Source organism: Cytophagales bacterium (assembly GCA_019456305.1).
Taxonomy (GTDB): Bacteria; Bacteroidota; Bacteroidia; order Cytophagales; family VRUD01; genus VRUD01.
Map to the genome: position 1 here is coordinate 1 of VRUD01000034.1, position 42,674 is coordinate 42,674.

Annotated in this window: 36 protein-coding genes and 1 pseudogene; 5 read left to right on the forward strand and 32 right to left on the reverse strand. The window is 34.6% G+C overall.

Going from position 1 to position 42,674, the window contains the following annotated elements; all coding sequences use genetic code 11:
• Positions 1 to 111: 111 nt before the first annotated feature.
• From FVQ77_08880 to FVQ77_08910, 7 genes are all read right to left on the reverse strand, one after another.
• On the reverse strand, positions 112 to 1,074 hold the full coding sequence (locus FVQ77_08880) for a glycosyltransferase family 2 protein (protein ID MBW8050436.1): 963 nt from the start codon (positions 1,072 to 1,074) through the stop codon (positions 112 to 114).
• Positions 1,075 to 1,180: 106 nt separating this feature from the next.
• Positions 1,181 to 2,470: a hypothetical protein gene (locus tag FVQ77_08885; GenBank protein ID MBW8050437.1), complete on the reverse strand. Its 1,290-nt coding sequence runs from the start codon at positions 2,468 to 2,470 to the stop codon at positions 1,181 to 1,183.
• A 201-nt stretch (positions 2,471 to 2,671) separates the two neighbouring features.
• Positions 2,672 to 3,664, reverse strand: a complete 993-nt coding sequence (locus FVQ77_08890) for a glycosyltransferase (protein MBW8050438.1) — start codon at positions 3,662 to 3,664, stop codon at positions 2,672 to 2,674.
• 244 nt (positions 3,665 to 3,908) lie between these two features.
• On the reverse strand, positions 3,909 to 4,109 hold the full coding sequence (locus FVQ77_08895; GenBank protein ID MBW8050439.1) for a hypothetical protein: 201 nt from the start codon (positions 4,107 to 4,109) through the stop codon (positions 3,909 to 3,911).
• Between the two features lie 19 nt (positions 4,110 to 4,128).
• A complete protein-coding gene (locus tag FVQ77_08900) occupies positions 4,129 to 4,926 on the reverse strand; it encodes an FkbM family methyltransferase (GenBank protein ID MBW8050440.1) in 798 nt (265 codons plus the stop codon).
• Positions 4,899 to 6,254, reverse strand: coding sequence for a DUF2029 domain-containing protein (locus FVQ77_08905; protein MBW8050441.1), 1,356 nt, complete (start codon positions 6,252 to 6,254; stop codon positions 4,899 to 4,901). Before FVQ77_08905 ends, FVQ77_08900 begins: the two co-directional genes overlap by 28 nt.
• A gap of 21 nt (positions 6,255 to 6,275) precedes the next feature.
• On the reverse strand, positions 6,276 to 7,604 hold the full coding sequence (locus FVQ77_08910; protein ID MBW8050442.1) for a DUF2029 domain-containing protein: 1,329 nt from the start codon (positions 7,602 to 7,604) through the stop codon (positions 6,276 to 6,278).
• A 68-nt stretch (positions 7,605 to 7,672) separates the two neighbouring features.
• Between FVQ77_08910 and FVQ77_08915 the strand changes: the two genes are divergently transcribed.
• The 3 genes from FVQ77_08915 to FVQ77_08925 are packed head-to-tail and all read left to right on the forward strand — an operon-like array spanning position 7,673 to position 11,044.
• Positions 7,673 to 8,659, forward strand: a complete 987-nt coding sequence (locus FVQ77_08915) for an NAD-dependent epimerase/dehydratase family protein (GenBank protein MBW8050443.1) — start codon at positions 7,673 to 7,675, stop codon at positions 8,657 to 8,659.
• 39 nt (positions 8,660 to 8,698) lie between these two features.
• Positions 8,699 to 10,105 carry a glycosyltransferase gene (locus FVQ77_08920; GenBank protein ID MBW8050444.1) on the forward strand — a complete coding sequence of 469 codons (1,407 nt, stop codon included), beginning with the start codon at positions 8,699 to 8,701 and terminating at the stop codon, positions 10,103 to 10,105.
• 60 nt (positions 10,106 to 10,165) lie between these two features.
• Positions 10,166 to 11,044, forward strand: coding sequence for a class I SAM-dependent methyltransferase (locus tag FVQ77_08925; GenBank protein ID MBW8050445.1), 879 nt, complete (start codon positions 10,166 to 10,168; stop codon positions 11,042 to 11,044).
• Positions 11,045 to 11,731: 687 nt separating this feature from the next.
• On the opposite strand, the pseudogene FVQ77_08930 reads toward FVQ77_08925, so the two are convergent.
• The 18 genes and pseudogenes from FVQ77_08930 to gmd all read right to left on the reverse strand — a co-directional run bounded on the left by FVQ77_08930 (position 11,732) and on the right by gmd (position 30,367).
• Positions 11,732 to 12,252 (reverse strand): annotated as a pseudogene (locus FVQ77_08930) (hypothetical protein).
• A gap of 15 nt (positions 12,253 to 12,267) precedes the next feature.
• A complete protein-coding gene (locus FVQ77_08935) occupies positions 12,268 to 13,122 on the reverse strand; it encodes a hypothetical protein (GenBank protein ID MBW8050446.1) in 855 nt (284 codons plus the stop codon).
• Between the two features lie 8 nt (positions 13,123 to 13,130).
• Positions 13,131 to 14,366: a glycosyltransferase gene (locus tag FVQ77_08940; protein ID MBW8050447.1), complete on the reverse strand. Its 1,236-nt coding sequence runs from the start codon at positions 14,364 to 14,366 to the stop codon at positions 13,131 to 13,133.
• A gap of 21 nt (positions 14,367 to 14,387) precedes the next feature.
• Positions 14,388 to 15,068 carry a hypothetical protein gene (locus FVQ77_08945; protein ID MBW8050448.1) on the reverse strand — a complete coding sequence of 227 codons (681 nt, stop codon included), beginning with the start codon at positions 15,066 to 15,068 and terminating at the stop codon, positions 14,388 to 14,390.
• 58 nt (positions 15,069 to 15,126) lie between these two features.
• Positions 15,127 to 16,041: a class I SAM-dependent methyltransferase gene (locus tag FVQ77_08950; protein ID MBW8050449.1), complete on the reverse strand. Its 915-nt coding sequence runs from the start codon at positions 16,039 to 16,041 to the stop codon at positions 15,127 to 15,129.
• Positions 16,042 to 16,064: 23 nt separating this feature from the next.
• Positions 16,065 to 16,691 carry an FkbM family methyltransferase gene (locus tag FVQ77_08955; protein ID MBW8050450.1) on the reverse strand — a complete coding sequence of 209 codons (627 nt, stop codon included), beginning with the start codon at positions 16,689 to 16,691 and terminating at the stop codon, positions 16,065 to 16,067.
• A gap of 33 nt (positions 16,692 to 16,724) precedes the next feature.
• Complete coding sequence (locus FVQ77_08960; protein ID MBW8050451.1) at positions 16,725 to 17,663, reverse strand: glycosyltransferase family 2 protein; 939 nt, start codon at positions 17,661 to 17,663, stop codon at positions 16,725 to 16,727.
• A 10-nt stretch (positions 17,664 to 17,673) separates the two neighbouring features.
• The gene (locus FVQ77_08965; GenBank protein MBW8050452.1) at positions 17,674 to 18,600 is read right to left on the reverse strand and encodes a glycosyltransferase; all 927 of its coding nucleotides are present in this window, start codon (positions 18,598 to 18,600) and stop codon (positions 17,674 to 17,676) included.
• A 22-nt stretch (positions 18,601 to 18,622) separates the two neighbouring features.
• A complete protein-coding gene (locus FVQ77_08970) occupies positions 18,623 to 19,489 on the reverse strand; it encodes a glycosyltransferase family 2 protein (GenBank protein MBW8050453.1) in 867 nt (288 codons plus the stop codon).
• Positions 19,490 to 19,501: 12 nt separating this feature from the next.
• A complete protein-coding gene (locus FVQ77_08975) occupies positions 19,502 to 20,338 on the reverse strand; it encodes an FkbM family methyltransferase (GenBank protein ID MBW8050454.1) in 837 nt (278 codons plus the stop codon).
• Positions 20,335 to 21,210 (reverse strand): class I SAM-dependent methyltransferase, encoded by an 876-nt coding sequence (locus FVQ77_08980; GenBank protein ID MBW8050455.1) that lies wholly within the window; start codon positions 21,208 to 21,210, stop codon positions 20,335 to 20,337. The genes FVQ77_08975 and FVQ77_08980 overlap by 4 nt, the downstream gene beginning before the upstream one ends.
• A 10-nt stretch (positions 21,211 to 21,220) precedes the next feature.
• Complete coding sequence (locus tag FVQ77_08985; protein MBW8050456.1) at positions 21,221 to 21,556, reverse strand: acyltransferase; 336 nt, start codon at positions 21,554 to 21,556, stop codon at positions 21,221 to 21,223.
• A 166-nt stretch (positions 21,557 to 21,722) separates the two neighbouring features.
• On the reverse strand, positions 21,723 to 23,042 hold the full coding sequence (locus FVQ77_08990) for an ABC transporter ATP-binding protein (GenBank protein ID MBW8050457.1): 1,320 nt from the start codon (positions 23,040 to 23,042) through the stop codon (positions 21,723 to 21,725).
• A 133-nt stretch (positions 23,043 to 23,175) separates the two neighbouring features.
• Positions 23,176 to 23,994, reverse strand: coding sequence for an ABC transporter permease (locus FVQ77_08995; protein MBW8050458.1), 819 nt, complete (start codon positions 23,992 to 23,994; stop codon positions 23,176 to 23,178).
• Positions 23,995 to 24,110: 116 nt separating this feature from the next.
• Positions 24,111 to 27,734, reverse strand: coding sequence for a PKD domain-containing protein (locus FVQ77_09000; GenBank protein ID MBW8050459.1), 3,624 nt, complete (start codon positions 27,732 to 27,734; stop codon positions 24,111 to 24,113).
• A 316-nt stretch (positions 27,735 to 28,050) separates the two neighbouring features.
• Positions 28,051 to 28,980 (reverse strand): GDP-L-fucose synthase, encoded by a 930-nt coding sequence (locus FVQ77_09005; protein ID MBW8050460.1) that lies wholly within the window; start codon positions 28,978 to 28,980, stop codon positions 28,051 to 28,053.
• A 45-nt stretch (positions 28,981 to 29,025) separates the two neighbouring features.
• A complete protein-coding gene (locus tag FVQ77_09010) occupies positions 29,026 to 29,160 on the reverse strand; it encodes a HEPN domain-containing protein (GenBank protein MBW8050461.1) in 135 nt (44 codons plus the stop codon).
• 94 nt (positions 29,161 to 29,254) lie between these two features.
• On the reverse strand, positions 29,255 to 30,367 hold the full coding sequence (gmd, locus tag FVQ77_09015; GenBank protein ID MBW8050462.1) for a GDP-mannose 4,6-dehydratase: 1,113 nt from the start codon (positions 30,365 to 30,367) through the stop codon (positions 29,255 to 29,257).
• 48 nt (positions 30,368 to 30,415) lie between these two features.
• On the opposite strand from gmd, the gene FVQ77_09020 reads away from it, so the two are divergent.
• Positions 30,416 to 31,582, forward strand: a complete 1,167-nt coding sequence (locus FVQ77_09020; GenBank protein ID MBW8050463.1) for a HAMP domain-containing histidine kinase — start codon at positions 30,416 to 30,418, stop codon at positions 31,580 to 31,582.
• A gap of 23 nt (positions 31,583 to 31,605) precedes the next feature.
• Here the strand turns inward: FVQ77_09020 and FVQ77_09025 are convergent, their stop codons facing one another.
• The 6 genes from FVQ77_09025 to FVQ77_09050 all read right to left on the reverse strand — a co-directional run bounded on the left by FVQ77_09025 (position 31,606) and on the right by FVQ77_09050 (position 39,461).
• On the reverse strand, positions 31,606 to 32,859 hold the full coding sequence (locus FVQ77_09025) for an efflux RND transporter periplasmic adaptor subunit (GenBank protein ID MBW8050464.1): 1,254 nt from the start codon (positions 32,857 to 32,859) through the stop codon (positions 31,606 to 31,608).
• Positions 32,860 to 32,972: 113 nt separating this feature from the next.
• Entirely contained in the window at positions 32,973 to 34,226 is a 1,254-nt protein-coding gene (locus FVQ77_09030) for a TolC family protein (protein ID MBW8050465.1), read from the reverse strand.
• A 125-nt stretch (positions 34,227 to 34,351) separates the two neighbouring features.
• Entirely contained in the window at positions 34,352 to 34,609 is a 258-nt protein-coding gene (locus tag FVQ77_09035) for a hypothetical protein (GenBank protein ID MBW8050466.1), read from the reverse strand.
• Between the two features lie 160 nt (positions 34,610 to 34,769).
• Positions 34,770 to 38,591: an efflux RND transporter permease subunit gene (locus FVQ77_09040; protein MBW8050467.1), complete on the reverse strand. Its 3,822-nt coding sequence runs from the start codon at positions 38,589 to 38,591 to the stop codon at positions 34,770 to 34,772.
• 174 nt (positions 38,592 to 38,765) lie between these two features.
• The gene (locus FVQ77_09045) at positions 38,766 to 39,149 is read right to left on the reverse strand and encodes a hypothetical protein (protein ID MBW8050468.1); all 384 of its coding nucleotides are present in this window, start codon (positions 39,147 to 39,149) and stop codon (positions 38,766 to 38,768) included.
• 126 nt (positions 39,150 to 39,275) lie between these two features.
• A complete protein-coding gene (locus tag FVQ77_09050) occupies positions 39,276 to 39,461 on the reverse strand; it encodes a hypothetical protein (GenBank protein ID MBW8050469.1) in 186 nt (61 codons plus the stop codon).
• Positions 39,462 to 39,597: 136 nt separating this feature from the next.
• Here FVQ77_09050 and FVQ77_09055 point away from each other — a divergent pair, with 136 nt between their 5' ends.
• A complete protein-coding gene (locus tag FVQ77_09055; protein MBW8050470.1) occupies positions 39,598 to 39,819 on the forward strand; it encodes a hypothetical protein in 222 nt (73 codons plus the stop codon).
• A 29-nt stretch (positions 39,820 to 39,848) separates the two neighbouring features.
• Here the strand turns inward: FVQ77_09055 and FVQ77_09060 are convergent, their stop codons facing one another.
• Complete coding sequence (locus FVQ77_09060; protein MBW8050471.1) at positions 39,849 to 42,674, reverse strand: T9SS type A sorting domain-containing protein; 2,826 nt, start codon at positions 42,672 to 42,674, stop codon at positions 39,849 to 39,851.

Here is a 42,674-nt window from a genome sequence, read left to right on the forward strand (position 1 = left end):
GCGGGCAGATATTTTTTTATTATTCTTACATAAGGGAGCGTGTAGGTTTGGATGAGAGCATCGTGGTAGCTCCAGTAGGTTAGTATTAGAATATTTTTAGTTCCTTTTATCTTAATTTCTGTCATTTTTTAGCGCCTCAATTAATTTTTTCCCTATTAATATTTTAGGCAGTAACATTAACAACTCTTTCCTCAACCCAATTTCGTTAACTGCTTTCCACCAGAATTTCAATCCATTTTTTAAATCATTATCCAGATAACTGTGAATAGCACAAAAATAGAAAGAGTAACCCTTTAAAGTAGAAATTTGTTTTGGTACTAATGGCACGTTTTTGTTGATCCAATCTGTTGCCAGGAGTCTTTTTTGTATTATCATCTGGTTATCTGAGCGCATGGATCTGGCAAGGTGGTCACGTACCAGAATGGTTGATCTTCCAATAATATAAATTTTATCATGAATCAGGTTTTTGACAAGAAACATCCAGTCCTCCATAATGGCATATTTCCTATCTTCATGAAACCGATTCACCTCACCCCCTACCCCCTCTCCACCAAGGTGGAGAGGGGAAATAAATGGATCTTTTTTAATACAAAAATGACAGGCAAAGGGATTTCCCTTTAATACCAGGTCAATATCATAAAAACCTTCCTGCAAACGGCTTACGGTTGATATTTGTAGTGAGCGGGCATGCCCGCTCACTACACTACGAAAAAATTCATATTTGGTAGCAAAAAAATTCGCCTCAGGGTAACCTTTAATGGTATCATATAACACCTGCAGGTGATCGGGTTTCATCAGATCATCTGAATCAAAGAAGATAATATAGCAGCCTTTGGCTTTTTCAATACCATTATTCCTGGCAGCTCCTCTTTCTGCATTTTTTTGCCGTAAATAATTTATTTTAGGATCATTACCAAACTGCTGCTTAATAATTTGCTGCGTATTATCCGTACTACCATCATCTATAATAATAATTTCAAAGTCTTGAAAATCCTGTTTTATTATAGAGCTGATTGTTTCACCAATAAGATGAGATCGATTATAGGTTGGAATTATAATACTAAAGAAAGGCATAGTAAGCTCAAATATGTAAATCAAAAATCACAAAAGCCATCCCGAGTACTCGGGATGAAAAATGCACCAAAATTATATTGTTATGACACTAGTTGTCATTTTTTATTCATGCTGCTCTAACTTTCAATTTTCTAAATATCACCCCAATAAGATAAAAAAGATTTACATTTCTCCCTCTACTTCTCAATTGTTCTATCCTAAATAAGTTGTAGAATCTAGTATATTTTCCTTTTTGGGGCCTTTGGTATCTTCCATTCACTCCCAGCGTATCCATTCCAAAAGGAAACTTTAAGCAAAACAACAAGGAATCTGAGGATAATGATATATCGCAATTCTCATAATGTCTTTGCACCTTTATCAATCCTGATTTGAAGGACAACTCATATGTTTGGTCATAATCACAAAGATGTATGGTTGCGGGTTTTAATTGCTTTAAAAAGAAATTGATTAGCAAATCATTATTTTTTATACATTCATTTCTGTATTCATCAAAAACCACTTTCACTTCTTTTATGTCTATTTTTGGACTTGACAAGAGCAGCGGATTTTCAAAAACGCTGGAGTAATCTTTAGCATATTTTTCTAAAGACTTCAACGAATCATGGTCATCATTTACAGTATATTCTTCCCCGGGATAAAGAATTACCGGCTCTACATCTGTATTATCTTTAAGAAATTTATGAGCTCTATCTATTGTAGTGATCTTATCATTTATGTAATAATTTTCTTTGTGAGCAAACCAGACGAAACTTGCAAAAGGAATGGTATAGGTTGGTTTAAAAACATCACATTCTAATTTGTATGCATCCAATTTCTCCTTAGCTATTTTTTCCCTTAACTCTGGTTGATCCTTATTCCCTGCCCAGAAAGCATAAGAGAATTGGTTGAACAATATATCAACATGATCAACTTTGGACTTTATTCTTTTTGCATCACTGAGATTACTTATCCAGCAATCATTTGTATTAAGAATGGTAATATCATTAGTTTTAAAACAAGCCCAGGAATCTCCTTCGGTAAAGCGTTCACATAATATTTTAAAATCATTTGAAATGGTAAACCAGGCATTTTTTTTAAGCTCAATTACTTCTTTAAAACCTAATAAATTACAAAAACCAACTACTCGTTTATCTTTAGTATATTGAAACAGAACAGTAATATTTTCTCTGATTTCTTTTGGAATTTTCTTTAGATTAGGGGGAAAAAAATGATCCGGATGTTCATGGGAGAACCAAATGTGTGTTATTTTACTATAATCTTCATATTTAAATTTGGTATCAACCAGTAATTTCCAACCATTGTTAAAAACTGGCCCTTCAAACCAAGGGTCACAGATTACTCTTACATTGGCTTTCTCCATTATAAAAGAGGCGTGGTTGACAAATGTAATTTTCATAGTTACATCTATTTAATATAAGGATTTTGGGGTAAATATATTATATTATAGCCACTCTTCTCAAGATTAGTGAACAAACGTTTATTGATTTTCTTTTTGATAATAATTATACTTATATTTTTATGTCTTCTTAACTTTAATTTACATAACAAATCCTGGTACATTACTTTCTTTTTGATCTTTTTAAATAACCTTGAACTCTTATCTTGTAAAACGCCTCAAAAATTTGATCATACCTTCACCTAGCCATTTCGCCCGCCAATTGATTTGATTGAAATTGTGACTTTTATAGAAATCATAATTATATTTTTTTACAAAAAGAGCTATTTGTTTCGCCTTATCTAAATATAAATTATGATAATAATTATTTATTTGTGCTTTCAAAAAATATAAGAATGCCTTTCCCATATCTTCCTTTTTGTATTTTTTAGTAACTGTGTAACCATCATCACAATAATGATATAAATTAAGTATTTTCAGGGCATTAATAAATTCTTCGGTGAAATCGAATGATCTGAGTATTTTACTAAATACCCTTACCCAATCGTGTGCGAATTTGATATTTTCTGAAATTGATTTACTTGTGTTGTGTAATCTGTATTTAGAAAATATATTTCCCACTTTTAGAATATCATAATTCAAAGTTATTCTTACCAATAAATCAAAATCCATCCCGTAGTCAAGCGATTCATCAAGATAACCGAGTTTTTCAACTACTTGCTTTCTAAAGAAAGAAGAAGGTTGTGGAAAAGGCATGTAGGCCAGATACTTGTATTTTAAGTCTTCCTCTTCGGCCCCTTTTAATATTTCTTTGTCATTTTGATCATTAAAGAGAATTGTTTTCCCATGGATGAGCATTATTGCAGGATAATCCATAAAATATTGCTGAGCCATATGTAATGCATTGGGCGCTAAAAGATCATCGCTATTGATCCAGGTTATTATATCGCCTTTGGCTTTTTTTAGTCCTTTATTGATGGCGTTACTTTGACCTGTATCGGGTTCACTTATCCAGTAATTGACATGCTTTTCATATTTTTTTATAATTTCTAAAGTATTATCAGTACTTCCGCCATCAATAATAATATATTCCAGGTTAGGATAATTCTGATTGATAACAGATTGAATGGTTTGCTCTATATATTGTGCCTGATTGTAGGATGGGGTGATGATGGATATTTTAGGATTGATCATTGATTGGAAGCTTTAAAAAAAATCTATAAAATATAAGCTGTAAAGGTAAATATAAATTCAAAGAATTTTGAGGTCAGTTGTTCTGAGTTTGGTGAATTAAGTATCACAATTCCAATAATCATTGAGGTTTTTTATTTTTAAATAGCTATCTTGCATATCCATTTGATGATTAACTATCCCTACATCTAAAAAGATCAACTTTTTAGGTTTTTTTCTCGTGCCAATTATTGGTAAATCTATTGATTTAGTTCCCTGCACAGGGTATAATAATTAATGATCTTTCTATTAAATACACCCATTTTGTTACAAAATATGTAATAAAATGGTGCCAGTATATGACAAATTTAATTATAAAACAAAAATTGATAACAGATAAAATGGTTTGCTCTATATATTTTGCCTGATTGTATGAAGGGGTGATGATCGTTATTTTGTGTTTGATCATTGATTGACAGTTAAAAAAATCATAAGATATTTTCATACAATGCATCATATTCTTCAACCTTACCTTGGTTTCTAAATGAGACCACCAGGTCTGCTAACTTAAAGGAGTTGTTTCTAAGAAATTCATCTACCTGATGATACTGACATCCATCTTGATAAATTTCATGATTGTTCATTTCTAGTAATACATATCTGGTTTTTAAAAGAGATATTATTGCTCCTTTTAAAATTGATAATTCGGTACCTTGTGTATCTATTTTAATCAATAAAATATTTTTGGCATTATCAAATTCTTTATCAACTGTTGTAACTTCAACATTTTGTTTTTCTACAAGCTGGAATTTTGATTTATGTTCATCCGGGAATAAATTTATTTGGAAATCATTTAATTCATTTAATGAGGATGATAAACTATTTTCGGTAACATTTAATATGGCGTTGCCCTGTTTTTCACCTAAAGCCATGTTTTTTAGTATAATATTTTTATAATTACTACACTTTAATTTTGCAAATTCAAATAATTTAAGATAGGGTTCGTAACTATAAACTTTCAAATCTTTGTAATGCTTTGCAAAAAACAGGGAAGTATCACCATTTGCACAACCAATATCTATTATTACCGATCCTTTTAAATCGGTTTTTCGCTTTTTTATTAAATTTACTGTTCTGAATAAATGTTCTGAAGGATTTGTAAAAAAGTTATCTTTAACATAATAATAGATAAATTGATTGATTTGAAAGGGAAATAAACAAAATTTGATTGCATATTTAGCAATAATCTTAAATAGGTTCATAATACAAGCATTCTTTTTGCCCATAACGGTAATGTATGTATCATCATAAAAATAAGGTATGCAAAAATATACCAGTTTATGAATTCCTCAATAAGGGTATAAAGAAAAAAATAAAATTTACCAAATAATACATACGACCAAAAAGTAATGATAATACCTATCAGCGCAAGCATTGTAGGTGTTCTTATTACATTATTGTCACTACATGAATGTTGTGTTACATTGTTGTACTTTACCCAAGCTAATAGCTGGGGTATAGCAAATATTAAGAAAATAAATTTATAGTCAAAATTATTTCCGATCAAAAATGTGCCGATATAAATACAAGCGCCTATTTTAAAGCTGAAAAAATGGTCTTTTTGAAGGCTCCGGGTACTCCCTGAGTGCCCGGATTCTTCAAAAAGATTTACTTTATTGAGCAAGGCCGATTTTTGCTTTTTTACTATAAACAATAATGTTAATATGAGAACAGCTATTGTAGCGTAAGCAATTATTTTTATAGGTATCAAAGAAAATATATTATGAAATATGGGATAGTAATCCAATAAATTTAAAAAAACAAGGCAGCCATATTGCGTTGCTACAGATATTGACCAATACTTTTCCTTAAGAAGATGACTTATGTAAATAATATCCTGCAGGTTGAAAAAAATATAAATGATGCCAATAGAAAGTAAAACAAAAAAAAGGATCAATGATGGCTTCCTTCTCTCATTAAAAAATGCTGCGATTGTTGCAAATGGATATAATTTTAAAAATGAAGCAAGCATCAAAAATGTACATGACCAAAAAACAGTATATTTTTTTTTGACAATTAAAACAGAAAGAGCACATAATATAAAAATGAACAAGTCAGGATTACAACGTTCTACTGCCAGCATGATCGGAGGTGAACACATTATTAAACCATAATATATTCCTTCATTGACATTTAATTTACCAATTAACCAAAAAGTAAAAACATAAAATATGGTAACAATTCCAATAGCTATAGCAATAATGTTATCATACGAAAAAGGGAGATATGAAAAAAGAAGCCACATTCTTGGGTAAGAATAATTTTCATGATAAGGATGACATGGGTTAGTGCTTAATACATCATATCCTTTTCTATAACACTCAAAAATTGAAATATTGATGTTTAAATCCAAAAATAAAGTTTTTGCTGCAGGCACACCAAAATACTGCCAGAAATTGGTGTAATCCATAAAAAAAGATGAAACATATATTGCAATAAAATATAATGTTATTACTAATAATAAAACCACCCTGCCATCAACTCTGGATTTCTTAGAGATAAAAAGTATCAATTTATCTGCAGCGTTATTGATAAACTTTATTAAATATTTCATGTGAATCTATAGCTTTTATTTTCATTTTTTACTTAATAATAGCATCCTTCTTGCCCATAGAGGTGATATATGTATCATCATATAAATAACGTATGCAAAAATATACCAGTTTATTAATTCCTCTATAAAGATCCAAACAAAAAAATAAAATTTACTAAATAATACAGTTGACCAAATAGTGATGATAATACCCGCCAGTACAAGCATCGTAATGGTTCTTATTTCATTGTTGTACTTTACCCAGGCTAATAGCTGGGGTATGGCAAATATTAAGAACATAAATTTATAGTCATAATTATTTCCGATCAAAAATGTGCCGATATAAATAGAAGCACTTATCTTAAAATTGAATAAATGTTTCTGAACCGTCCCCATTATTAAATCGGAGTTTAATTTCTGGTTTTTTATGATATATATCAGTGTGAATATAAGTATAGCTACTATGGTGTAAGAAATTATTTTTGCAGGGATTACAGAAAATATATAATGAAAGAAAGGGTAGTAATTCAAAAAATCAAATAAAACAAGACAGCCATATTCTGCCACAACATATTTTGACCAAAACTTTTCTTGAAGATTATGACTTATATAAATAATGTCCTGCAGGTTTAAGAATATATAAATGATACCAATAGAGAGTAAAATAAAAAAAGCGATTAAAGATGGCTTTTTTTTCTCATTAAAAAATGCTATGATTGTTGCGAATGGATAAAGCTTTAAAAATGAAGCAAGCATCAAAAATGTATATGCCCAAAAAGCAGGATACTTTTTTTTGACAACTAAAACAGCAAGGGCACATAATATAAAGATATATATGTCAGGATGACAATATTTTACTGCCAGCATGATTGGAGGCGAGCACATTATTAACCCATAATATATTCCCTCATTAATATTTAATCTACCAACTAACCAAAAAATAGAAGAATAAAATATTGTAATAATACCAATAGCTATACCAACAGTACTATCAGTCGACACATGAAGATTTGAAAAAAGAAGCCAAATTCTTGGATAAGAAAAATATCCATGATAAGGGGTACATGGGTTAGGGCTTAATACATCATACCCTTTGCTGGAACAGTCTAAAACTGAGATTATATAGTTTAGATCCATAAACAAAGTTTCTGCCTTAAATACACCTAAATACAACCAGAATTTGTCGTAATCCATAAAAAAAGATGAAACATAAATTGCAATAAAATAGAAGCTTATAAATAATAACAGAATTATTCTGCCATCAAGATTAGAAGGTTTTGAGATGAAAAGTGCAAATTTATCACCAGCGTCATTAAGAAACTTAGTTAGATAATTTGAAAATTTGGTAATTTGAAAATTTGTAGAGTACATGATCAGAACGTAAATGAATTATTGTATTCTCAAATTATTTTTTGTAAATTTACACAAAAAAATCAAATATGCATAACGCTGGTAAAAAGGCTATAATAGCCGGCCACACCGGACAAGATGGGAGTTATCTATATAAATACCTCCATGAAAAGGGCTGTAATATTATTGGAATAGCCAGTAAGTCTATTGATACAACTCACCACCAACCGGGTTTGAGCAAACATATTAATATTGTTGAAAGAGAAAGTGTATATAAGCTTATTGATAATTACCAACCAGACGAAATCTATTATTTAGCGGCAGTACATCAGTCTTCAATTGATATTCAATATGATGAATCTGAATTATTTAAAAAAAGTATTGAAATAAATTTAATTGCTCTTATCAACTTTTTAGAAGGAATAAAGAAGTATTCAAAAAGCACCAGGTTATTTTATGCTGCTTCTTCCCACATTTTTGGCAATCCAACTGAAAGTCCCCAAAATGAGCTCACTCCTTTTAGACCAAACTGCATATATGGAATTACCAAAACCGCTGGAGTGAATACCTGCCACTTTTATCGTACTAACTATGGTATTATGGCAAGTATAGGGATATTCTATAATCACGAGTCACCGATTCGCTCATCAAAGTTTGTTTCAAAGAAGATAGTAGAAACAGCAGTTGCTATTAAAAACAAAACACAACACCATCTGGTTATTGGTGATCTTAATGCCAAAATTGATTGGGGATATGCTTTAGATTATGTTAAAGCTATGCACAAAATACTTCAGCTAAATATTGCCGATGATTTTATTATTTCAAGCGGTTCTATTCATACAGTTGGGGATTTTGTTAGAGGGGTTTTTGGATACCTCGGATTAGACTGGTCAGAATATGTAAAAGAGGACCCTAACCTGATCACTAAAAAACCTAAAAAAAATCTTTATGGTAATAATCAAAAACTAAAAACAATGACGGGCTGGGACAATACTGTTAGTTTTAATGAATTAATTGAAATTATGGTTGATGCCGAATTAAAAAAAGTTGGCAGCTTGGCCCCGTTAGATAAATAATTGGAGGCTTTGAAAAACCCATGAAAATTAAAAAAAAGCATGAAGACACTGATTTTTATCCCTACTTACAACGAGTCTGAAAATATTGAACAAATCTATAATGAGTTAATTGAACTTCGGCTTAATACCGACATTTTATTCTTAGATGATAACTCCCCTGATGGAACGGGAAAAATTATTGATAAATTGGTTAAAAATTCATCAACTACATACGTTATTCACCGTTCAGGAAAACTTGGCATAGGCAGTGCACATCTTGATGGTATAAATTGGGCGCTTAATAATCATTATGAGACGCTTATTACGATGGATTGCGATTTTACGCATTCGCCAGGCTATATAGTTGATTTTATCAAAAACTCAACCAACTACGATATAGTAATTGGCTCACGTTATATGCAAAAAGATAGTCTAAAATCCTGGAATTTATTCAGAAAATCACTTACGTTATTAGGTCATATTCTCACCTCTGTATTATTAGGTATGCGATATGACGCAAGTGGAGCTTTCCGTCTTTATCGGCTCGACAAAATTAATAAAGGGATTTTTAACTTAGTTGTTTCCAAAGGTTACTCTTTCTTTTTCGAGAGTCTTTTTATTTTGCATCTAAACAATTGTTCAATAAAAGAAATTCCTATTCATTTACCAGCCCGCACATATGGGCATTCTAAAATGACAATCAAAGATATGTGGAAAAGTCTTACATATTTATTAAGTATGTCAATTAGAAATTTGTTCAACAAAAAGTCCTTAATCTATAGCGAAAAAACTATCTCAGAAACTTTACAAGATTGGGAACTTTATTGGGCAAAAAAAGAGGACTCCAGCAATATTATATTCGATATTATCGCTAGATTCTACCGAAAGTTCATTCTCAAAAACATCCTTAATCATTTCATTAAAAAGCATTTCACCCGAGACCAGGAAGTACTACATGCGGGATGTGGAAGTGGGCAGGTAGATGTAGATATAGCAACATATATCCATATCACTGCTTTAGATATTTCTACTACTGCGTTGAGTATTTATAAAAGTATACATAAAAATAAATGCAAAATAGTACACGGCAGTATTTTCAATCTTCCATTTGAAAATGAAACTTTTGATGGTATTTATAATCTCGGTGTGATGGAACATTTTACAGAAGAAGAAATTCACCAAATTCTACTTGAATTTAAGCGTGTACTTAAACCTGATGCTATAATGGTTATTCTTTGGCCGCCTACATTTGGTTTAACTGTGATGGTACTGGATATTGCTCATTTTGTACTTAATAAAATATTGAAAAGAAATATCAAACTTCATCCTGATGAAATTACGAGAGTAAAATCTCAGGCACATGTAAAAAATATATTTGAGAAGGCAGGATTCGCTTTGCAAGCGTATTATTTTGGTAGTAGAGACTTTTTTACGCAAGCTGTGATTGTGGTTCAAAAAGTTAAATGATTTTAATGACTATTTGCACAATATAAAAATATTAACCAATACTGCAATATTTATGTCGTTATGTATAAAACTGAGTTCCCCTGTCCGATATGCGGAGTAAATGACATAGATGTAGTTTGCCCTGATGATATTGGAAATGAGAAAGTAACATTTAATTATGATTTCTCTAAAAAGCACAATCTTACTTATCGAATTGTAAGATGCAAAAAATGTACGCATTGCTATGCTTCTCCACGGCCAAAAGATATTTATAAAAATTACATAGATGTAGTAGATGAGGCTTATCTTGCCAATGAAACACAGTATTTAGCAACTTTTCGTAAAGGATTAAAAAAAATTAATGATTATATTCCTTCCGGCCGATTACTCGATGTTGGCTGCTCAACCGGAATCTTTTTAACTGCTGCAAAAGAATTTTATCAGGTTGAAGGTATTGAATTATCAAATTGGGCAGCATCAATAGCTCGTAAAAAAGGGTTTAATATCTATAAGTGCAAATTAGGTGAGATGAATATGAATTCGTTATACGATATTGTAACCATGTGGGGGGTAATTGAACATTTTGAATATCCGGATAAAGAGATAAAAAATATTTCAAAATTGCTGAGAGAAGGGGGGATTGTTTGTTTATGGACTGGCGACATTAGTTCATGTCCAGCAAGATTATTAGGTAAAAAATGGTGGTATTATCAAGGACAACACATTCAAATGTTTTCAAAAAAATCTATTATTAAATTATTTGAAGACAATGGGTTCAAATTATTAAATATGAGTATTTACCCTTACGTAATGACAATGAAATCTATTAGTAAATCACTGGCACGTTATCCATTGATCCATCGCTTTACAAAACCGATATTATCCAGCAAATTTTTATCTGATAAAATGATCACTATTAAAGTACCAGGTGAAATGTTTGCGATATTTAAAAAAAAATGACTATTACCTAAAAATCTAAATTAAAAAAAAACAACTTAAATTGTAATCATTATTAACATCATGCATCAAATTATCAGTTACTGGATGCTGGTTACTGGGTGCTGGTTGACCCTATTGTTATTAATTTTTGCAATATATTATCTTAATGCAGCCCTTTATTCACAATAGGACGTACTTTTCCTCTTTTTGTCTATTCTTCTCTTTACTTTAAATTGTAAGTGAGTGAATATCAAGTAGTTAGCTGCTATCAAAGATACATTTTTGGGTGTCTCGGCTTATATTTGCGGCATATTGTACGCAAAAAACTGAACAAAAGCGGAAGCGCCAGTTTGTTATACCGTTCACCTCACCCCCCAGCCCCCTCTCCACTGACCCCGATACGCTTCGCAACGGGGCAGGCGTGGAGAGGGGGAGTTTTTTCTGATTTCTTTTTTTGTTCCTCTGCTGTCTTGATTATAATAGATGTCTTCAATATTTTATGTTCTACCCTTCAAAGTTCCCCCTCTACACGTTAGTGGAGAGGGGGGTAGGGGGTGAGGTGAAATCGTTAATTTAAGCAGGGTCTTTAAAATATAAATTGCCTAATCGTTTCATCCCGAGCTTACTCTGGATCATAGTTGGGTATGCTCTTGCATTTGATGTTGATTTTGGGTGTCACATTGGCGAAAACAAGACAATAAAAAAAAATTATACAATTTCAATGCGCGGTAATGGAAAAATAAGCTTACCGCCAGCCTGTAAAAAACCCTGCTCTTTTTTGATTATTCCTTCCCTAAAGTGCCAGGGCAATACTAAAAAATAATCCGGTTTCATTAATTTTGCTTCCTGCTCAGAAATGATCGGAATGTGGGTGAATGGAGTATATGCACCAAATTTTTCTTCGTTTACCTCTGCAATACAATTTGATTCATAACCTTTTTTACAATATGCTCCAAATGCTTCACCATAGACTGATTAAGGCCCGATCTATACCCATAATTATCACCATACATCTCTTCATGGCTGTAAGTGTGATTGAGCTGGACCAAATCACAGACCCTATCATCAGCATTGTTTTTATGGCATTTTACCAATTCTAAGGGGCCTGATGTAATTTTATCAGTTATTGTTTTTGGAAATACCCCTGTTAATGACTGCTCACCAAGATGTAATAGGGATACAAGGTTTTTATTCCCGCAAATTCTACACTGACTTGTTTTTTTAAACATACGAATAAGTTAGTATTAGTATGTGAAATTATTTAATTGTGCCGGCTTATTAATATCAACGATCTTATACAAAGGTACTCTCCCATAAAAAGATGCCCACATGGTAAATGTGCTTGGCGGGCCCATAATGTAATCACAAGACGCTAATGTATAAAGATCTTCAATAAAATGACCTGTTCCAAAAAGGGTTTTGAGTCCGGTAAACATTTCTGGATCCTGTTTTTCATCCGAGCATATTAAAAACACTATACTTTTATTTTTAAATAAATCTTTAACCTGCCTCATTATTTCAGCATAAATTTCAGTAGAATAAAAATATTTCCCTCCTTCAAATGTCTTATAATCACCCTTACGAATATGCACACCAACTATGAGGTCTGCTGACCCTCTGGCTATTTTGGTAAGGTTTTCAACATTAGTTAAATATTTTTTTTCAGGTGTAAAAATCGTTCTTATCTGGCTGGCATGTTTAACAAAATTTTGTTCATCTCTGAACAACCAACCCTGAACAAAGAGAAGCTTTTTTTTTGCTTTATTAATAAAAAAATCATCGTTTAAATCAAGGGATTGATGCCAATCTAAAAAAATAGTTTCACATATAGGACCTCGGGATGGTAATAAGGCTATTATCCTGGCTAAATAATATACTGATATGTAAAATATTTTTCTTAAAAATGTACTTTTTATCCAGGTTCTTTTAAAGGGGTATCGACAAAAGAAATCCTGCCGTATTTTTGGATAATACCGGGCAAACTCATCAAAAGAAGGGTTTATGATACTGTACCCATGTTCAATAGCATTGGCTAAAAAGGCTGCAAAGGTAAATAATCTGTTTCCTAATTGCCCTGGTTTCGAAGCTATTATTATCATAAAAAAATTCAGAGTTGCTTTGCAGCCAGTAAAGAATCGTATAAATCAGCATAATTTGCATACATTTTTTTAACATCATATTTTTCTTTTACAACGCTTGTAGCATTCATTCCTATTTCCCTGGTTTTATACAAATTAGCTATGGTAGCATTTATTTTCGAGAGCAAGTCTTCTTCATTTTGGCTTTCGAATAAAATGCCGTTGTCAAACTCCAGTAATTCAACTATACCACCGAGCTTAGAACCAATGACACAAACACCGCATGCCATGGCTTCTAATATCGTAATCGGAAAGTTATCAGCAAGGGATGGAAATACTAAAATATCTGATAAATTATAAAGATAAGCTAATCGTCTTCTACTGTTAATGAATCCCAGATTTAAGATTTTCTCACAATTTTTGTTTTGAAGCGAACCTGGAAATGATTGACCAATATTGATTAAATAAAAAGGGGATTGAATTTCTTTAAAGATTTGTAAAAAAATGTTGCTCCCTTTAAAAGGAGAATTGGCATTAAAGAAAATTATTCGGGGAATTTTCCATTTTTTAACCTTTTCATTGTTGAAAATATCAAGATCTATTCCATAGGGAAGGTGTTTAACATTAATATTATTATTATTATATACAAATGAATTGGTAAAGCAATCTTTTAGCCATCGAGAAGGAATAGTTATTAACAATTTAGGAGCTATTTGTTTTAATATACTCTTTTTTTTCTGCAAAAAATGTTGTCTGCGATCAATAACAGGGTTATTTAGAGGATAATTCGCTATATAAGGTGTGGTTCCTATGCCAATTTTATAATTATCGTTCTCAAATGTATAAGCTTCACCACCGGTCATGATCCACATGTCATGCAGCGTCCAAACGATGTATTTATCTTTTGCTATTAATAGCAAGCTCTCTATATCAAAATAACTTCCATGTATATTATGTAGGTGTACTATATCACATTCCTTGTAATAGGGATTATCTTTTAGTTTTTTATATGTGAAATGAAACTCATCACCCAAAAAGAAAATTTCTCTAAAGTTTTTTTTTATATTTAATTTCCAAATTACTTTATCAGAAAATGCCAGACAATGATCTAAAATATTTTTAGGAAAACAATAAACTTTCGGGGAAACATTATATTTTGTTTTACAAAGTAAACAACTATCCATTTTGCTGTGATGCACAAAATTAAGTGCAAACTGTTCAGCGCCACCCCATTGATCAAAAGTATTAATATGAAGTATTTTCATAATAATGCCATAGTGAAAACATCAGGTTTTCACTAAATAACAAACACCATGAGCACTTTGGAAAACTCTCACAGACAATTTATTCTCTGCCAAAAATTCATGGGTAGCTTTTGCACATCCATCCCAGGTATAATAATCATCAATAATTATCAAGCCTCCTTTAGCTACATTTTTCCATAAACAATCAAGACACTGCTTTGTAGATTCATACCAATCTGCATCTAGTCGAAGTATAGCAATTTGTTCGGTTGGGTTAAACCCTGGGAGTGTATCTTTAAACCATCCTATAGAGATGTGGTATAATTTTGCAGCAGATAGCTTCATTGCTTGTTCTGCAAATCTTTTTTCAGCCCTGCAATTATCGTAATAAAAAGGAGAATCTTTGTTCTGCTGCCATATTTTTGCAGCGGGTCCATCAATATCTTTTACTGGCGGTAATCCTTCAAAGCTATCAAACAAATAATAAGTACGGCTATTACCAAGTAAATTAGCCATAGCTGCAATCATACCACCCCGCCAGACTCCACATTCTACAACACTGCCGTCCAGTTTTCTGAATCTATAAGTCAGTAAAAGATTTTCTATAAATACCCGTTTTGGGATCATTGTGAATTGTTTGAATTTATAATATAATATCACGAACCATATACGTAAACAAAATATTCTAATCCTAATGAACAATAATTTCAGAATCCTAATCATAATTTTGAGTTTATAGTTATTTTTTCACTAATATGACTTACCACGACTACATTGGTACTTATTGCTTTACAAAAACAACAACAATCGTATGCCCGGTTATCCAATTACTTAACTTACCTATCAATTTCTCATAGAAATGGTGTGTTATCAAATATACCATTTTGCCTAACAGACCTGTTTTTTTTATCAAACGAAACATTTGCGTATTATAGTAATATTTATAATGATAAGGTTGCAAGGGTTCCATATATATTCCGATTAACTTTAGCGGGAAAAATTTTTGAAGATTGCTCAAAGCAGTTTTATTCCATAATCTCATATGATGTGGTGGCATATTCAAAATATTTTCTTTATCGTATTTTATAAAAGAATCATTGTTAGGTACGCTAATGATCAAATTTCCTCCCTTCTTCAAGGCAGCTAAAGACGATTTTAAAAAACTTCCGGCATATGGTATGTGTTCTAATACCTGAAAAGCACAAACAGTGTCATATATTTCTGTATTCTTTTGAGCATGTTGCTGAATAGTTTCATTTAGAATTTCCAGACCATGATATTTGGCAACTTTAATAGCTTTTTCATTGATCTCAAGGCCTGCACAATCCACCATTTTGCTTTGATTTAAATCTTTTAAAAAATTTCCTTCTCCACATCCAATTTCTAAGACTTTGCTCTTTATATTTATAAATTTTCTCGCTAATTCATGTTCCCACTTCCATATTATATAATACCAGTCAAATTGTTGTAAGGTCTCATAAAATTTGGTATCTCCGGTTAAATTAAACGGGTAATAAAATTTATAACCTGTATCTATACATTGATATATGCTGATAGTATCTGTATCACAATAATACGCTCTTACATCTAAGTTTAAACTTTTCTTATAAATATCAATAATTGCTTGAGCATTAATTTGCTTTTCCAGTTTAACATTTTTTGATAATGTAATCGGACTTTTTATAATATCAGACACTTATTAAATATTTCTTAATGAAATTAAGTTCTATATAAAGAAGGATTATCCAGATATTTTTTTAAAACAAACCCATCTTCAATCTCAAACTCTTTAACACATAGGTACCCTTTATCAAATAGCAAATCTCTAACTTTTTCCTTGTTTTTACCGCTTTTTTGTTCATTGTGTTCTACCGTTAAAGCAATAGGTGTAAATTCATCAAAAGGAAAAGATTTAAGTATTAATAATTCAGCTCCCTCTATATCCATATCTAAATAATGAATTATGTTAGGCGTTTTATTTTCTCTTAAAATATGGCCTAATAATTTAGTTCTGAATTGCTTAACCTTTTTTACAGGACTATTATTGTCCAAATAATCTTTAATGCCTGAATCCCAACCTGATAAAACAAACTCAACTTTTTTTCCCGCACAATTTGCTATACATGCCTGAATGAATAATGTTTTCCTTTCCTTCTTCCACATCCGTTTTATGTTTATAGCATCTATTGAAATACCATCCCACTTATACTGTTTTTCCAGAATATAGGTATTATTTATTAATTTCGGATGATAGGCTCCTACATCTACAAAAAAGCCGTATTCCATGCCTTTAAAAACTTCTTCTATAATCCATTTGTCCTGACCAAACTGGCTTGTATACTCCATTGTATTTTCTCAATATTTTTAAGTTCGCATTGATTAATATTCTTTTATTTTTTGTGGCAATCCAATTCTAAAATTATTATAATATAAAGTGCTAAAAAGCTTTTTATTTTTAGAAAGACTTTCATCAAACAATCTCTTTTTTTCTTCATTTTTATAAAGCCATTTACTTCCGCCATTATATCTTGAAATATGTGGGATAAAAGTAAAAGCAATTTTGTAACCTTTTTGTTTTGCTCTCATACAAAATTCATGATCATCATATCCAAGTGGAGCAAAATCTTCGTTAAAATATCCAATATCATTAATTAATTCTTTTGTAATTATAAAAGGAGACCTTATTGTTACATCAACTTCATATATTTTTGATTTAGAAATATTTTTAATAATGTTAATATTTTTATTGTATGTTTTTTTTATAATTTGTTTATTTATAAAATTAATTATTCTATTAAACTGTTGTAGAATATAAGAATTACCATTCCAAAAAATATCAATTTTATATATTGTTTCTTTATTAATAGTGAAAAATTTTTGTACTTCACACTTCCTTTTAATCAATGAAGTTTGTAGTAGTTTTATAAATGACTCATTAATATATTTTTCATCATCAATTTTAAAATAGAAACGACCTACACCACTACCCGATAATATTGCAATGTTATTATCACTCATTTTTTTTACAACGTCAGTAAGCCAGTATCTATTTAGTATTAAATCATCATCCTGAATAATTGCAATTAAATCACCTGTGGCATTTTTCAATCCGACATTATTTGCTTTAACTTCCCATATATTTTCAGTTCTTATAAAAATATCAGCATAGTTTTGCATTATTTGTCCAGAACCATCAGTACTTCCATCATCAATTAATACTAATTCGGCTTTTGGTTCTATTATTTTTAATCTTTCCAAAATATCTTTAATATAATGTGCTTTATTATGGACACTCATAATTATACTTAATAATGACATAGAATTATTTTTAATTAATATTAAAAACTATTTTTACTTTTTCTTTAATGCGCTTCAATAAAGTTGGACTATATATAGAATTAATAAAGTCCTTCATCGCTTTTCTGGCTTCTTCTGATTCTTTAAGAGGAATAAGAAAAACTTTTATTTTTTCAACTATTGGTTGCTTATTAAATATATAATTTGTCTCACAGTGAACCCCACTACCATCATGTCCTATATTTCTTACGAGTGACCGGGCTGGGTGAAGCGATAATCCATCCTGCAAGAACACACTTGCATACCACCTTACAGCCCAGCTAGTAATGGCCCTTTGTGTATTCTCTTGTAAAGTACCATAAAAATCATAGCTATTTTCAACATTAAATCTGTTAATATTACCTTGTTCGTTGATCTTAGCTAACAGGTATTCTGCCGAAGGGTTAAAAGATTTCCATGCTTTTGTCCATGTCCCCCACCCCCAGCAGGAAGCAGGTGTATAAAAAAAAGTTTCAGGCAGTTTGTCTTTAACTGGAAACATATAGCCACTAATATGCATCACCTTTTCTTCATCTTTATACAATTCAAGTGCATCATTCATGTATTTTAAAAAACCACTTGCTAATACCAAATCATCTTCCAATACAATAATTTTCCCAAATTTATTCACTATTTCGCTAACACCGTCAATAATAGAATCAGCCAAACCCTTATTTTTATCTGATTCAATAATATTTACATTTTTACACCATTGTTCTTCTCTTATTATTTTCCTTACTTCATGAATTTTCTTTAAATCCTGTTTTGAAGCTTTTTCCTCAGGCCCATCAGCATAAATAAAAAGCATAGATTGATCTGCCAGCTCATTTTGCATCAAACTATTCAAAGATTTTTGTGTATGTTCAGGGCGATTATACACAAAAAGTACTATGGGCGCAAGATTTTTTAAATTAGGCATTTATTCAATTAAAGTTTCTTTTTTAATTTAAATTATAAAGTCTCACCTTAAAATAATTCATAAAGATAATAAGACTCCTAAACCACACTTTATATATATTTACTAACTTCCATTTCCATGGACAAGATAAGAGAATAAACATACTCCACATTATTGGATTTTCTGTATATTTTCTTGATAATAATATCTTTAAAAATGGCCAGGAACTTTTTTTATAATCCAGAGTAAGTCCACCTGCTGCACTATCATTTATAGTAAGCTTTAATGAATGATTTGTCATTAATCGGAATCCCTTACTAAAGGCCCTTATGGTAAATTCATAATCAGATGTGTAATGCCTTAGCAATTTTGGATAAAACCCACCAATTTCGATAAAATCGCAAAATCTTAAAAACAACCCTCTTGTACTTAAACAGTTAATTTCTGAAAAATCCTTAGCCTGATTAAATGATAAATTTTTCCAATCTGCATGAATGCCGCCAACTTCATTATCAGGTTGTCCTGCTATAAGAGCAATTGCCTGAATAAGTGTTTTGGGATGTTTCTCTAATAAAGACATCCCTGTCTCAAGAAAATTATTTTCCAATATGCAGTCATCATTAATTATTAACACATAATCATCAGGATTAATTTTCTTTTTTAATAACCACTTATACCCTTTTTGAAGCGAACCTGCCCACCACCAGTTACCCATTCCTCTAATTTCTGTTAATTTATCAGCGTCTATATTTTCTTTTACCATTTCCGAAGTGCCATCAATAGATCCATCATCAATTAATAAAAGGTGATAATTTTTGCAGGTCTGCTGTTTCAGGCAATCAATAAATTGATAAGTTATCTCTTTTCTATTATGTACAGGAAGTAAAATATAAATCTTACTTTTATTCATATTTACAAATCATTACACTAGTACATTATTTAAGTATATTGCATCCCATTCATATAATTTTTTATTCTGTCGTATAGATGGGATCATATCAAATAAGGAAAAATTGATACTCCTCAAATATTCATCGATTACATAATATTCTGGAACGCCTTGATACAAATCGTGATTCATCATTTCAAGTACAATTAGTTTGGTTCTATGCAGGGTATTAATTCCTCCTTTTAATACTTCCAATTCAAATCCCTGAACATCTATTTTAATAATAATAACTTGTGCTTTAGAAGGTATTTCACCATCTAACTTTGCAGCGCTAATAGTTTCTTCGCCTTTTTTCTTTAAATGAGCTGAAAAAAAATCGTTATCTATTTTCTTCTGAATTGATAATAAAGACGAGGAAGTGATCCTGTTGACTAGATTTATATTAGCTTCACCCGTAATATTTCCTAATGCCTTATTTATTGGTACTATCTGCTCAATTCCTTTCACATTCTCAAGCAGCTTTTTAAATGTATGTTTAACTGGCTCAAATGCGTAAATCTTAGCGTTGTTAAATTCATTACAAAACATTTTTGAGATAACTCCATTAGCAGCACCAACATCAATGATAGTGGTTGAATCAATTAAATCAAGCTTTAAAAACTTTGCTATTTCTATTGATTTTTCAATATGCCTGTAACCATTGTTAATAATTGATGGATAGGTTTCAGAATCTTTAATAATATCTTCTCTAAAATTCACCAGGATCGCTTTCAAATCTTCAGGATTATTTTTTAAATAATACCTAACGATTTTCAAAAAATGCCTGATGAATTTGAACAAAAATCTATAGAAATACTTTTTCAATATCATTTATCCAGACTTCGCTTTTTTAAAATTACAAATTGATGGTCTTCAAAAATAGCCGGTATACCATCATAGTTATTCTTAATGATTCTTACTAAAATATTTAAAATTTTAGCTTCACGATGTAAATTCTCATGAGTAATTGAAGCATAGGTTTTATAAACATTGACCACCATGAATTTTTCTAAATTTTTGAAAAAATCAATCGAAGGAAAAATAACGTGTTCAGGATAATTTATATACCACCATTTAGCTTTTGATATTTGTGCCTGAAATGAATTAATATTTCCAGTTAGTATTATTAATAAACCATTCTCATTTAACTTTTGATGAGCAAATTCCAAAAATTCATCTATTTTATATAAATGCTCTATTAAATCAAATGCTGTTATTATACCAAACTTTTCATTAACATCTTTATAGGAATTAAATCCCCCATGGTGTTTTTGATTAATAATGCAAAAACTATCATAACAAATTTCCAGCCCATATGTCTTATAACCAATTTTCCTGGCAAAGTCCAGAAATTCACCTGTATTACAGCCGATATCCAAGATTTTATCGCCTTTTTGTAATAAATTGTTAAAAAAATTAATTAAAATTTCGGTTTTATCATCTTCAAAACTTTCATAGCTCCATCTTTGCGTCCCTTCCCCACTTGCGTATAATTTCTCAGCTATTTCCGGGGAAATGCAATTTTGTGTAAATCCGGAACAACAATTTTTACATTTCCAAATCTCGGGTGTTCTCTTAAGAAAAATTTCATTAGTTGAAAATTTTAAATTCTTTGTATATTTTAAATTTCCTAGTTTATGGATACGAGATGAATTACATAAAGGACATTTTTTAAACCAGTAATTATTACCAATTTCTTTCATAAGAACCTAATTATTTTCTGTACTTTAAAACTCTGGCGGGATTACCAACAACTATTGCATTTTTTTCAACATCTTTCAACACAACAGCTCCGGCTCCTATCACCGCACCATCTTCAATTTTTACTCCCGGAAATATTATCGCTCCCGAACCAATCCATACATCTTCTCCTATTACAATTGGCTTATCAATTCTTTTACTTCTTAATGGCTTAATATTATAATCATGTGTAGATGTGGTAATTATTACGTGAGAAGCAATTAAAGTATTCTTACCTATAGTTACCTCGCCTAAAGCCCAAATTTGGACAAAGGGGGCTATAGAAACATTTTCAAAAATACTTACCATCCCTTTAGGTTCAATATGCACCGGATGATAAATTGTTACTGAAGGATGAATATATTTAAAATCTTTTCTATAATTATTTAACTGTAATTCTTTATAATAACTTTCAATTTTAGAATTAAGCTTGTAAATAATTTTAGCAATGTTTTTATATAAAAAAGTTTTAAACTTATACCCTAATTTCCACATCATAGTTTTCTAAATATAAACCGTGACTCATTCTGGGTTCCACTACACAGCCATATTCGTTAGTAAAACTTACTGATATTCTTTTAAAATTGTCTATTCTTTCTATTTCTATACCATTAGAATCTATATAAGTAACTAATTTATAATCGCCCGGAATTAATTTAATGCTTGGAACATGAAAAATGACTTCAAACTTGCCCTTACTTATATTAAATTGTTTGGCAATGAAAGCAGACCAAAGACTCGTTACCCTTGTTTCAAGAACATTGTCAAAACAAACTGCAAAATTAACATTTTTAAATCCTTGAGATGCCTGGCACTTTAGGATTATATCAATATCATCAAATGTTGAACAATAACCGACCTCATTACTTTCATTATTCCTTAATACAATATCCTGAATAGAAATTCCACCTATTCCTCTATTTGAAACTATCTTCTCATCCTGATTTTCCCTTAAATAAACTCCCACTACTTTATCAATAACATCGTTTGAAATGATTTCACCATCTTTAAGTAATACTCCTCTTGAACACAACCTTTTCACAACAGACATATTATGACTGACAAACAATACTGTTTTCCCTTCTTTCTCACTAACATCCTGCATTTTACCTATACACTTTTTTTGAAATTCAGCATCCCCAACAGCCAACACCTCATCAATCACTAAGATATCAGGCTCCAAATGTGCTGCTACCGCAAAAGCCAACCTCAACTGCATCCCACTTGAAAATCTTTTTATCGGAGTATCCAAAAATTTTTCAACACCTGAAAAATCTACTATTTCATCAAACTTCTTTTTGATCTCTTTTTTGGTAAGACCCAGAATGGAACCATTCAGAAAAATATTTTCTCCACCCGTCAATTCAGGATGAAACCCTGTTCCTACTTCTAACAGACTTGCTACCCTACCTCTGCAAATGATTTTACCCTGCGTAGGTGGCGTGATTTTTGAAAGAATTTTCAGTAAAGTTGTTTTACCAGCCCCGTTCCTGCCAATGATTGCCAACGAATCACCTGGATAAACATCAAAATTTACATCTCTTAACGCCCAAAAATCTTTACCCTGCCTGACCCGTTGGATCTTTACCCCGTGATCCCGAGTACTCGGGAGTATTTCAGCGGGGTCTGTTTTATCCAACTGAGGTGGAATTTCGTTTATTCCATAGGGAGAATTGCTTTTATTTCTTTTTTTGAATACAGAGGTAATAGACTCTCTCAGACTTAAATAGGGTTGAAGCTCCTGGCCTATGCGAAACTTTTTTGATATTTGTTGTATTTCCAGGATAGGTTTCATAACATAAATTTGAAATGACTAAAATTTATGCCACTAAAACACTAAATCCCACAAAATTATTTAGTGGAATTTAGTGTTTTTGTGTTTTAGTGGCTATTTTTTTATTTTAGGCATTTTATATTTTAGGCATATCTCATACTATATCTGCAAAATATGCTTCTGTTTTACGAAAATATAACAGACCGGTTATAAACAATATGATCATAGATCCAACACTTATTAAAAACAGATCAGTATCCAATGGCCTGTTGATAATAGCAGATCTTAATAAATTGATGGCGCCTGTCATAGGATTCAAAGCAAAAATATATTGTAGTGTCCTTTCTTTTAAAATTGAAACAGGATAGATCACGGGTGTTAAAAAAAGCAGCAATTGAACCAAAAAGGGAATGACATATCTGAAGTCACGGTATTTTACATTTAGCGCTGCCAGCAAGCTGCCCAATCCAAAAGTGGTTATGATGGTTATCAATAAGCTGACAGGTAAAAATAAAGCTAATTTCATAATTGATACCTGGAATTGATAAAATAACAAAATGCCAATATAAACGATAAAAGCCATTAAAAAATCAAACAAAGCAACCAGGATGGAAGACACAGGGATGATCAAACGGGGGAAATAGATCTTCTTAATAATCTCAGCATTTGTAACCATGCTATTACCTGCACCTGAAAGACCTGTGGAAAAAACATTCCATAACAATAATCCGGAATAAACAAAAATCGGATAAGGAATACCATCTGAAGGGACTTTTAATAATCTGCCAAAAAATATTGAAAATACAATCATCATGATAAAAGGCTGCAACACAGCCCATGCAAACCCCAGCACTGTTTGCTTGTATTTAACCTTGATATCGCGCCAGGTGAAAAAGTAAAACAGCTCCCTGTAATCCCACAATTCTTTGAGATTAAGACTTAAACCTTTTTGAGGTTTTATTTCGTATTCAATGTTCATTTTAAAGAAGGAACGCAGATGACGCTGATCAATTATGATTCTCGGTGATTTTATATCTATTGCCATTAATTCAAAATCTGCGTTATCAGCGTTCCATTTTTTTAAAGTGATTAATTCCTTATTAATTTCTGATTAAATATTTTATTATCAAAATCATAATGCAATATGTATACCCCTTTCACCAGATATGTAACATCAATTATTAATTCATTATAACCCTTATTTATATTTTCAGGAATAAAATTTGTGATCTCTTTTCCTAAAATGTCAAAGAGTGAAATTATGATGTCTTCTTTATAGGGCAGTATAAAAGATATTTTCACCTGATCCTTAGCCGGATTTGGCCGGAGGGGTAAAACCGTGAAATCATCTACAAGCAGCGTACACAATTCACACTGGCGGTTGTTGCCCGGAATTTCATCTGTCTCATTATTAGGATTATCAGCTATTACGCAAAAGTAGGGAAGCTCGCTGGTCAGGCTTTTTAGTACCTGGGCTGCAAAATTGTAGTATAAAACTTCTCCTGCTTTTAAAGTACCTGTCCATTTTTCCTTCACAACTAATGATCCGCCTATTTCAAGGATCAGATCCAGGCTGTTTATTACCCTTGTTCCTGAATTTAATATCCTTGTTTCAATAGACAGGTAATCTCCATCTTCTGTATAACATACCCAGATTACCTGTGCATCCAGCACCGGGGGCATTACTTTAATTTCTTTAATAATTGTATCAGTACACCCGTAAATATTACAGGCAATAAGTATAACATTGTAAGTGTTTGTATCAGTGTATTGATGAGAGGGTGAAAAGCTGGTATCCTTACTACTATTATCTCCAAAATCCCATAAATAACATACAACATCAGCGGAGGATAGGTTCGTAAAATTAACATCTAAAGGAGGCGCTCCATATTGAGGTTCAAATTTAAAATTTGCATCTGGTATACCATGTATCAGTATAGTTTTTGAACTAGTATCAACACAACCCCGATTTGATACAGCTATTAATGTAACCTGAAACTGAAAGGTATTAGGAAACAGGAATGCCGGATTTTGTACTGTTGAGCTTCCTAATCCCGCAAAATCCCATTGCCACCCGGCAATTGAATCATAAATTACAATGCTGCTATCAAAAAATTGTACCGGTGCATTTACACAGTTTGTATCAGAATATCCAAAATCAACTTTTGGTTTATCATATACCAGTACAGGTTTAGTAACAGAAGGGCTGCAACCAGAATCATCTCTAACTGTCAGGGTTACATAAAAAATTCCTGTATCAGCAAATGGATGGATCGGGTTTTTTTGATATGAAACGCTGGTATCCCCAAAATCCCAAAAATAACCTGTACTATCAATTGGCGCTGAAAGAGTCGCATCAGTTGAATCAAAAAAGAAAATGGTATCAGAAATACATTTTGAGACAAATGTAAAATCAGGCACAGGTGATTGCAAAACGCTTAAACTATCACTGAACGTATCCATACAGCTATAATTGGTTGTCACTATTAATGTTACCACATAATCACCCCCTGCTGCATAGGTATGAGAAGGGTTTTGTAAAGTTGATGTATCGCTGTCTCCGAAATTCCATTTCCATCCAACAATATTACCATCTCCCGTATCACTTAGATCAAAAAATGTAACAGGAACATCTGAACATGGTAAAGTATCATAAAAATTTGCAATAGGCAGCGCTGCTATTTTTACCTGCTTTGTCAGGGTATTTTTACAGCCAATCGCATTTCTAACAGCAAGCGTAACAAAATAATCACCGGTAGTGTCATAATAATGAACAGGATTCATAGAATCAGAAGTAAAACTATCGCCAAAATCCCAGTACCAGGAAAAAAGGCCTGTGCCTGTTGTACTATCCAAAAAAATCACTGTATCACCTATACAGATATTTGTATATCCAAAATCAACGAAAGGTCCCCCAAGTACATTAATTGTATCTGAAGTACTTGTATCGCACCCACTGATGCCTGTTACCGTAAGGATAACAATATTAGTACCCGCTGAGTCAAATAAATAAACCGGGTCTTTAAGGGCAGATGTATCTCCACTACCAAATTCCCAATGCCAGGCTATGATTGTATCCAGGTTGTAAGTAGATGAATTTATAAATTGGATCGAATCATTTGAACAAATACTATCCGGATAGGTAAAATCAGGGAAGGGTTTGAGGTAAATTCTTATGGGTTTAATAATACTATCAAAACATCCATTAACATCCTGTAAAACTAATTTTACATCATATACACCTGTATCTCCATATTGATGTGTTGGGTTTTGAATTGCGGCTATTATTGAGTCACCAAAATTCCAGTACCATGAGTTAATATTTACGTTTGTAGTAGAGTCATAAAATAAAGTCGCCTCACCTTCGCATTGGTTATCTGAAACAAAATCAGGTTTCATAGCAGGCAACACAAAAATAGAATCAATATGAGAATTTACATCTCCACTATCATTATAAGCCAACAAAGAGATATGATATATACCGCCCTGATCATAAAAAATATTTGCAGGAATTGAATCTGTCGGGGTGGCTATATTGGCTGTACATGAATCCGGGAAAGTCAGTCTAAATAATTCATGACTTGTAGCATGAATACAAAAAGCCAACCATTCTGATTCTTGCTTAGCCATATTAAATCCAAATATATCATTTAAATCACTACTTAAGTTTAGGTCTAAAGCTTTAGGCTTATTGTTAGCCATAGTTGGGCCAAAATCAAGCCGAAATAACCCGTTAAACCTTGATTCAACAAAGGCGTAAAACTCACCATTATCTTTTACAATATGAACTTCGGTTGGGAAATTGACAGGTAATGTGAAATTAATTGGTAATAGACTATCAGTTATTTCAACAATTGTAGGTTTATTAAATAAAGTTTCACCAAATTCAAGTTTATAAATTTTATGATTACCAAATGACAAAACGATTCCATACCACTTATCACAATCTTTGATAACTGACAATCCCATAAGCGTAGAAGCATCAGAAATAATTGTATTATAAACCGTATCTGGTGAATTATTAATTGAATATCCAAAATTTACAGCAGTAATTTTTTTGGAAATACCCGAACTTGAAATAATTGCGATCAAGCTGTCATTATCCTGTACTAAAGTCATACCCCTTGGTACACTTAACGACCCTCCTAAATCTGTTAAATCAGTAGCTGCAGGACTGTTATTACTAAGCGAATTTCCAAAATCAAGCTTGATCAATTTGTGATTTAAAACATTAATCACTAAAGCATACCATATTGAATCTTCTTTAATAATTTCTATGTTTTTAGGACCAAATAAAAGCCCACCAGGGTTACCCAAAGGAACTAAGGTAGGATTATTATTTAAATTATTCCCAAAATCCAACCTAAATAACTTATTATTATCTCTACTGGATAAAAAACCAAACCAATTACTCCCGTCATAAACTGTGGTAATGGCATTAGGTTTGAGTGCTCCTGTGATGGTTGTTAAAGAATCAATGGATGGAGTATTTATCAAATCCCCCCCACAAAAATCCCATTCAAAGCTGGTGGCAGTGCTATCTGAGGTATTGATAATTGTCAAAATTTCCCCCGGGCAAACCGTATCAGGAATTATGAAACTGGCGGTAGGGCATTGAGCAAAAAGAAGCAGTGGCAATAGCAGTGGCAGTAGCAGTACTTTACGGATAGTAAATACGAGTGAAGAGAAAAAACAAAATTGTTTTTGTACCATGTATTATATAGGAATTTTCAATGTTTTAAATGACTTATATTCAAATCTATCCTTCCCCGACTTTGTCGGGGCAGGTGTGCTCTTATTCAACAGCTACTGGGCTCTGGGTACTGGATTCTGGGTTATTAAGTAATTCTTTCTGACAGTAATCACTCTACCAGTACCCAGCACCCAGTAACCAGCAACTAACTTATTAATTGTACTTCACTTGATATTAAGTGTAATTTATTTCATTAATCAATTATGAAGTTATGTTCTTACCATTTTTACGCAAATATTAAGCTAAAGTTGAGTAGAGACGTTGCATGCAACGTCTCTACTCAACTTTAGCTTTGAACGCTTCATACGTTGATCTTATGCCATTCTCTAATCCAATATGGTATTTCCAACCTAATGAGTTCATTCCGGAAACGTCTAATAACTTCCTGGGAGTTCCATCCGGTTTTGTGCTGTCAAACTTTAATTCACCTTCAAAGCCAACGATCTCTTTTATCAATAACGCCAGGTCTTTGATCGTAATATCTTCACCGGTACCAATATTTACTACCTCTGCTTTATCATAATTCAACATTAAAAAAACACAGGCATCAGCCAGGTCATCAACGTGTAAGAATTCTCTTTTAGGTTTCCCGGAACCCCAGATTTCCACACTTTGAGCATCATTTTCTTTTGCTTCATGGAACTTCCTGATCAAAGCCGGCAGCACGTGTGAATTTTTCAGGTCATAATTGTCCCCGGGGCCATACAGGTTGGTTGGCATTACACAAATAAAATTACAGCCATATTGCGAGCGATACGCCTGGCACATTTTAATGCCTGCAATCTTTGCTATGGCGTAAGGTTCATTGGTGGGTTCGAGCAGACCTGTTAAAAGGTATTCTTCCTTCAAAGGCTGCGGGGCTAATTTAGGATAGATGCAGGATGAGCCTAAAAAAAGGAGCTTTTTCACACCGGTTTTATATGCCTGGTGAATTATATTATTTTGGATGGTCAAGTTATCATAAATAAATTCAGCACGATACGTGTTATTCGCTAAAATTCCCCCAACTTTGGCTGCTGCCATAAAAACATATTCGGGTCGCTCACTTCCAAAAAATTTTCTAACCTCTTGCTGATCTCTCAGGTCTAATTCTTTTGAAGCCCGGTAAAGCAGGTTATCATAACCCTCTCCTTCCAATTTTCGCATGATGGAAGCGCCTACCATACCCGTGTGCCCGGCTATGTATATTTTGCTGGTTTTATTCATTTTTATTATCAATAAATCAACAAAAGTCATTTTTTAATACTTTTATTATGTTGCATACTTTAAATATAACTGTGCCGTTTGCTCCAGATGATGTGCAGCTATATTATATTTCTTTTTTTTAATTAAACCCTCTACCTCTTCAAAAAATTCATCCGCACGTTTTTGTAGAAATTCTCCCATTTTGTTTGGTTAGTTAGTTATTTGTTATTAGTCATGGTCATTGTTTTTGTCATTGTCTATTGTCTATTGTCAACTGTCTATTGTCAACTGTCAATTATTCATACTGCCCCACCACCCTATGCCCCCCTTCCAGCAAATATTTATCTTTACCGAAAAGTTCCAGATCAGATGCTACCATCTCTTTGATCAGTGATTTTAGGTTATATTTTAGCTGCCAGTTTAATTTTTGTCTTGCTTTGGAAGCATCTCCACGTAAAACATCAACTTCAGTAGGTCTGAAATAACGCTTGTCAACCTTCACTACTTCTTTACCAATTTTCAATTCGTATTCAGGAGTGCTGCAAGATCTAACCCTGCCAACTTCATTTTCACCCTTGCCTGAAAATTCCAGCTCAACACCCACTTCATTGAAAGCCATGATAACAAAGTCTCTGACTTTGGTTGCTACTCCTGTTGCTATTACAAAATCTTCAGGCTTGTCTTGTTGCAGCATAAGCCACATTGCCTCCACATAATCCTTTGCATGGCCCCAATCCCTTTGAGCATCCAGGTTGCCTAAAAATGTCCTTTCCTGCAAGCCAAGAGCAATCCTGGCAACCGCCCTTGTAATTTTACGGGTAACAAAAGTTTCACCTCTCAATGGTGATTCATGGTTAAACAAAATCCCATTTACGGCAAACATATTGTATGCCTCACGGTAATTTACAGTGATCCAATAGGCATATATCTTTGCGGCAGCATAAGGTGACCTGGGATAAAAGGGCGTTTTTTCAGACTGGGGAATTTCCTGTGCAAGGCCGTAAAGCTCAGAAGAAGACGCCTGGTATATTCTGCATTTTTTAGTTAAACCAAGAAGTCTGACAGCTTCCAGGATCCTGAGTGTTCCTAATCCGTCTACGTTTGCAGTATATTCAGGGGTTTCAAAGCTTACCTTTACATGAGACATAGCTCCTAAATTATATATCTCGTCAGGCTGAACTTCCTGAATTATCCTGATAATATTGGTAGAATCTGTCAGATCTCCATAATGCAGCTTGAACTTTACGTCCTTCTCATGCGGATCCTGGTATAAATGGTCTATCCTGACGGTATTAAATAATGAACTTCGCCTCTTAATACCATGAACCTCATAACCTTTATGCAGCAAAAATTCGGCTAAATAAGCGCCATCTTGCCCGGTTATTCCTGTAATTAATGCTTTTTTCATATTTATGAAATATTTCTATATTTTTGTAAAGTTAAAAAAAAATTAGTTATGAACATCTTTAGTCAAAAATCACGTATTAAAATTTTACTATTCATCGTTGCGTTAATCATTGGCGGAGCTTCTTTGTATTACACCAATATGCTGGTTAATAAACTCGCCCTTCGGGAGCAAAAGCTGATCGATCTTTATGCAAATGGGTTGCGGTTTTTAGTAAATTCTGAAAATACCGACAACCTTACATTTTTGTTTAACGAGATCATTGAAGCAAATCATTCCATTCCGGTTATATTAACTGATTCTAATGAGGTACTGATCGACCACCGGAATATCAGGTTTCCAAAAAAATATAAAAAAAAAGAACAATATTTACAAAAAGAATTGGCAATAATGAAAACGCAGCATCAGCCCATTATTGTAAATATTGGTCCGGACTTAAAAAACTACATCTATTATAAAAATTCATACCTGTTATCACAGTTAAAATATTACCCTTACGTACAACTTACGGTAATCACTATTTTTGGATTTTTGGCCTATTTAGCCTTTAGCTATTCACGTAAAGCAGAGCAGAACCGTGTTTGGGTAGGTTTGGCAAAGGAAACAGCTCATCAACTCGGTACTCCTATCTCTTCGTTAATGGCATGGATAACGCTTTTTAAAAATAATCCTCAATATAAAAAAGAGAAATTGATAGGTGAATTTGAAAACGATGTTAAAAGACTCGAAATGATAACGGCTCGGTTCTCCCAGATCGGCTCAACCCCTGCTTTAAAGGATGAAAATATTCACAATACTATAAAAAAAATAATCAATTATTTACAAAACAGATCCTCCAGCAAACTAACGTTCAATGTGTATTCTGAATTAGAAGAACAGGCTACCGCAAAAATAAATACCTATCTGTTTGAGTGGGTAATTGAGAATATTTGCAAGAATGCCATGGATGCTATGGACGGTGAAGGAGAAATTAAAATACTAATTAATTCACTCAATTATAAAAAGATTTCAATAGATATCAGCGACAGTGGAAAAGGGATACCCGGTACAAAATTAAAAAAGGTTTTTCAGCCCGGCTATACCACAAAACCAAGGGGTTGGGGACTCGGACTTACTTTAACAAAGCGCATCATTGAAAACTATCACAGCGGTAAAATATTTGTAAAAAGATCTGAATTAAATAAAGGAACTACTTTCAGGATTATATTAAATAGATAATGTTTTTATTCATCATTTACTAACTAATAACTTTTTTTGTTCATCATACTAACCTTCCCCTGTAGTTGTGACGCAGCATCAATTTTAAATACGCCATTAGTTACAATTTCTTCACCTTCTTCCAATCCTTCTTTCACTACATAGTAATCGCCTGTATCCTCACCCAGAACAATTTCCCTGTATCGAAATGTTGGTTTTGCTTTTTGAGGGTCTTTGATATAAACAACGGCACGTTTTCCCGTCCACAGCACGGCTGATTTAGGAACGATCAATGCACTATCAACACCATGCAGGCTGGTTTTAAGCAAACCTCTTGCAAACATGCCGGGTTTTAAAAGTTCCTTCGGGTTATTCAATTCTGTTCTTAGAAGCGCTACCCTTGTTTCCGGGTTTATTACCGGGTCAATAAAAGTAATCTTACCGGTAAATGATCTGCCGGGTAAAGATTGAATGGTAAACGCTACCTTGTCACCCGGTTTAACCCAGGGAATATCGCTTTCATACGCATCAAACATTACCCAGATATGCCGTAGATCAACTATTTCAAAAAGAGGATCGCCTTCTTTCAGAAGTTCTCCCAAAGTAATATGCCTTATGGTAACCGTACCTGTTAATGGAGATAAAATCTCAAAATAGAACTGTGGTTCACCATTATTTTCAATATCATCAATTTGTTTTTCACTTAGATCCCAGAGCTTAAGTTTATTCCTAACTGCGACATAAAATTGGGGATTGGAGTCTTTATATTTAATGGCTTCAAACAATTCTTTCTGGGAGGTAACCAATTCCGGGGAATAGATTGTTGCCAATGCCCGGCCTTTTGATACCCTTTGCCCTGTAAAATTCACGCTCAACTTTTCAATCCTGCCAGGGAAACGGGCTGTCAATTTTGAGATCTTTCGTTCATCTACCTTTACTTTTCCGGAGAAATATATCTCTTTGAACGGTATCGTTTTTTTTACTATCGTGGTCTGAACTTCCGCAATCTTCATCGCGGTTTCGGTCATCTGAAGATGCACAGTCGAATCTTCTTCCGAATCTCCCCCTAATGGCACCAGATCCATGCCACAAATAGGGCATTGGCCTGGTTTATCCTGTTTTATCTGCGGATGCATGGAACAGGTCCAGTTTGACGTTTGATGGGTAGAGACCTGATTGGCATTTTCGGCTTTATTAGCCGTTCTGCCAAAGATCAGCCATCCCAAAAATATTCCTGTCAAAATCAGGATAATACTGTATTTGATGTCTTTTTTACTGAGATCTAATTTTAGTTTCATGATCAATTATTTTTAATGAAATATTATTTAAAATACAAAATCTAATATTCAATATTCCATAATTCCATTATTCCATCATTTACCCTGCCATATAAATATCGCGCTACAACGCGTTACTTCCCCATTAAATAATCCAAATAAGCAACGGCTGTATTCTGGTCAGCCCGGGCTTTTTCCAATTCCAATGTATATTTTAATGCCTTTTTTTCCATGCGAAGCACTTCTTCAAAATCTTTTTCAGCCGTAGTATAACCTGCTACCAATATATCTAATGCCTGATTTGCAAGAATGAGCAATTGGCTGTATAATCTTACTCTCCTTTTCCCGTCTAAATAGTCTCTGTACCCATTTTCAAGCCAGGTTTCCAATTGATTGGATGTATTTTCTTTTTCAAATTGAACAGCTTCCTTTTGCAACGATGCCTCCTTTATCATTGCTTTGTATTTATTACGGTATAAAGGTATCCTCACACCAACCTGGGGCAGTATAATAGCATCTTTGCCATTACCGGCCACTTCCATACCGGTTCGTTCACTGATGCTTAAATAGCTCATTCCTATCATAAATGAAGGCATTCCCTGTTTTCGCGCTGCGTCCACCTTATTGTCCCAAGACAGCAATTCGTGCTCTAACTTTAGCAGCTCGGGGTTTTGAGCGATAATGGAATTAAGTATTATTTTTTTGTCCGTCTCAACACTATCAAGCCACAATGTATCAGGTAATAGTAGTTCCGGTTCTGAATTAAGCAATTTTTTAAACTGAGTTTTTAAGGGCAATTCACTATCTTTCAGGTATGCCAATTGGTTTTCCAATTCTTCCAGATCCATTTCCACCCTTAAAACATCAACCATTCCTGCTTTACCCGATTCGAATTTGATGATGGCAAGCGCCTTAAAGGATGACAGGAGATCAAGGGTTTTTCGTGTAATACGTATTGCCTGATCCAAAACATACAGGTTATAGTAAGTGCTTTTTACATTAAAGAACAAGCGGTGTTTTGCATCTTCAAATACTTCAAGACTGGCTTTTGCCATTTGGGAAGCAGCCTCTTCCTGTACATTCAGTGTCCCAAACCATGGAAACATTTGTGATGCAGATAGTTTTGCCCGCTGCGCACCAACCCGTGTCTCAACCGGGCTGACGAAATACCCAAAAGCGATTTGCGGATCGGGCAAAGCTCCTGCCTGCGGCACTTTTTCCAGATCAGCCATATACCGGTTAAATAATGACTTTAATTCAGGATTGTTTTCGGCCGCTTCTTTTAAATAGTTGCTCAGGAAGTCCTGAGAGTGGCATATCCGGGCAAAAATTAAAATCAATATCAACAGCAGTGCAGACTGTTTGATTATATTAATATTTGACTTCATTATAGTTATTGGTTATTGCGATTTTAACAAAGAAATAAGGATATAAGGAAATAGGGAAATAAGAGAAACCATATACAGAATTATACCTTTATTTCCTCTATTCCCTCTATTTCCTTTATCCCTCTCTAATGTTGATGCTCACCTTCGCTGTGTTCCTCTACTTTTGCCAATTCCATCTTACACACCGGGCAAGTTCCTTTCTCTTCATAGGTTTTATCACCTTCACATTTCATCGGGCACTGATAAGCCACCTGTTCGTGAACTTCACCTTCGTGATGTTCGTGTGTTGCATCTCCTTTATGTTGCTGCTCGCATCCCGAGATCAACATAGCAGCAAGTGCAAAAGCACCTGCTGTTCCTAAAATTAACATTGTCTTTTTCATAATTGAAAAAAAATTAAATTCCTTCAGTTCCGCTGTTGCCCAGCCTTCAGTTTGCTGTCGCCCAGTTTTATAAAAGTTTATTAATTACAATCATTGTTCAGAAAAATTAATTTGAGACAACAATTTTCTTCCCATATAAAAAAAATAAACTTTACACTTTTTACTTTTTACTTTTTACTTTCACCTTCCCTTCCTGCCACATGCAATACAACACCGGCACCACAAACATTGTCATTACCTGGATAAGCATTCCTCCAAAAGTGGGAATTGCCATTGGCACCATAATGTCTGAGCCCTTGCCCGTTGATGACAGAATCGGTATCAGGGCAATGACAGCACAGGAAGCAGTCATCATTGCGGGCCTTACTCTTTTGATACCGGCATGTAAAACGGCTTCTCTCACATCAACAACAGTAGCTGGTTTTTCTTTTTTAAATACCTGCATGATATAAGTACCCATAATTACACCATCATCTGTGGCTATGCCAAAGAGGGCAATGAAACCCACCCACACAGCTACACTTAAATTGATGGTATGCATTTGAAAGAGATCACGCATACCCATACCTGCGATATCAAAATTCATGAACCATCCCTGTCCGTAAAGCCATATCATTATAAAGCCACCGGCAAAGGCGACAAAAATGCCGGAAAAGACCAGAGAAGCGGTGGTAACCGACCTGAACTGAAAGTATAATATCAGGAATATTACCATCAGGCATATCGGTACTACAATAGTTAGGCGCTTGGTTGCCCTGATCTGGTTCTCGTAATTGCCGGTAAACTTATATTTCACCCCGGCAGGCACCACAAATTCTCCTGACTCTATTTTTGTATTGATAAACCGTTGGGATTCTTCTACCACATCCACCTCCGCATGACCTTCTTTTTTATCAAATATCACATACCCGACAAGAAAAGTATCTTCACTTTTTATCTGTTGCGGGCCTTTTACATATGTTATTTTTGCCAATTCACCCAGAGGAACCTGAGCACCTATAGGGGTAGGTATCAGCACTTTTTTCAAGTCATCAGGATTATCTCTGAATTCACGTGCATAGCGAACTCTTATGGGAAACCGTTCTCTTCCTTCTACTGTTGTCGTTAGTTTTATACCTCCGATGCTTACTTCAATAGAATGTTGAATGTCTTTAATTGTGAGGCCATAGCGGGCAATGGCATCTCTGTCAATGTCAATTTCCAGGTACGGCTTGCCTACTACCCGGTCTGCAAAAACAGAAGCCGGTTCAATACCAGGCACTTTCTGTAATATTTTTTCCAGGTCCAATCCAACCTGTTCAATCGTTTCCAAATCGGGTCCGTACACCTTGATACCAATTGGCGCCCGCATACCTGTTGCAAGCATGATGAGGCGGGTTTGTATGGGTTGAAGTTTGGGAGCAGAGGTAAGCCCCGGTATTTTGGCGGTTTTGAGAATTTCTTCCCAAATGTTGTGTGGTGATTGAATATGCTCTCTCCACTGCCTGAAATATTTTCCGTTTTCGTCACGGGTCAACTGTTCTTCATCGATCAGCCGGAAGCCATCAGTGTTTGGGTTATGCTTTTCACCGTTTTGCATGAGATACGCTCCATCATCATCAACTTTGAACCGCATCCTGTGTCCGTTTTCATCAACTATATACTCGGATTTATAATTAATGACATTTTCAAACATTGAGATAGGAGCAGGATCGAGAGCGGATTTCACTCTTCCCCATTTACCCACAACCATTTCTACTTCGGGAATTGAGCCTACACGCTGGTCTAATTTCCGAATAACTTCAATGTTCTCTTCTATCCCTGAATGTGGCATTGTGGTTGGCATCAACAGGTATGAACCCTCATCCAGGGTCGGCATGAATTCTTTTCCCGCCCCAGGGAACAATTTGTTCATCGCCTGCCAACCGCTCGTTTGGCGAACATTCATTCCTATCTTTTCGGAACCATTGGCAATAAAACCGAAAATACTATCAAACCCCAGCCAGCCCATCATACCAAAGAGAATAACTATAACAGGAATGCTTAAAAACTTCCCCTTATTGTCTAAACACCATCTCAGGATATGGGAATAATAATGTACAATTGTCATCAATGTTCCCAGAACCACAGTTACAATTCCCGAAACAAATAAAAAGTTGACAAACGTGCTGTTTGCCGCACCGAGAGGCATCCATGCAACGGTTAAGAAATAGATAATAATAACCAGGGTAATGGCAATATTGATGATGTTGGCGTATTTTTTTTTATTTTCCGGCCAGTAATTTTCCAGGAAATTATTCACCCCATAAGCCACTAAAGCAAACGCTATGGCGCTCTGATAGCCAATTGATAAGATAAGCCCCAGTCCAATCAGGGAAAAATTCCAGATCCTTTTTGTGTGTTTTTTATCAAATCGTATGGAAAACAATACGTGGGCAAGAGCAGGAATAACTATAATTCCTATTACCAAAGATGACAGAAGTGCAAATGTTTTGGTAAATGCCAGTGGTTTGAACAGCTTGCCTTCGGCCGCCTGCATCGCAAAAACAGGCAGAAAGCTGACAATAGTGGTGGCAAGGGCGGTTATGATAGCTGAGGCAACTTCAATTGTTGCAGTGTAGATCACTTCAAGCAATGCCTTTCCCTTCACGCCCTTGTTTTCCGTCACTTCAAGGTGCCGGACAATGTTTTCCGTGAAAATAATTCCCACGTCCACCATTACGCCAATTGCAATGGCAATGCCTGAAAGCGCCACGATGTTGGCATCCACCCCAAATTGTCTCATCGTAATAAATGTCATAAGAACACCAATGGGCAGCAAGCTTGAAATCATAATAGATGCCCTGAGATTCAACACCAGTATAATTACTACAATGATGCTGATGAGTATTTCATGTTCCAGCCCTTCTTCTAATGTGCCGAGTGTTTCTTTAATCAAACCTGTTCTGTCATAAAAAGGAACTATTGTTACTTTGGATATAGTTCCGTTTGCAAGCTTTTTACTCGGTAATCCAGGCGCTATTTCCTTTATCTTTTCCTTTACATTATTAATTACTTCCAGCGGATTGGCACCATAACGGGCAACTACCACTGCACCGGTTGCTTCCGCACCATCTTTATCCAAACCACCCCTTCTCGTTTCCGGTCCAAAATTCACCCTGGCAACATCCTTGATGCGAATGGGGGTATTGTCATTTACAGCGACAACCGATTTTTCAAGGTCTTCAATACTTTTTATATACCCAAGCCCTCTTACTAAGTATTCTACACGGTTATACTCCATTGTGCGGGCGCCTACATCCAGATTACTTTTTCTCACTGCCTGCATAATTTGAGCTACATTCACATTGTGCGCCTTCATTGCATCGGGGTCAATGTCCACCTGGTATTCCTTCACGAACCCACCAATTGGAGCAACTTCTGCCACCCCTTTGGCTGAAGCCAGGGAGTAACCCACATAAAAATCCTGTATCGTTCTTAATTCGTGCGGGTCCCAGCCGCCTGTCGGTTTGCCTGTTTTCGGGTTTCTGCCTTCTAATGTGTACCAGAATATTTGTCCAAGTGCAGTAGCATCCGGTCCCAGTGCAGGTCGAACGTCCTTTGGGAAAGTACCCGATGGAAGTGAATTGAGCTTTTCCAATATTCTCGTCCTGCTCCAGTAAAATTCTATATCATCATCAAAAATGAGGTAGATACTGGAAAGTCCGAAAATGGAACTGGACCTGACGGTTTTAACACCGGGAATTCCCAACAAAGCAGTTGTTAAAGGATAGCTGATCTGGTCTTCAATGTCCTGCGGTGACCTGCCCATCCATTCGGTAAAAACGATTTGCTGGTTGTCACCAATATCAGGTATAGCATCTACCGGCACAGGGTTTCTTGGGAACCACTCCATCCTCCAGTTGAATGGAGCAGTTGCAATACCCCAACCGATAAAGGTCAGTAATATTAGTACGGTTACTAATTTGTTTTCTAAAAAGAATCTGATGATCTTGTTCAACATAGCATTTTATTATTTCAGATTTCGAATTTGTAATTCGAAATGTCAATTATATCGGCAATCCTTCACTCTGAATTTATGATTTCGGTATTTGTAGTATTGGATTTGCAATTAAATCCGCAATCAATCCCTAGTACTCGGGACGAAATCCGCAATTCCTAAAAAAATGCTATACTGTTATAAAAGGAAAGATTGAAAAAGAACAGGTATGTCCAGTTCGATCAGAGGAGGTTTGTAATGAAGGTATTTAGCTTTGCAAGTCGATGTGGAGGCAAAAAGGTTATTTAAAACGATATGTTTTATAAAAGTGAAAACAAAATTTGGAGCGGTCTCAAAAGATACTTTTGCAAGATTGAAGGTTTCATCTAGTTGGTAGTATTCAGATTCATTATGACAGCAACCGGCTGGCATATTCGTTTCATCACAGCAAGATTCAGGTTCTTCTGTACTAAAAAACTGCGTAGCCACAAAACGCCCGCCACAAAAATGCTTGTTGATAGAAAAGCCTGTGGTGGATATGAGAAGAATAAAAGAGAGTAATATGGAAGTTACCTTTTTCACTTTACAGACAATAATATTTAGTATGACTGCTTACGTAGTTTCTTTCTTCTTTCTGGAAAAAAGATAACCAACAAAAAAAAGAACAATTGTAAGGCAGGCTAAAAATATTTCTAATGCTGTCATGTTTTACTCCTTATCTATTTTAATTGCCCAAAAAAATGAACAAATAGCAAATATAATACCAAAAATAAATTCTCTTGTACTTATTAAGTCAGTACTGAAAAATCCGATTCCAAATCCGGCAAGAACAATACTGCCAATATTAATAAAAATTTTAGCAAGATTTTCTCTCTGTTTTTTTGAAAATTCCAAAATTAATATGAAAATTCTCTATGAATAAGGTCTTAACGTAATAATGACGGTTTTAGTTTCTTTTTTTTAAAAAAAAAGCTATTTTTTTTTGACCCTTAAATAAAAATTGGTATCTTTGACTCAAATTTTAAAAACGATGGAACCAATAATTACCTTTGTAACGTTAGTAGCCGGAGTAGTTACTATTATATGGTTTATCAGGGACGTACGAAGACAAAACAGCAAGGAACTGAAAAATCAAAGTGAATTATTGAAAATTCATAGTGAATTATTGAAAAATCAAACTGAGATACTGTTTAAAATACAAAAAAGTCTTGAAGTACAGACTAAAATCCTGGCAAAAATCGAGGCGAAATAAACCCCCTAAGTTTTTTTTTACAACTTAACTTATCTCATCAAAACAATTTTCTTAATGAATATTTCCTGCGGAGTTTTAACCTTTACATAATATATGCCGGTTGGCCGACCGGAAAAATCTACCTTAAATAATTCATTTGCAATTTTCTGCTGTGGGATTTTGTAAATTAAATTACCTGTCAAATTATAAATTGCGACCTCTGTTTCCTGTTGATCAGTGAATGAAAATTCAATGATCAATTCATCTTTGGCAGGGTTGGGGTAGATTTTTAATTGATCATTGACCAATGTATAATGGCGAACACCAGTAGGCAAAAGCCGGTTTGATACATTTGACCTGGCAGAATTGTAGATTAGTACCTTACTCAGATTTGGATCACAGCTCGCAGGATGCTTTACAACAACCCGGTAAGAGAGGTTTGCAGGGGGTGGTGAAAAGTCTGTACGTGAGGTCAGCGTACTTGCAATTGAATCTATCTCCACCCAGCCGGTTGACGTTGTATACCTGTGAATATAATAGGTGAGAAACCCAAAACCCTCATAATGATCCCATATCAAATTAATAACCCCGCCTAATCCTTCATTGATGGTGAGGTGCATGGTTTTGTGTAACTGACTTTTTTCTGACTCATTACCACAGGAATCTACTACTGATATCCTATACCTGTACGCCTGCTGAAGCGGGTTTGACAATGTGTCTGTAAATACGCTTACACTGTCAACAGGAACGTTTCCTATCAAATAATAGGTGCCGGCTTGTGAACTCTCCCTGTAAATATTGTATGATTGCACGCCCTGTGTCTGCAGCTTCTCCCATACTACAAGGTTGCTGCCCGTGGCGCTATCAACCGTAACAAGGCATATTGAAGCATCTGTTGCAGGCACCCCTGATATGTGAGCGCTTTCAGTTGCGATACAGCCGTTCGTAGTATCGGTTACTGTCACACTATAAGTTCCTGACGATACGCCAACAAGGTCCTGTGTAGAAGAGTTGTTTGACCACAGGTAAGTATAATCTCCCGAACCTCCTGTTAAAGTTATGTATATTGAACCCAGATCAGCTCCGCAGCCCCCGTCTATGATTGAATCTATTGTGATGGTAGCTCCGCCAATATCGCTTACTGCTGCTGTGGCTGAATCGGTACAGTTGTTTGCATCTGACACTGAAACAGTATAAACTCCGGCTGTTAAGCTGTCTTCAGTAGAATCTGTTCCGCCTGTACCCCATTGGTATATGTATGGGCTAACTCCTCCGCTTATGCTTACCGTTGCGCTGCCTGTGTTATTTCCGCAATTTGCATCAGTGGTAGTTACTGTAAATAAGAAAGGATCGGGCTGAGTGAGGGTAACGCTTTTATTGGCAATGCAACCTGTAGAATCTGTAACCGTCAGTTCATAGGGCCCGGCAACCAAACCTGTGATAACCTGTCCGGTGCTTCCGTTTGACCACTGGTAAGTAAAAGGCGCTGTTCCGCCTGATACACTCACAGCAATTGAACCATCTGAACCACCATTACAGGTAATATCATTTGCTGCCACCACCGTGATAACTGGCCCGTTATTGTCGCTGATGATGGCGATCTCAAAGTTTGAGCAACCATTGTCGTCTGTAACGGTTACAACATAAATACCTGAAGCCAGGCTGTCTGCATCGGGCAGCGTATCTCCGCTTGACCAGGAATAAGTATAAGGAAGGGTGCCAAAAGTAACAGCGACTGATGCGCTGCCATCTGAATTGCCGCAAGTGGCATCTGTTGGAGTGATGGCCAGGATCATTTCAGGGGTTGAAATAACAGTGACCGTTGCTATTTCTAAACAGCCGATAGAATCGGTTACAGCCACATTATAAGTGCCTGCACACAGGTTTGTTGCAGTGGCAGTAGTCTGTGATGAAGGGTCGTCCCATAAATAGCTGTAAGGTTCGGTACCTCCGAAGCCTATTCCAGTTGCTGTGCCATTGCATACGGCAATACAGGAGGCATTTGTGTTGGCTGTGCCGATGGTTAGGATATATAAAGTTGAAATGGTAACGCTGCCGGTGGCGGTGCAGCCGTTAGAATCGGTTATTGTCACTGAATATGTGCCTGCGCATAGATTTGGAAATGTTTGTGTAACGGGCATTGATGGGTCGTCCCACAGGTAAGTGTAAGGTGGGGTGCCTCCTGAAACAATTGCGGTTGCAGCGCCATCACACACGCCATTGCATGTGGCGTTGGTGACAGTAAATGAAACTGAAAGCGAATCGGGCTCTGTGATGCTTATGGTATCTGAAACGTTACAGCCTAAGCTGTCGGTAACGGATACCCAATAACTACCTGCTGCAAGCCCTGATATTGAATCTGTGGTATCTCCGGTTGACCAGAGGTAAGTGTAAGGCGTTGTGCCACCTGTTGCTGTAACCGTTGCTGTGCCGTTATTGCTACCGCAAGTGGCAGGTACAATAGTAACAGAATCGGTAATGGCTGTCAATACCGTTAAATTAGTTGTAACAATACTATCGCAACTGTTAACCGCTGTTAATGTATCAGTGTAAGTTGCGCTCACGGTGTAAGTGTTTGTTCCAACGGTTACGCTTTCTCCTGCGCACACGGTGGGCGATTGTGAAAATGTGTTTGCAGGCAGTACAGTTAAATTAGTTGTTACCGTACTGTCGCACCCATTGACTAATGAAGTTAAGGTATCAATATAGGTATTGCTCACGGTGTAAGTGTTTGTTCCAACGGTTACGCTTTGCCCTGCGCACACGGTGGGCGATTGTGAAAATGTGTTTGCAGGCAGCACAGTTAAATTAGTTGTTACCGTACTGTCGCACCCATTGACTAATGAAGTTAAGGTATCAATATAGGTATTGCTCAC

Excerpts from the sequence above, each read along its gene's own strand:
- FVQ77_08980 (MBW8050455.1), bottom strand. The coding sequence starts at position 21,210 with ATGAAAGAAATTGGTAATAATTACTGGTTTAAAAAATGTCCTTTATGT.
- FVQ77_09025 (MBW8050464.1), bottom strand. The coding sequence starts at position 32,859 with ATGAAACTAAAATTAGATCTCAGTAAAAAAGACATCAAATACAGTATT.
- FVQ77_08970 (MBW8050453.1), bottom strand. The coding sequence starts at position 19,489 with ATGAATAAAAGTAAGATTTATATTTTACTTCCTGTACATAATAGAAAA.
- FVQ77_09010 (MBW8050461.1), bottom strand. The coding sequence starts at position 29,160 with ATGGGAGAATTTCTACAAAAACGTGCGGATGAATTTTTTGAAGAGGTA.
- FVQ77_08880 (MBW8050436.1), bottom strand. The coding sequence starts at position 1,074 with ATGCCTTTCTTTAGTATTATAATTCCAACCTATAATCGATCTCATCTT.
- FVQ77_08975 (MBW8050454.1), bottom strand. The coding sequence starts at position 20,338 with ATGATATTGAAAAAGTATTTCTATAGATTTTTGTTCAAATTCATCAGG.
- FVQ77_08965 (MBW8050452.1), bottom strand. The coding sequence starts at position 18,600 with ATGCCTAATTTAAAAAATCTTGCGCCCATAGTACTTTTTGTGTATAAT.
- FVQ77_09005 (MBW8050460.1), bottom strand. The coding sequence starts at position 28,980 with ATGAATAAAACCAGCAAAATATACATAGCCGGGCACACGGGTATGGTA.
- gmd (MBW8050462.1), bottom strand. The coding sequence starts at position 30,367 with ATGAAAAAAGCATTAATTACAGGAATAACCGGGCAAGATGGCGCTTAT.
- FVQ77_08920 (MBW8050444.1), top strand. The coding sequence starts at position 8,699 with ATGAAGACACTGATTTTTATCCCTACTTACAACGAGTCTGAAAATATT.
- FVQ77_08990 (MBW8050457.1), bottom strand. The coding sequence starts at position 23,042 with ATGAAACCTATCCTGGAAATACAACAAATATCAAAAAAGTTTCGCATA.
- FVQ77_09035 (MBW8050466.1), bottom strand. The coding sequence starts at position 34,609 with ATGAAAAAGACAATGTTAATTTTAGGAACAGCAGGTGCTTTTGCACTT.
- FVQ77_08935 (MBW8050446.1), bottom strand. The coding sequence starts at position 13,122 with ATGATAATAATAGCTTCGAAACCAGGGCAATTAGGAAACAGATTATTT.
- FVQ77_08895 (MBW8050439.1), bottom strand. The coding sequence starts at position 4,109 with ATGATCAAACACAAAATAACGATCATCACCCCTTCATACAATCAGGCA.
- FVQ77_08955 (MBW8050450.1), bottom strand. The coding sequence starts at position 16,691 with ATGGAGTATACAAGCCAGTTTGGTCAGGACAAATGGATTATAGAAGAA.
- FVQ77_08905 (MBW8050441.1), bottom strand. The coding sequence starts at position 6,254 with ATGAAATATTTAATAAAGTTTATCAATAACGCTGCAGATAAATTGATA.
- FVQ77_09040 (MBW8050467.1), bottom strand. The coding sequence starts at position 38,591 with ATGTTGAACAAGATCATCAGATTCTTTTTAGAAAACAAATTAGTAACC.
- FVQ77_08925 (MBW8050445.1), top strand. The coding sequence starts at position 10,166 with ATGTATAAAACTGAGTTCCCCTGTCCGATATGCGGAGTAAATGACATA.
- FVQ77_08940 (MBW8050447.1), bottom strand. The coding sequence starts at position 14,366 with ATGAAAATACTTCATATTAATACTTTTGATCAATGGGGTGGCGCTGAA.
- FVQ77_08985 (MBW8050456.1), bottom strand. The coding sequence starts at position 21,556 with ATGGTAAGTATTTTTGAAAATGTTTCTATAGCCCCCTTTGTCCAAATT.
- FVQ77_09000 (MBW8050459.1), bottom strand. The coding sequence starts at position 27,734 with ATGGTACAAAAACAATTTTGTTTTTTCTCTTCACTCGTATTTACTATC.
- FVQ77_08890 (MBW8050438.1), bottom strand. The coding sequence starts at position 3,664 with ATGATCAATCCTAAAATATCCATCATCACCCCATCCTACAATCAGGCA.
- FVQ77_09030 (MBW8050465.1), bottom strand. The coding sequence starts at position 34,226 with ATGAAGTCAAATATTAATATAATCAAACAGTCTGCACTGCTGTTGATA.
- FVQ77_08910 (MBW8050442.1), bottom strand. The coding sequence starts at position 7,604 with ATGTACTCTACAAATTTTCAAATTACCAAATTTTCAAATTATCTAACT.
- FVQ77_08960 (MBW8050451.1), bottom strand. The coding sequence starts at position 17,663 with ATGTCATTATTAAGTATAATTATGAGTGTCCATAATAAAGCACATTAT.
- FVQ77_09020 (MBW8050463.1), top strand. The coding sequence starts at position 30,416 with ATGAACATCTTTAGTCAAAAATCACGTATTAAAATTTTACTATTCATC.
- FVQ77_08900 (MBW8050440.1), bottom strand. The coding sequence starts at position 4,926 with ATGGGCAAAAAGAATGCTTGTATTATGAACCTATTTAAGATTATTGCT.
- FVQ77_08945 (MBW8050448.1), bottom strand. The coding sequence starts at position 15,068 with ATGATTAGGATTCTGAAATTATTGTTCATTAGGATTAGAATATTTTGT.
- FVQ77_09055 (MBW8050470.1), top strand. The coding sequence starts at position 39,598 with ATGGAACCAATAATTACCTTTGTAACGTTAGTAGCCGGAGTAGTTACT.
- FVQ77_08885 (MBW8050437.1), bottom strand. The coding sequence starts at position 2,470 with ATGAAAATTACATTTGTCAACCACGCCTCTTTTATAATGGAGAAAGCC.
- FVQ77_08915 (MBW8050443.1), top strand. The coding sequence starts at position 7,673 with ATGCATAACGCTGGTAAAAAGGCTATAATAGCCGGCCACACCGGACAA.